The sequence below is a fragment of the Streptomyces sp. NPDC002209 genome (assembly GCF_042890265.1).
GTDB lineage: Bacteria > Actinomycetota > Actinomycetes > Streptomycetales > Streptomycetaceae > Streptomyces.
On the sequence record NZ_JBIARX010000009.1, the window covers coordinates 217,635 to 274,721 of the forward strand.

Sequence of the window (57,087 nt, forward strand, 5' to 3'; positions counted from 1 at the left end):
CTCGTCCATCACCGCGGCCGCAAGAGCGGGCAGGAGCACGTCAGCCCGATGATGTACCTCCCGCACGACACCGCGCCGGACATCGTCTACGTCTTCGCGTCCAAGGGCGGAGCGCCCACCAACCCGGACTGGCACCGCAACCTGACCGCCGCCGGTGAGGGCACCATCGAACGCGGCACTGCGACGTACCCGGTGACCGTCCGCGAGCTGACCGGCGCCGAACGCGACCGCATCTACGCCGAGCAGGCGCGGCGTTACCCCGGTTTTGCCGAGTACGCCCGCAAGACCGCCGGCATCCGCGTCATTCCCGTGCTCGAACTCCGGCGCGCGTAGCCCACCCAGCCCACACCCCTGTCAGCTTCAGCGAGTCGAAGGAGAGGGATCATGCCCAAGGCGGTCAGGTACGACGAGTTCGGCGGGATCGACGTGCTGCGGGTCGACGAGGTGGAACGCCCGGTGCCCGGGGACGGGCAGGTCCTCGTACGCGTGAAGGCGGCGGGCATCAACCCCAGTGAGGCGGTCATCCGTACGGGGGCGCTGGCGGACCTGTTCCCGTCGGGGCAGGGCAGCGACCTCGCCGGGGTCATCGAGGAGGTCGGTGCCGGGGTTGCCGGATTCTCGCCCGGCGACGAGGTCATCGGATTCAGCCAGAAGCGGGCCTCCCAGGCCGAGCTGGCCCTGGTCGAGGCCGGTGACCTCACGCGAAAGCCGGAGAAGGTCCCGTGGGAGGTGGCCGGCAGCCTGTACGTCGTCGGCGTCACCGCATGGGGGGCGGTACACGCCGTCCAGCCCGAGGAAGGCGAGACCGTCGTCATCTCCGGAGCCGCCGGGGGAGTCGGCTCGCTCGCCGTCCAGCTCGCGCGCCGTGCCGGGGCCACGGTCATCGGCCTGGCGGGCGAGAGCAACCACGAGTGGCTGAAGAGCCACGGCGCGATCCCGGTCGCGTACGGCGAAGGCGTCGCGGACCGCATCAGGGCCGCCGCGCCCAGCGGCGTGGACGCCTTCGTCGACACCTTCGGCGACGGGTACGTCGAGCTGGCCCTCGCCCTCGGCGTCGCGGCCGATCGGATCGACACCATCGCCGATTTCGCGGCAGCCGAGAAGTACGGGGTGAAGACTGACGGAGGGGTCGCGGCCGGGCCGGGCGCCAAGGTGCTCGCCGAGCTTGCCGGCCTGATCGCCGACGGACACCTCGAGGTGCCGATCGCGAGCGTCTACCCGCTGGCGCAAGTCCGCGAGGCCTACACCGAGCTCGAACGCCGCCACACCCACGGCAAGATCGTCCTCAGGCCGTAGCAACCGTGCGATGCCTCGGGGTGCGGGCGACCGGCCGTTCGCGGTGGCCCGCTTACGTATCCGCCGTCGGGGCCGCCGGCGCGGGTCGCCGCTGGGCGTAGCGGCTGCGCATGGCGTCGCTGGCCGCAGGGCCCGCCGCGAAGACGTAGGAACGGCTGTCGTCGAGCTTGCGGCCGGTCCTGGCGTCGACGACCACGGGCTGGACCTCCGCGCCGCTTTCCGCGTCGACGAGGATCATGCTGCGTTCGTGCGGCTCCAGCCGGGAATTGCCCCACGCGGCCAGGGCGACGATCACCGGGCGCAGGGAGCGCCCGAGATCGGTCAGTACGTACTCGTGACGGACCGGGTTGGTCTGGTAGGGCCGACGCTCCAGCAATCCGTCCGTCACGAGGGTCTTCAGGCGGGTCGTGAGCATGCTCGACGAGATGCCCAGGTTTTCCTGGAACTGATCGAAGCGGGTGTAGCCGTCGAAGGCGTCGTGGAGGATCAGCAGCGTCCACCACTCACCGACGTGTTCCACCGTCGTGGACAGCGGGCACTCCCGGTCCTCCAGCCTGATGCGGCTCGCCACGGTGACCATCCCCTCGGTTACTGCTAAAGTCGAAGTTAGTAGCTTCCATTTTAGCAGTAACTGAGTGTCGCGCCGTCCGCGCGCACCGGGGATCGGAAGGCGCCATGACCAGCCCCGTCAACGAATCACTCGAAGGTCGGCGTGCCCTGGTCACCGGCGGCACCAAGGGCACCGGAGCCGCCATCGCCTGACGGCTGGCCGAGGCCGGCGCCGACGTACTCGTCACCGGCCGCAGCCGCCCTGAGGAGGTCGAGGAGAAGACCTTCATTGCCGCCGACCTGTCGGCCGTTGATGGCACCGACCGGGCGATCGCCGAAGTGGAGGCGCGTCTGGGAGGCGTCGACGTCCTGGTCCACACCCTCGGCGGCTCGGAGGCGCCGGCCGGTGGATTCGCGGCGCTCGGCGAGGACGACTGGGCCAAGGAGCTCAACGTGAACCTGCTGGCCGCAGTCCGGTTGGACCGTGGCCTTCTGCCCGGCATGATCGCGAGCGGCGGGGGCGTGATCCTGCACGTCACCTCGATCCAGCGCCGCATGCCCCTGTGGAACGGGACCCTGGCCTACGCGGCAGCCAAAGCGGCGCTGACCACCTACAGCAAGGGCCTGGCCAACGAGGTCGCCCCGCACGGCGTCCGCGTCAACACCGTCTCACCGGGCTTCATCCAGACCGCCGCCGCAGACAACCTGGTCGCCAGAATCGCCCAGGAGGGCGGCGTCACCCGGGAAGCCGCCCTGGACCGGCTCATGGACTCGCTCGGCGGCATCCCCCTCGGCCGCCCCAACCGACCGGAGGAAGTCGCCGAACTCGTCGCCTTCCTCGTCTCCGACCGCGCCTCGGCCATCGTCGGCGCCGAACACGTCATCGACGGCGGCACCACCCCCACCGTCTGAGACCCCCCACAGTCAGGAGGACCGTCATGCCGAGCCATCTGCGCCACACCATCGCCCCGGGCGACTTGCCCGACTCGATCGCCCGCTATCTGCGGGCCCACCGAGACCACAACACATCGACCGCAGTCGCCGCATTCACCGGCGACGCCACGGTGACCGATGACGGCAGGACGTACCAGGGCGCCACTGAGATCGAGCGGTGGCTGAACCGCTCCGCCACCGAATTCACTTACACCATCGAGCTCACCGATGCGCAGCAGATCGATCCGGCCCACTACGTCGCCACACATCACCTCGAAGGCGACTTCCCCGGAGGCAGTGTCGACCTGCGCTATCAGTTCAGCCTCCGCGACGACCTGATCGAGCGCCTGGTCATCGAACCCTGATCCGCCGGGGCGTGCTCCTTGCGGCCCTCGGCGGTCGCGGTAGCGGCAGCGTCCCGCCCGAACTCATCAAGACGGTCGGGCACGGTGCCGGCGCAGCCGTCCTCGCGGCCGACTCGCCGCTGCTGGACGGCATCGGCGGCCGCTACGGCGCCGACTGCAACGAGGCACAGGTCCTCGACCGCTGGCAGTGCGAGCGTCGCGACGCGAACGCCGGAGGCGTGGTTCATGTCAGGTGGGTTCGGCGGTGCGTCCGCCGTGGGCCGACGGCGTTTCCTGGTGATGTCGACAGCTGCCGTGGGGCTGCCCGGCACGAAGAAGGGCTGTGACCAGGGAGCCTGCGATCTGGCGCGCGCCGGCCCGTCGGGAGCGCCAGGTGCCGACGGGCCGCCCTGCGGCGTGGTGTCGGTGTCAGGAGCCCCAGCGGGAGGCCCGTGCCGCGAGTTCGAGGGCGGTCACGGCGCCGGGTTCGCCGCGTTCGCGGAGGAATTCGCCGGGGACGGTGTAGCGGGCACCGGCCTGCGGGGAGCGGGCGGCCTGCCGCACGATGTCGTCGACCAGGACGGTAGCCATGTCCAGCCGCGGGTAGCGGCCGTGGAGCGCCTCGCCCTGGGCGTCGGTGACGAACTCGGTGCCGAAGCCGATGTCGGCGCCGATGCCCCGGCGGGTGAGGTAGGTCAGCACGCCACGGCGCTCCGCGATGCCGTCCGAGGTGTGCAGGGCGATCGCCTCCCACACCGGGTCGGTCTTGTCGGCGCCGTAGCCGTGCTCGGTGAGGAACCGGGCGGCCATGTCGGCGCCCTCGACCTCGAAGCGCTCCTTGCCCGGGGCCGACGGCGAGGCCCCCAGGTCGTGCAGGACGCAGGCGTGGAAGAGGAGATCGGCATCGAAGTCGACGCCGGGCCTCAGCCCTTCGTGTTCGGCCAGCAGTGCGGCGAACACGAAGCTGCGGATGCTGTGGTTCGCGACCGGCTCGCTCTCGATCGACCGGACGAGCTCGACGGCGGCGCGGGCGACGGGTGTGTCCGGAAGCGCCGGCAGGAGGCGGGGTTCAGTGTCCATGAGATGACCGTAGGCGCGCATCGGACCCAACCGTCAGTGGCACCCATGCCATGAGGCGATAGAATCGTGCCATGACTGGTCGGGCATCAGGCGGGGCGCACCACTTGGTCGTGGTGGCCCTCGAAAACGTCCTCGCGCTGGACATCGGGATCCCGACGCAGGTCTTCGGGAGCTGGCGGGACGGCCCGTACACGCTCACGGTCTGCGCCGAACGGCCCGGCCCCGTCCCGATGCACGGCGGCCCTGCCCTGTCCGTCGCGCACGGTCTGGACGCCCTGGCATCCGCCGACACCGTGATCGTTCCGGGCTACCTGGAGCCGGACGCGCCCGGCGCCGAGGTGACCGCCGCACTGGCGGGGGCGGCAGCCCGTGGCGCCCGCATGGCGTCCATCTGCACCGGTGCGTTCGCCCTCGCCGCAGCCGGTCTGCTCGACGGCCGCCGGGCCACCACGCACTGGCTGTATGCGCAGGCGCTGGCGAGGCAGTACCCCCGGGTGACGGTCGTGCCCGAGGATCTGTACGTCGACGAGGGCCAAGTGCTCACCTCGGGCGGTGTGTCCTCCGGACTGGACCTGTGCCTCCACCTCATCCGCCGCGACCACGGCCCCCGCCTGGCGAACCAGCAGGCCCGCCTGCTGGTGGCCGCACCGCGCCGTACAGGTGGCCAGAGCCCGTTCATCGACCTGCCGGTGCGACCGGAGCCGTCCGACGGTGCTGCGCTGTACGACTGGGCCCTGCGCAACCTGCACCAGCCGCTCACCGTCGACCAGTTGGCGCGCCAGGCCGGCATGTCCCGCCGCACCCTGATCCGCCGCTTCCACACCGACACCGGCCTGCCACCCATGCGGTGGCTGCTCGACGCCCGGCTGGCCCGCGCACGCGAACTCCTCGAATCCGGCGACCTCACCGTCGAGGCCGTCGCACGCCACTGCGGCCTGGGAACCCCGGCCAACTTCCGCACGCTTTTCAAGACACACGTCGGAATACCGCCCAGCGTCTACCGCGAGACGTTCGCCGACTGACGGACGCCCAGGCGCAGTCTCCTCCTCGCCGGCCACGTTGGCCGCGCCCGCACGGGCGGTCGGCGTCCGAGGCTGGGCCGCCAGGCCACCCCGGTCTCGCGGACCACAGGCACCGGTTCACGCCTGGCTGCCCCCCCCGAGGCCCCGGCCGCGTTGATCGCCTCCAGGCTGAGCGACGGACGTTCCTACAGGAAGCCGACCATTGCTCAGCACTGCAGGCCGAAGCCCGTGACATACGCCGGAATGAGGGGCGCTGACGTTCGCCCTAAGCCGTCGGGGCGAGGAACTGGTGGCCGCCACGCAGCGTGGTGCGCAGTCTGCGCTGTGTCGCGGCGCTGTCGAGGCGGACATCGAGAGCACCAGGTAGAGCGCTTTCGGCCCGGAGACCCGTCGGCAGTCGGGAGTCGTCGAGTCCGTCGCGCCTGGCGATGAGGACGCCGAGTTCGTGACGGCTCAGGGCCTCGTTGCCACCGAGGTGATGGATTCCGGTTCCCCCTCCCCACGCGAGTTCCATGAGAGCCGAGGCCAAGTCGGCTACGTGTACAGGGCAGCGGATGTCGTCTGTGAACAGGACGCCGGCGCGGGTACCGGTGGCAAGGCCGTGAACAGCACGTTCGTGCTCGGACTGCCCGTCGCCGATGATCAGGGAGGTGCGGGCGACCACGGCGTCCGGATGGACGAGAAGAACCCCTGTCTCCGCCGCGGCCTTTGCGGCCCCGTACGGGGTGATGGGGTCGGGCAGACAGGATTCGTCGTAGGGGAGGCGGCTCTTGCCGGAGAACACGGCGTCGCTGGAGACGTGGATGAGACGGCTCCCGGACTTCGCCGCAGCCAGCGCCAGACGGACGGGCCCCTCGGCTGTGACCGACCAGTCCGCCTTGCTGCTCGATGCGTTGATGACGACACGAGGCCTGGCTTCGGTCACGACTGCTTCCACCCTGCCGGGATCACGTAGGTCGAGGGCGTGCCACGCCACCGACCGAGTTGTCCCGGGCCTGGTCGCGTAGGTCGCAGACGTTGTGTGCCCAGCCGCTACCGACTGCCGAACCAGCTCGGCGCCCAGGAACCCGGAACCACCCACGATCAAGACGGTCATGAAGGGACAGGGTAGACCGGTCAGGTTCGGGTGACGGCAAGAATGTCGGCAGTTCCCCGCCCAGGCCGGGCGCCACGGCGCTCAGGGCGACGCCACCTTGACAAGCGCCGACGCCGTACCCGATTTCTGCTGTACCCCGCACCCTTGGCCGCAGAGCGCTAGCATCGGGTCCCGTGATCGTATGGCTGAACGGCACCCATGGTGCGGGCAAGACGACGACCAGTGCGTTCGTGCAGCAGCTGATCCCGGATTCACGGGTGTTCGACGCCGAAAAGGTCGGCGAGACACTCATGGACATCCAGCCAGGACTGCCCAGGACGGACAACTTTCAGCACTGGCCGCCGTGGCGGCCGCTCGTGGTAGAGACCGCCCGCCGCGTCCTCGACTACACCGGCGGCACCCTGGTCATGCCCATGACCGTCCTGGTCGAGGAGTACTGGCGCGAGATCAGCTCGGGCCTTGCCGAGCATGCCATTCCGGTCCGGCACTTCGTCCTCCATGCCGACCAGGACACCCTCCGCGCGCGCATCGCGGGCGACACGGTTCTTGGCCCCAACTCCCCCTTCCGCCTTCAATACCTTGAGCCCTACGCCGAGGCGGCCCGCATGTGGCTGCACGCCGAGGCCGAGGTCGTCGACACCACACACCTCACGCCCGCCCAGGCTGCCCTGCAGATCGCAAAGGCCGTCAAGATGTGAGGGGCATCGCTCGCTCTGGGAGGTCTGGGCGGATGACGATCGGCCCAGGGCCTCACGTGTCGGAGTGAAGAAACCGGTGAGGCTGGGGCGCCGCTCGGCTGCTGCACCGGCTGGGCGTCGTTGTGCGACGCGGAGTTCGGTATCAGCCGCGCGCAGGCGTACCGGCTCCTGGACGTCGCCCGCCCTGTCCGCGATCCACGGCGCGGTCACCGCCGGCACCGAGGTGTCTCGCATGCGAGACACCGGCCCGGCTGCCGCGCTCGACCACGGGCTGTCCCAGCGGGCCCTGGTCGCCGTTTCCGGCGGCAGCGGTGACGTCGCGGTGGTGATCACCCGCCGACTCGCCACGCTTGCCCGCAGCGGCCTGACGGCCCTCGATGGGCCCACGGTGCGCGCCGTGGTCCTCCAGGCCGTCCGCGAAGTCCGTACCGCCCCGTCGATCCGCTGGCGGACCTGATCGTCGCCGCGATGCGCGCCGTCGCCGACAAGCTCGTCGCCAGTACGCACGCGATCGGGGAGCTGATGCTCGAAGTCGCCCCGGCTTACGTGTCCGACGGGCAGGCCGCCTACGTCCTCGCGCTGCTGTGCGACCAGATCGGGGAGGACCTCGAGCACGGCCTGGCTGCCCGCTGCTACGCGATGGCGGGCAACCGCCGCGCCCTGCACGGCAGCGCCCTGTGACCGCTGGCGCCGTGAGGCACGCCGGCCCCGCATCTGCCGGCCTGTGACCGGCGAGGGCACACCCGGTCGCGCCCCTGGACGATGCTGGGCATTTCTGCCGCCGACCTGGGCGTCACCGGCTCGGGTGTGGCCACGTGCTCCTGGAGCAGACGGCGCGGGGATCCGGCTGGCCTGCTGCCTTGCTGGCGAACTCGATATCAAGCAGCTCACCGCGGCACTGGGCATGTCCTGTGCCGGCGCCGCGTACTCCTCGTGGTCGGGGTGGCGGGGACGCAGCACGTCTTGGCCTGGCGGGTGCGTAGGGTGGCGTTGTGACAGAAACCGGGGCCACGGGCTACGACTGCCTATCGTCTCGTCTGGTCTCGGAGAGCGACCTGCGGGCGTTCCTGCTGAGCTCTTTCGAGATCGCCCAGTGTCAGTTGTTCGTGGGCCATGACGACCGAGTCGCCGAGGAGTTGCGGGTCATCCCGCAGGACGTGGTGTTCTGCGCGTTCTGTACATACCGGGAGGTATCCGGTCACTTCGCCATGGCGTTTGGTGTCAGCATTGAGGGATGGTTGGCCGATCGAGTCGGTCGCCGGGAGTTCGCCGAACGGTTCGCGGCCCACTTCGATGCGTATGTGCTGTACGGCGACACCGAGCCACCGGGACTGTGGACGGTGATCTTGGCGGACGGTGAACGCCTTCGTGTGGCGATGGATGAGGGAGGCGACCGGTACGAGCTCTACGCGGCCACCGCGCCAGTGCCAGGTCTACCCGACGTCGCCATGGATCAGGGCCTGTGGCAGCTCAGGTATTTGATGCCCGGCGGCGTTTTTCAGGTTTCAGCCTGTGGGTGGCAGTTGGGTGTCGAGCTCTGTGCTCTGCGACTTCGTGGGTGCGGAGAGTGTGTTGCTGAAGCCCTGGTGACGATCGACCGTGCTGCCCCTGCTGGAGATGACGCTCAGCCAGCTGTGGCGCCGGCGCAGCGACGGCTACGTGCGCCCCGCCGACCGCCGGCGCCGTATCCCGGCCGTCCGTGGGACACGTGGGTGACCGGAGCAGAGGGGGCGTGTGACTACTGGGCGTTGATCGTGTCGCGGCGGTGCCCCAGCTACTCCCGCGCTATTCGCTGCGCGGCGGCAACTGGCGTGTGATCCGGTCGAACAGTTCCTTCAGCGGTTCGCCGATGTCCTGGCCGAAATCGGTCAGCCCGTAGGTGACCTGGGGCGGCGTCGTCGGTTCGACCTCCCGCCAGACCAGGCCGTCCTGAACCAGCGTGCGAAGGGTCTGCGCAAGCATCTTCTCGCTGATGCCCTGGATGCTGTCACGCAGCTCGTAGAACCGGAGGCTATTGCTCCGCAGGGCGATCAGTACCCAGACCCCCCACCTGCTGGTCACGTGGTCGACCACATCGCGCGCGGCGCAGTCGGTGTGAAACACGTCATAGCGCTTCTCCGGGTCGGTCTGGGTGAGCTGCGCGCTATCGGTCATGTGATGAGCTTACCCAGAGGTATGTCCTTACCAAGAGTTAGCCCTTGCTCCTAGCGTCAAGGCCACGGACAACATCCGAGAAGGAGCTGATCATGATCGTGGTGACCGGGGCTACCGGGAATATCGGGCGGCCGCTGACGCAGGCGCTGGCCGAGGCGGGCCAGCAGGTGACCGCTGTTTCACGGCATACGGCGGCGGTGCCGGACGGGGCCCTCCACGTGGTGGCCGACCTGGCCGAGCCGTCCGGCCTCAGGCCTGTATTGGCCGGGGCGAAGGCGCTGTTCCTGCTGCTGTCCGGCGACCTGCACGCCGCTGGGGCCAGCCCTGCCGACATCATCGGCGAGGCCGCGGCCGGCGGGGTCCGCCGGATCGTCCTGCTCTCCACGCTGGGTGTGGTGACCCGGCCCTTCGGCCCGACACGGATCGCGATGCGCGCGCTGGAGGACACGCTGCGGGAGTCCGGCCTGGAGTGGACCGTCCTGCGGCCGGGCGGCTTCGCCTCCAACGCTCTGTGGTGGGCCGAGTCCGTCCGCGCGCAGCAGGTCGTTGCGGCGCCCTTCGGCGACATCGGGGTGCCGATCATCGACCCGGCGGACATCGCCGCGGTGGCGGCGGCCTGCCTGCTGGATGACCGGCACGCCGGCGGCGTCTACGAGTTGACTGGCCCGGAAGTGATCACTCCGCGCCAGCAGGCGGAGGCCATCGCCGCCGCGCTGGGCTCGCCGGTCAGATTTCACGAGCTCACCCGCGACGAGGCGAAGGCCGCCATGGCCCAGAGCATGCCGGCGGAACTCGCCGACGACACCCTGGACATCCTTGGCTCCCCGAGCCCGGCAGAACTGCGTGTCAGCCCGGACGTCCAGCAGGTCCTCGGCCGCGCCCCGCGCCCCTTCGCCGACTGGGCCGCCCGCAATGTCGCCGCGTTCCGCTGAGAGACCAGGTTCCCCACCCCACGGCATCGGGACCCAACCGGATCCGCCCGCGCCGTCCTTCGATCGCACAGCGACCGGGAATCGCGGACGGCTGTCACCTGTGGCGGGTGGGGGAGCTGCAGCTCGACGTCGCCGCTGTTGAGCATGTGACCGGCCTTTTGAACCATCGCAGCGCCCGCGGACGCTGCACGAGCCAAGGAGACGAAGCCGAAGCCCCTACGTGTTCAGAACCTCATGTACGACGGGGAAAAGGAGCAGGACGTCATCGGGCCGCGTGACGTCCTCGGGCACGAGTAGGAAGTCGCCGTTCAACTGCAGTGTGCCGACCTCGGGGTGATGGAGTTATGTGGTGCGGTGGCCGGGAGCAGGGACCGACGCGTCTGCGTAGATCGCCCGGCTCGCCGCCAGCGTGGAGCCCAACGGTGCGCCGCCCCTGAGGGACTGCCGTTGCCTCCGGGGCGGCCCCTTCCGGCCTGCGGCCTTCCGTGGGTCTTCAGGGTGAGGGCGTGTGTGGTGCGGGGCTGGGGGCCGGCCTCTGGGTGAGGCGCCGCGTGTGCGTGGTGGTGGGCATGGGCCGGTCCGGCTCTGGGGCGGTTTCCCGTGCCAGGCCGTTGAAGGTGGCGAAGACCAGGCGTTCGGTCTGGTCTTCGACGCCTTGCCGGTCCTCGATGTGTACGAGGCCGTCGATGAGCAGGACGGCCAGGCCGTGGATGGCGGCCCAGACCACGAATTCGGCCCCCGGGCGGGCTCCCGGGGGCAGGTGGCCCGTGTCGGTCAGGCGGTCGAGTTCGGCGGTGAGCACGTCGTGCGGGTGGGGTGAGATGGCGGACTGCGCCGTCGTGGCGCCGCCGCGGAAGACGAGCCGGGCGACGGCCGGGTCCTCGACGGCCCAGGTGACGTAGGCGCGCCCGCATGCGGCGAGACGTTCGGGACCCTGCTCCGGCGTCGCGTCCATGCTGTCGCGCAGGCGAGTCCCCAGCCGGGCCAGCACGACCTCGGACAGGGCGGATACGAGTGCGTCACGCGAGCCGAAGTGGTGATAGGCGGCGCTGGGGCTGACACCGACCCGCGCCGATGCCTCACGCAGCGACCAGCCGTCGGCACCCCGCTCTCGTACGAGGGTCTCCGCCGCGTCGAGCAGCGCCCCGCGCAGGTCCCCGTGGTGATATCGCGCCTTCGTCATGCCTCCATCTTAGCGGTGTTCAGATCGAGTGTTACGCTCGGATCGGAATCTCAACACTGTTCAGATCTGATCTGGAGTTGTGCCATGTGCCCCACCGACCCCACGCCTCTCGCCTCCGACGGGGCGCCGGATGTCTTGCAGAGCCCCCCGCCCGTCGTAACGGGATCTCCCGTCGAGGTCTCCGAGGGCGTTTTCGTCATCCCGGACCACCGCGTCGAGTTGGTCCCCAACGTCGGCATCGTCCTGGGGGAGAGGGCCGCGCTGGTCATCGACACCGGCATCGGCCCCCGCAACGGCGCGCTGGTGCTGGAGCAGGCCCGGCGCCTGGCCGGCGACCGCCGCCTGTACCTGACCCTCACCCACTTCCATCCCGAGCACGGCTTCGGCGCGCAGGCGTTCAAGGGCGCCGCCACGATCGTCTACAACAGCGGCCAGCGCGCCGAACTGCGGCGCAAGGGAGCCGGTTATCTCGGCATGTTCAAGGGCCTGAGCCCCGCGGTCGCCGCCGAACTCGAAGGAGTCGAACTGGTCGACCCCGATCTGGTCTACGAGGGCGAGGCCGAGATCGACCTCGGCGGCCGTACCGTGCTGCTGCGTGAGGTCGGTCCCGCGCACACCGGCTCCGACCAGATCGTCCTCGTGGACGGCCGGGTGCTGTTCGCCGGCGATCTGCTGGAGACCCGCATCTTTCCGATCGCGCCGTACTTCCCGCCCCACGACACCGATGTGGACGGTGAGGGCTGGATCGGCGTGCTCGACCAACTCGCCGCACTCGCCCCGCAGACCGTCGTTCCCGGCCACGGCGAGGTCACCGACGCCTCGCTCATCCACGACGTCCGCGACTACCTCGCCTACGTCCGCGGCGAGGCCCTTCGGCTGCGGAAGAGCGGCGCCACCGCCGAGGAGACGGCCGCCACCATCGACAAGAACGCCCGTACCCGCTGGCCTTCCTGGGAACGCCCCGAGTGGATCGGCCTCGCCGCCCGCGCCTTCTACGACACCAACGCATCCGCCTGAGCCCCGCCACCCGCGGAGTGGGGCGCGAGCCAGGTCACGTACGAGGCCCGCCCGAGCCCGGGCGCACTGGACTTTTCCGACGCTGTCCCAGGAGCTGGCGAAGGCTTTCGCGCAGGTCGGCCTGTCGGCTGTGCCGGTGCTGTTCAACATGGCTGTGATCGTGGCCGTGGTGACCGTGGTGCGCTGCGCACGGGCCGCCGCCCGCCCGGCTCCAGGGGTGCCTCGTGCTCCGCACGGACGAAAACGACCTCTCACGGGCGCGGGGCCGGGTCAGCTGCAGGAGCGCTGGTGTGGGAGGTGCGGGAAGAGCGCCTGCCACTGGTCCTTCTCGACACTGAGCGGGTACCTGCTGCAGAGGCGCTCGTGGATCGCTTCGGTGTCACGGTCGAGGAGGAAGGTGTACTTCGGCTGTGTGGTCCCGGCGTCCCTCGGCCCAGCCCCTTGTACCAGCATGAACCCAGGCAGTGAGGCGGGCATGGTGACCTCGCTCCGGGCGTCGAGCGTGGCTGCCGCCGGGGTACGCCATTCGCCGTCCGGCCCTATGTCCCATATGCGGTACGGCGGGTCGCCGCCGCTCATGGTCACAACCTGCTTGCCATCGGGGCTGAACTGCACCTTCTCCATTTCCAGGTCGAAGCGCATCGCCTTGGGCTTCTTCGGGTGCTGAGCGTCACTCACGTCCCAGAACTGCAGCGATCCGTCCTGCAGAGCTGTGACCAGCCGATCCCGCCCGGCCGACCAGTACCTGTGGGGCGCGGCGGGCAGCCGCTCCCCCTCCCGGGGGTGGGTGGGGTCGCTGACGTCCCAGAGTTTCGCGGTTTCGGTCGGCTCCTGGACGACGACCAACTCGCTCTCCGGCAGGTATTCGACGTCGAAGGCGCCGTGGCCGAGCGTGATCCGCCCTTCCGACTCGCGGGGGCGGCGCGGGTCACTGAGGTCCCACACCTTCAGGTCGTATCCGTCGGGGTCCTCGGTTCGTTTGTCCGGCGTCACCAGAGTTCTGTCGCCCATGAACCAGGTATCACGGTTGCGCGCGTCCGCGAGAACGGGAATGTCCGACAGTTTCACCGGCCGTCGCACGTCCCGGACGTCCCAGACCTGCGCCGTGGCATGGTCGGGCGAACTGAGCACGAGCAGATTGCCGTCGGACGACACGGCAGTCGTCACGCCCTGTCTGGCGGCGTAGGTGATCTCGCCTGCTGCTGCGGGCGGCCCGTTGTCGTCGTCGAATGTCCAGAAGCGGTAGACGCTTTCGCCTCCATCGCCGAAGTGGTGCGCCAGCACGATCGGCCGGTCCCTGCCGGGCAGGAACCGCCTCGAGGTCCAAGGGTGAGGAAGCGTGAATCGCCGACGCGGTTCGGCGTCCTTCGTGGTACCCGCCGGCATCAGGTCCCATACAACCGAGCTTTCCGGGTTCGTGACCTGCGTGAGCAGGAAGCGGCCGCCGGGGCTGACGGGATCCGTGTCGGATTCGAAGTCCTCCACCACTCCTTCGATTGCTCCGTCCGGTTTCGTGGCCGGCCAGATCCGGACCCGTCCCCCGACGTCGCCCACGGCGAGGTGACGGCCATCCGGGCTGTAGGCCACACTCTGGACGGGTTCGGTCCCCGGCAGGGTTCCGGCGCCGGCTTTCTCGTCGTAGAGGTTTCCCGTTGCCGGCACCGCACGGAGGCGGACGCCTGCCGTCTTGCCGGGGTCGGCGGCAGCCGCCATCCCGCCGTCGGGGTGGAAGCTCATCGACCCGATGTTCTCGGATCCGTACGGCCACGTGGTCGACTCTTCTTCCGGGGGCACGGCTGCGAGACGGCCGCCCGCTTCCACCGTCCACCAAGCCGTCTCCGCCCGTCCGCCCGCCGCCAGCAGAAGGTTGCGGCGGGGATGGAAGGCGATGGCCATGACCGTCTTCGGGTTGGCCGTGTCCAGAACGCGCGGACTGGACGGATCTTTGACGTCCCACAGCCGGACCGCTGCCCTCTCGTTCTCCGCACCGGCATCGCTGCCCGTTGCCAGCAGCCCGTCGCGGTCGAATGACAGGGCGACGAGGGCCTCCCGCCCGGTCGCGGGTTCCGCGCGCAGCCGTGGCTCCGACGGCTCGGACACGTCCCACAGCCGCAGTTTCCCCGCCGCGCTACCGGTGGCGAGCGTGCGGCCGTCCGGGCTGAACGCTGCCGTGAAGGTTGCGCCTTCGGTGATCGCCTGGCGGGCCAGGCGTTTCGGCTTCGCCGGGTCGGCCACGTCCCACAGGAGGAGTTCCGTTGCGGTCTGCGCCGCCAGCAGCCGCTGTCGCGGATGGAAGGCGATGGCCGCGCTGCTCGTGAGTTCCAGGGCTGTCGCCTCGTGGGGGGTGTTCGCCCTGGAGACGTCCCACAGCGCAACCCGTCCACCCCGCTGGCTGGTCGCCAGCAGCTTCCCGTCACTGCTGAAGGCGACGGACAGCACGGGCTCACGCTCGTGTGCAGGCAACTCGAGCGGTGTCAGAGTGAGATAGGACGAGTAGAGGCTCGAACGGGTCGCGGGTGTGTCCGCCAGCCGGTACGCGGCCAGGCTCAGCCGGAGCGCCGTCTGCGGATCGCGCTCACGCATCGTGTCGGCCTGGGAGGCCAGCTGGTCGGCCATGAGTACGGTAGCCCGGTTCTCGGCTTCCTGCTGCGCCCCCCGTGCCAGCACCGCCAGCACGCTCGCCAGCACCGCCAGTACCGTGACCACCGAGACCGCCGTGCGGCGGAGGGCGCGGCGGCGGCGCTGGGCCCGCTCCGACGCCTGGAGGAAGTCCTGCTCCACCGGACGGATCGGCAGTGTGCCGCCGCCCTGTCCGAGCCGGGCCCGTGCCGACGCGAGCTGGTCGCCGCCGTACAGGCCGCTGTCCACGCGGCCTGCTTCGTGCCAGCCCTCGGCCGCCTCGCCCAGCCTTCGGCGCTCCAGCAGCCCGGACCGGTCCTCGAGGATCCAGTCCCGCAGCCGCGGCCAGGCGTACAGCAGCGAGTCGTGGCACAGCTGCGCCTCGCCCTCGTCGACAACGACCAGCCGCTCCGCCGCCAGCCGGTCGACCAGGCCGGAGACCCCGGCGAGGTCCTGCGACGGAACCCGGCGACGTACCGCACGGCCGCCGTCGTCCACCAGCAGCACCATGCGCAGCATCAGTTCACGCAGTGTGCGCTGCCCGGCCGCGTCCAGCGAGTCGAACAGCTCGTCGGCTGTGCGCGCGACGGAGCTGCGTATTCCGCCGGCGGCCTGGTACCCGGCATAGGTCAGTCGGCCGCCGTGGCGGCGCGCCCAGGTCTGCCGCAGGGCGTGCGCCAGGAACGGCAGCGCGACGGCGTCGCCCTCGACACCACGCTCCTGTCGCAGTTCGCGCAATACGTGGTCGGCGAGCCCCTCCTCCAGGCTCAGTCCGGCGTGCTCGGCCGGCCGTTCGACAGCGGCGCGCAGCTCGTCGTCGGACATGGCGGCGACGGTGAACTGCCCCTCCCGCACGATCCGGGCCAGCCGCGCATCGTTCAGACACTGCCCGTAGAAGTCGGCACGTAGCCCGAGCACGATCCTGGGGCCGTTGTCGTCCGGTGGGCCGGAGATCGCCCGGACGAAGAGCTCGCGCTCCTCCACGTCCTGGCACTGCGTGAAGATCTCCTCCAGCTGGTCGACGACCACGACGTCGGGCCCGCCGGTCCCCAGGCGCCCCGCGCCCAGCTCGCGTTCCACCTCGGCGAACGGCCTGCCGACGGCCGCCGCCCACATTTCGACGAGCGTACGGAACGGGCGCGGTCCCGCGCCGGGGACCAGCAGCACCCGCTCAGGGGCCAGGGCCGCCACCAGCCCCGCTCTGATCAGCGAGGACTTGCCGGCCCCGGAAGGCCCGACGAGGACGACGGGCCCCGCGCTCTCCTGGCTCCTCACCCGTTCCACCAGCGACCGGGTCAGCTCCTCCCGCCCGAAGAACAGATGGTGCTGCTCGGGCAGGAACGGCCGCATGCCGGGATACGGGCACGGCCCCTCGCTCTGCGGTTCGACGGCTTCCGTCTCCGCGCTCGCCACCCGCCCCGGATTGCGGGCGACCCGCAGGTCGGCGGCCCGCCCCACGCCGTCCGAATGCGGGCGCGCGGGACCGCCCTGGAACCGCTGGTCGAGGCTCCGGTACAAGTCGAGCAGCGTGAACCAGGCCGGCCCGCCGGCATCGCCCTCGGTCAGCAGCCGCAGCAGCTCACCGCTGAAGAGTGTGTGCGGAGCTCCCTCGGGGGCGAACGACGCCGCGTAGTGCGTGGCGGAGGTGAGCAGGAAGCTGCCTTCGGGGCGGGCAGAGGCGAGCAGTTCGCGGTACGAGTCCTGGGGCGCGGGATCCGCGAGCCCCGAGAAGCAGCAGTCGAGGACGACGACCGGACTGGCCGTCGCGTCCCCGAGCCGTTTGCTGATCTGGTCGTACGGCACGGCGTGGACGGTGTCGCCCGGCGATGCGGTACCGGAGGTGGCGAGGTACAACTGCCTGCCCGGACCGAGCAGTCCGTGCCCGACGAAGCAGAAGAGCACCACGCCGCCTTCGGAGGCGTCGATGGCGGCCTGTACAGCGGCAAGCACCTGCGTCGGCCCCTCGGGGTCGATGACCTCGGTGACGCGGCCCTCCATGCCGCAGTGCCGACGCAGCACGTCCGCGATGTCGCGTGCGGAGCGGGCGGCGCTGGGCAGGTCCGCGAGTCCCGCAGCCTCCTCCGAGCCGTACCTGCCGGTCCCAACCACGACGGCATGGCAGTTCGCCGCCGCCAGGTCCCCCCGCTCGCCCGGCATCGTCAGACGCTCTCCGTGCCCTCGGCCGTGGCAGATTGCGGTCGTTGCTGTTGCTGTTGCTGTTGCTGTTGCTGTTGCTGTTGCTGGGGCGTCGGCTGGTGGAGCGCCTCGGCGACCTGCTGCGCCAGGTCCCCGGCATTCTGCGCGGCGCGCCCGTCGATCCCCTCCGACGTGACCGTGACCTGGGTGCCGTCAGGCCGGGTGATGGTCACGGTCTGGTTGACCTTACGGCTCTGGAGCCAGGCGACGACCGCCGCGGCGGCGGCTGCGGTCAGCCCACCCGGCGCGAGCAGCAACGGCACGATCTCCGTGACCGCACCGCTCATGCTCCCAGGCTCCGGCGCTGCGGGAACCGGCGTCCCCACGCGACTCCGCAACTGCGGATCCCGTCGCAGCCACTCCCGCAGATCGTCTGTCTCGGCCGGTCCGCCGGCGTCCAGGGTGATCCTCACGTGCCCTCCGGAAGGTGGTGATGCCCAGACCTCCTGAAGCTACCCGCGTACCGCTGGCCGCCACCAGGCCATATCCGTACGGGTGTTGGCCTGAATCAGCACAACACCGTTGTGGGCGGGCACTCGCTGCTGACAGAGCGGACGCCGTGCTTGTCAGGCCTTCCTGGTGGCGGGGGAACGCATGGACCCGGTCCCACGGCGGGAAGTCGGCCGGCATCGCCCGCCACTTGATGCCGTTGCCCACGAGATTGTCGGCAGTGTTTCCGAACCGGTGAGCCAGACAGCCACACTCCCGAGTACCCGCGGTGGAGTGCACGGGCATCGGCACGCAAGACTCCGACGCTCGGGCCTCCTGATGCTCGGTGACTCGACACCAGCGAGCTGTTCAGGAGGCCCTCCTCGCACGCGCCGAGCACCCGACGGCCACCCAATCGAAACGGCCGTTCGAGCACCAAGCCCCCAGAGCATTACGACAAAAGCTACTTACGCGTCGGGGTGCTCCGGCAGGGCGAGCCGGTCCGACCAGGAGATCTCGCCGTCCGCGCCGGCCCTCTCCGGTGGGTCGATGTAGACGCAGCCGAGCAGAGCTGTCTCCGCCGCGTCGAACAGCGCGTAGTTGAGAGTAGGGCCAGCCGGGGATCATCTGATCAGTGCTGCGGCCTCGCCCGTAGACGTGGCAGAACAGCAGGTCCGGGCCGGTGGGTGCGTCGGGCCGCAGCCAGTTGCTCACGTCGACTGCGAGGACGATCCGCCCGTGGGCAGCCCTCGGTAACGGCGTGGAGGCCAGCAGCCGGCGGAACCGGGCGGGCTCCAGCCGGCCGAGATTGACCGCGTCGTACATCGCTCCATGTCCGCGCCGGTGCTCGGCCGTCAGCGTGAGCTCGACCAGCGACCTGACCGGCCTGTCCGCGCACAGCACCGCGTCGGTGAGCTCGAGGACGAAGAGCGCATCCGTACGAGCGGACAGGCAGTCGTAGAACTCAACACGACAGCGGGACAGGACCCCCAACGCCTCGACGGCGGGACATCAACAGGGAAACCCGTCCTCAGCGGCCGTTCCTCGACACTTCGTTACTGGTCATCTCGAAGCGCGGAGGGCGGCCGCGTCACGTGCCCCCGGAAACGGTAGATCTCAGCAGGTCGGATGACGGGCGAGGTTAAAGATCAAACTTAGTGGTCGACGAACATCTCGAAGTCGTTGTAGCCATCGGCGAACACGTAAGTGTAGGGCTTGTCGAAAAGCTTATGCCAGTTGTTGTTGGTGTCCTGGCCCCAGATTTCTTCCCGAATGATTTTCACATTCTTCTGACGGCCTGGAGGGGTGTTCGGTGTGCTCACCGTCAGGGTCAGACTGGTGAGGTCCTTCCAGACGATGTGGTTCGCCGGCTTGGGGCCGGCCAGCAGGTTGACCCGGCTGTTGGTGTTCTGAAAGTCGCCGAACTTCTGCAGGTGCTCCTGGTCGGAGTCGCAGCCGTTGGTGTTGGTGCGCACCAGCCTGGTCCAGGTGTCGCTGCCGGATGCGTCCCTGTACCGGGCCGTCACCCAGGACGGGATGCACTTGTTGGTGTTGGAGAGTTCGCCGACATCGAACCAGAGACTGAACGCCTTGAACTCCACCTCCCCCGCAGCAGCAGCAGGGGAGGTGCTGAACAAGCCGGCCAGCAGTCCCGCCCCCGCCATTGCGGTGAACAACCTACGAAATCCTCGAACGCTTCGCACAGCCATGCCGCATCCCAATTTCTGATCGGTCCAAGTTCCCTGCGGCAACAGGCTAGATAACGTTCCGTATGCATGCAATCACTCGGAAGAGTTGCCTGTTCGGCCGGGTTTAGGGAGAGCCGAAACCCCCACCGAACACGTCCGCTTGAAAGGGGCAACGAGGTTAAAGGCCAAGCTCAGCATCGGGCTCCGCGATCTCGCCGCGGTGGCGGGGGTCTGGAGGGAGATCCAGGAGTAGCTGTCGGCCGGGGTCGCGGAGGCCGAGCGCTGGCTGGAGATCCAGACCGAGGCACGACGCAAGTTGTTCCTGCTTCTGGAGAGGCCGTTTTGCGGCGGGGGGCGTCGTGGCGCCAACGGGACCGCCAGTCATGACCGCACCGGCGCCGAGACCGCGGCCGCCGGAGCAGGCCGGCGCTCTGCCGGCCGCGGATGCGCAGGAGCGGCAGGAGGAGGTTCTGGCCGCCCAGCAGGATGCTGAGCGGGCTCGGCCGGCAGCGGAGCGTGTTCGTGCGCTGTTGTCGTCTCTGCGGCGGCGCTCACCGGGCCACCTCAGAAGCCATCCTCGGCATCCCGCCTTCAGCGCGCCCGGGAACAGCGACCCCGGTTACACCCTGTGCGCCCTGCCGCACCGTGCGCGGGCGCGCGGGCCGGGGGCTGGCGGTCGACTCCGGCAGCGCTGCTGGCGCGTGGCGGCCAGTGGGGTGGTTCGGCCGCTCGGCCGCCCTCTCCAGGGGGCCGGTCGAGTGGTCTGCGGGGAACGGGAGGGCTGCACGGGCATACGTAGGGAGCCGTGGTGTCCTCCGTGAGGAGAAGTCGTGTGAAGCCGATCCTCCTGTCCGGAGCGGGTCAGCAGTGCGGCCGCCTGCGGCGTCGAGGAAGAGCGACCGCTTAAGGGGCGCTCGGACGGGCAGGTGCCTGAAGTGTCGATCGCCGTTCGGGCCGGCCCGCCCATTGTCGGCCGAAGTGGTACAGGAGTGTAGTGATGGCGTACGTGACCAGGTGCTCCACGAGAGATGAGGTCCCGAGGGGGTGGCGTCCCCGAGGTGCCGTGCACGTGGTGGGTGCCCCGTGTGCGGTCTGAGCGGGGAAATGCGGTTTGACGGCACCCGGCCGGACCTCGCCGCGATCGAACGCATGACCGATGTTCTGGAGCCGCGGGGACCGGACGGCCGAGGGGCGTGGTCGCAGGGCTCGGTGGCGCTGGGGCATCGGCGCCTTAAGATCATCGATCTTTCCGAGTGCGGCGCCCAGCCCATGACCGATACCCGGCTGGGTCTCACCGTCGTCTTCAACGGTTGCGTCTACAACTACCGTGAGCTGCGTGAGCGCCTGGAGGGGCTCGGGCACAGCTTCTTCTCCCGCTCCGACACCGAGGTGGTCGTCAAGGCGTACGCCGAGTGGGGCCCGGAGTGCGTTGAGTCCCTCATCGGCATGTTCGCCTTCGCCGTGGTCGAGCACCACACCGGCCGTGTCGTACTGGGCCGTGACCGGTTGGGCATCAAGCCCCTGTACGTCACCCAGGACAGTGACCGGCTCCGTTTCGCTTCCTCCCTGCCCGCCCTGCTGGCGGGCGGGGGCGTCGACACGTCCCTCGACACAGTGGCGCTGCACCAGTACCTGAGCTGGCACGGTACGGTTCCGGCGCCCCGTACCGTACTGGCCGGCGTGCGGAAGATCCCGCCGGCCACCGTGCGCGTCGTGGAGCGGGACGGCAGACACCGTGACCACTGCTATTGGCAGCCGTCGTACACCCGGCGATCCGAGTTCGGCGAGGACCCGGCGCTCTGGCAGGAGGCGGTACACGACGCGCTGCGCACGGCGGTCCGGCGGCGCACGGTCGCGGACGTCCCCGTGGGCGTGCTCCTGTCGGGCGGGCTGGACTCCAGTCTGATCGTGGCGCTGCTCGCCGAAGCGGGGCAGGAGGACCTCGCGACCTTCGCGATGGGCTTCGAGGCGGAGAACGGGGAGGGCGGAGACGAGTTCCCGTATTCGGACCTGGTCGCGCGACGGTTCTCGACCGACCACCATCAGTTCATGATCTCGTCCGATCGGCTTCCGTCGGCGCTGGAAGCCGCGATCCGCGCCATGAGCGAGCCGATGATCAGCCACGACGCCGTCGGGTTCCACATGCTGTCGGAACAGGTTTCCAAGGAGGTCAAGGTCGTGCTCTGCGGCCAGGGCGCGGACGAGGTGTTCGCCGGCTACCACTGGTACCCGCGGATCGCCTCGGCCGCCCGGCCGGACGCCGACGAGGTGTACGCGGACACGTACTTCGACCGGACGCACGCCGATCTCACCGCAATGCTGCACCCCGACTTCACCGCCGACCACGACGCCTCAAGGGAGTTCGTCCGGGCGCACATGGCCGCACCGGGGGCTGCGACCGCCCTCGACGCGGCCCTGCGCATGGACGTCCACGCGCTCATGCCCGACGACCCGGTCAAGCGGGTCGACAACATGACGATGGCCTGGGGCTTGGAGGCGAGGGTGCCCTTCCTGGACCACGAGCTCGTCGAGCTGGCCTCAGCCTGCCCTCCGCAGCTCAAGCTCGCGCAGGGTGGCAAGGGCGTGCTCAAGGACATCGGACGCAAGATCCTGCCGCCTGAAGTCGTCGACCGCCCGAAGGGCTACTTCCCGGTGCCTGCGGTCCGGCACATGGCCGAGCCCGTGCTCGCTCGCGTACGCGACGCCCTCACGGCCCCGGAAGCACGCCGACGCGGCATCTTCGACCAGCGCCTGGTCCACGAGCTGCTTGAGGCACCCAACCACCATCGCACCAAACGCGGGGCCAACACCCTGTGGCAGGTCGCGTCGTTGGAAATCTGGCTGCAAACGCACGGTATGTGAGCGGTCGACACCTGAAGCGGAAGCCTGGGAGAGGCGGCCCATGCCCCTGGAGCACACGAAACCCCTGAGGCCCGCGGACGAAACGCCCCGCGGGGCGGCCGAACCCCCCGCTGCCGGAGCGCCTCCAGCGGACCCCGTGGCGGGCCCGGCTCCGGCCCCCGCGCCGATTCGGATGCCCGGGCATCGCGGCGTCGACCCGCCGACCCTCCTGACCGCCCACGGATGCTGGTACCCGTCGGCCGACCCGACGGGCGAGCACGTGGCGTTCATCTGCGACCGGGCCGGGGTTCCCCAGCTGTGGAGCGGGCCCGCACGGGGGGTGGAGGTGCACGTGCTGGATGGCGACCCCGATCCGGTGACCGAGGTTTCCTGGTCGCCGGACGGGCGTTGGATCGCCTACACCTCGGCGCCGGGGGGCGGCGAGCACACTCGCGTTCTGGTGGTGCGCCCGGACGGAACCGGACGTCGGGTACTCGCGGGAGCGGAGCCGGGAAGTTCGGCTCACCTCGGGTGCTGGACGCGTGACGGCACCGCCCTTGCCATCACGGTCGCACAGCCCTCCCCGGCAGGCTCGGAGCACGCCGGACCAGGACACTTGCGCCAGGACGCGGAGGGGGCGTCGTCGGCAGACGGAAGGACACCGGGCTCGGCGTGGTCCGGACGCGGCGGCCCGGCCACCCTGCTCGAAGGAGGGGCCGCGCAACAACCGGTCCGGCGGGACCCCGCGCCGTCCGTGCTCGAAGCGGGCCGCTCTCCGGCGAGCGGCGCGCCGGTCGCGGACCTCGGCCCGGCTCGAAGTGGCAGCCTGGCTGCCTACTTGGTCGATCCGGACGGAGCTGCCGCACCGGTCCTGCTGTTTGCCGAGGAGGGAGCCGCCTCCCTGCGCGTGTGCGACATGAGCGCGGACGGCCGCTTCGCGCTCGTCCGCCGCGGCCCGCGCGGCCGACGGGAGGCCTTGGTGCTCGACACCGCCTCGGGCCGCACCACCTTCGCGCTGCACGTCGCCGACGGGGACCCCTGGATCGGCCGGTTCTCCGCCGACGCGCGGACGCTCTGGCTGCGCAGCGACGCGGAACGGGAGTTCGCGGCCCTCCTGAGGGTACGGCTGGACGAGGAGGGAAGGTCCCAGGGCCTGTCCGTCGGCGCCGAGCGGGAGGAGTCCGCCCTCGATCTGCTGAGTGTGCCCGACCACGGTCGGTGGGCCGTCCTTGCCTGGAATGCCCACGGCGCGACCGAGTTGGAAAGTCTGGGGCTCCACCTCCTCCATACGGATTCCACGGACGGCGCTCTCGGACCGGGGCACCATGCGACCCTGCCCCACGAGGTGGTGACTCGCATCGCGCCCTTGGAGCGCGGCGGGCTGTTCGCCGCCCTGTCGGGATCCCGTCGCAGGCCCGGCATCTGGGAACTGGACGAGGCACTCGTCCCCGCGCGCACTGCCTGGTCGGCGCGGGACGAGGACGCGGTCCCGCCCGGGCGGCCTCCCGTCAGCCCGGTGCCCCTGCGCTGCGAGGCCCGGGACGGGCTCGTGCTCGGCGGCTGGTACTACCGTGCGCCGAAGCAGGACCCGGGCCGGCCGGCTCCGTGCGTGATCCACCTCCACGGCGGACCGGAGGAACAGGAACGGCCCGTGTTCAGCCCTCTGTACCACGAGCTGCTCGGCAGGGGTCTGGACGTGTTCGCCCCAGACGTCCGCGGCTCCTCCGGCTGGGGCCGGTCCTTCGTGGACGCGGACCTCGGCGCCGGCCGGTTCGCGGCGATCGACGACGTCGCCGACTGCGCCGCACATGTGGTTTCGCTCGGGTACGCCGACCCCCTGCGGCTCGGGGTGATGGGCCGCTCGTACGGCGGCTACCTCACCATGGCCTCCCTCGTGTGGCATCCGGACCTCTTCCGCGCCGGGGTCGCGGTCTGCGGGATGTCGGACTTCGCCACCTTCTTCGCCGGTACGGAGCCGTGGATCGCGCAGTCCGCAGCCGCCAAGTACGGGCATCCCCAACGCGACCGGGAACTGCTGCGCGCCCTGTCCCCGATGAGCCGCATCGATCAGTTGCGCGCCCCTGTGCTGGCCGTCCACGGGGAGCACGACACCAACGTGCCGCCGACGGAGTCGGAGCAGTTCGTCCGCGCGGCACGCGACCGCGGCGTCCCGGCGCGGCAGCTGACGTTGCGCAACGAGGGCCACGAATTCCTGCGGGCGGACAACCGGCGGCTCTACCGGCGTGCTGCCGCGGACTGGCTGGAACAGCATCTCAGCCCAGCCCCGTGACCAAGTCCGTCAGGACCGACCGAAGCGCCATGTGCTGCGGCGTGCCTTTTGCCGGATGTCCGTTCGCGTCAGCGGCCGCGGGGGAGCCCAGGACCCCGGTCGGGAACGTGGCCCTCGGTGCTACCTCGTCCCCCTCCATACCCCGAGGGGCCTGGAGCCCCCTCCTCGGCATGCTTCGGCTGGCCGCCGCAGCCACCCACGGCGAGCTGCCGGGCCCTCGCTGCTCCACCTTGTCAACGGCGCCTCGAGGACAGGCCAGGCACACCTCGCCTTCCTTGCAAGAGACGTCGATGCGGTCACATGTGCCTGCCGTGGGGTTACCGCCCTCCGGGGGCGGTCAGCATGTGCAGCCGGGCGCGCAGGGCGGTCAGCCGGATGCGCAGTCGCTGGGGCGGCGCGGCCGGCAGGCCGCGGGTCGTGCCGCGCGCGTAGTACCGCTCAACGTAGTACTGGCCCCCGCTCAGCACGGTCGTGACGGCGATGTACCAGAGAGTGGCGACCATCAGCAGTGGGACCACCTGGTAGTTCTGGTTGTAGACCAGCTGTACCGAGTACAGCAGGTCGTGTACGGCCAGCACGCTGACGATGCTGGTGCCCTTGAGCGTGCCGATCAGCATGTTCCCGGCGGTCGGCACGATCGACCGCATGGCCTGGGGAACGACGATCCGGCGCAAGGTGCGGCGCCTGCTCAGGCCGAGTGCCTGTGCGGCCTCGGTCTGGCCGGGGTCCACGGAGAGGATGCCGCCGCGCACCACCTCGGCGGCGTACGCGGACTCATGCAGGGTCAGGCCGATGACGGCGGTGAGGGTCGGGCCCAGGAGATTCACCGTCTTGATGGTGAAGAGCTCGGGGCCGTACGGGATGCCGAGGCCGAGCGTGGGATACAGGGCGCCGATGTTGAACCAGAACAGTAGCTGTACCAGCAGCGGCGTGGACCGGAAGATCCACACGTAACCCCAACTCAGAGTCCGCAGGACCGGATTGGCGGAGAGGCGCATGACCGCCAGCACGGTACCGAACAGGAATCCGAGCACCATCACCGCGCCGGTCAGCCACAGTGTGAGCAGCAGCCCGTCGAGTACGGCGGCGGTGGTGAAGTACCGTCCCACCACGTCCCATTGGAAGGCCTCGTTGCGGACGACGGAGGCCAGCACCATCGTGAAGACGAGCAGCGCGGCGGCAGCGGACAGCCGGATGCCGATGCGCCGGCGCGGGACGATCGGTGGCAGCTCGGTCCCGGCGGTGCCCTGCGCTCGGGCTTCCTTCGCCAGGGTGGCGGCCGCCCTGGCGCGAGCGGTGATGGTGTCGGATGCGTCGGCAAGATCGGAGCAATCGGGCGGGGTGGCCATGGGGGAGGCTCTCCAGGGGAGGGGTGGGCGTGGACGACCACCCGGCGGCGCGGCGCGGAAGCACGTCACGGGACCGTGCGGATGCGGTGCTGCCGGGAAGGGGTACTCGTGTCGTCACGCTCGCCGCGTCCCTCAACGCGGGCGGAGGGGTTTCCGTGTGGGCGGAGCCGCTCCGTCGTCGATCGTATGTGCCCACGGCCGGGCCGTGTCAACCACGCGAGGCTCGGGCGGCCGGAGCCGTCCAATTCACGGGCCGTTGCTTGACGAAGAGCAGCATGTACTGCTCAAGTAGTGGCATGAATGCCCATCAGCGCTTGGTCTCGCGCGACTACATCGACTTCGGTCGGGTGTGGTCCGCGGCGTGTTGCGCCTGACGCGGCAGCGGGCTGTCTGATCGGCCCTTCCCTCCCTCGGTGACCCCGTCGCGGGCCGAGATCCCCCTTCGCACACCACCCACCGGACGCGGGCAGTGAGCCGTACGAGGCACGCTGCCGCGAATCCGGACGTGCGCTGCCGCCGCCCCGATCCTGCTGACCTCCCGTGTCGTCACGCCCGTATCACCCCGTATGTGTGCGTCTTTGACGTCCCCTTGTTTTCCGTTGCAGCAGCGGCTGCTCGTTCATGCCCGCGCGCTCGGTCCATCGCCCTTCCGAAAGGCCCACCCCATGCCCGTGGAATTCCTCGGCATCGCCGCGACCAACGACGGCTCCGAAACGACCGCGCGATCCGGCGCCGCCTTCGACAAGGAGTACACGCTCCGCCTCGCCCGGGCGCACGAGGACCACGGCTGGGACCGCGTGCTGTTCGCCTACGGCTCCGGATCCCCGGACCCCGCACCGGCGGCCGCGTACATCGCGAGCAGGCTGGACCACCTCCAGATCCTGCTCGCCCACCGGCCCAACGTCTCGTACCCCACCTACGCCGCCAAGACCTTCGCCACCCTGGACCAGATCAGCGAGGGCCGACTGACCGTCCACTTCACCACCGGCGGCAACGACCACGAGCAGGGCCGCGAGGGCGACACCCTGACCAAGGACGAGCGCTACGCCCGCACCCGCGAGTACATCCGGATCGTCAAGAAGATCTGGACCACCCGCGAGCCCTTCGACCACGAGGGCGAGCACTACCGCTTCCACGACTTCGTCAGCGATGTCTTCCCCGTCCAGCAGCCGCGTCCGAACGTCTCGTTCGGCGGCTCCTCACCCGCCGCGTACGCCGCCGGCGGCGCGGAGGCCGACATCTACTGCCTGTGGGGCGAGCCGCTCGCGAAGACCGCCGAGCAGATCGAGGCCGTGAAGGCCGCCGCGAAGGCTGCGGGCCGCACCGACGTGCCGCGCATCCAGGTCGCGTTCCGCCCGATCATCGCCGCGACCGAGGAACTGGCCTGGGAGAAGGCCCACCGCACGGTGGGCGCCATCAAGCAGCGGCGGCAGGCAGGCCTCGTACGACACCACCGCAACGGCGTCCTGGAGGCTGCCGCACCTCAGAACACCGGATCACAGCGGCTGGTCGCCATAGCCGAGGCGGGGGAGCGTTACGACCGGGCGCTGTGGACCCCGACCGCCGCCGCCACCGGCGGCGCCGGCAACTCCAACGCCCTGGTCGGCACCCCGGAGACGGTCGCCCAGGCATTGCTGGACTATTACGACCTCGGCGTGGACGTCCTCTCGGCTCGCGGCTACGACCTGCTGGGCGACGCCGTCGACTTCGGCCGGCACGTGATCCCGCTCGTCCGCGAGGAGGTCGCGAAGCGCGACGCCGAACGTGAAGCCGCGCACGCGGCACACGACCCGCACCAGACCCTTGCGGCGGCGCGCGGGTGACCTCCGCAGCACGCACGCCCCGCCAAATCGCCATGCCCCGCCCCGGGGCCATGTCCCGCAACGGAAAGGCCTTCCCGCCGTGAACCTCCCCGGGAACGGGATCCGCACCCGCCTGCGCGCCGCCGCCTTCGCCCTCCTGCCCCTCCTGGCGCTGACCGCCTGTGGCTCCGGCGGCGGGGCCCCGGCCGTGGCGGGTGCCCAGGTGTCCCCCGCACCGGCCGACGACCCCGTCGCCGGCGTTCAGGCCGTGGACTCGGTCGCCGCCCTCCTGCCCGCCGAGGTCCGTAAGGCGGGGACCCTGCGGGTCGGCGGCTCCGTCGGATCCCCGCCCGCGGCGTACTACCCGAACGGGCAGGACAAGCCGCCCGCAGGCCAGGACATCGACATCGCCGACGCGGTGGCCAAGGTCCTCGGCGTGAAGCTGGAGCGCCAGGACGCGTCCTTCGAGACGATCCTGCCCGCGCTCGGCAGCGGCAAGTACGACTTCGGGACGGGCAACTTCGGCGTCACCACCGAACGCCTGAAGACCATCGACTTCGTCACCTACATCAACGACGGGCAGGGGTTTGCGGTCAAGACGGGCAACACCACCCTGACCACGCAGGTATCCGACCTCACCCAGCTGTGCGGACTGACCATCGGAACCGGCGCGGGCACGACGTTCGAGAAGACCCTCACCGCGCAGAAGGGCGTCTGCGCTGCAGCCGGCAAGAAGCCGTTCGAGGTCAAGGTCTTCTCCGAGACCGGGGCCGTCACCACCGCCCTGCAGCAGGGCCGGATCGACGTCGTCATGTCGACGATCAACGGCCTGCGCCACCAGGCCGCACAGCCCGCCGCGCAGACCACTTTCCTCGGCGAGTACCACCGCCTCGACGTCGGCTTCGCCTTCAAGAAGGGTTCCCCGCTCACCCCGGCTCTCCAGGCCGCCGTCAACGAGCTGATCAGGAACGGCACTTACGCGCGGATCCTGAAGAAGTGGGGCACCACCGCCTCCGCGATCGACACGTCGCAGATCAACCCGGCCGAGCACACGTGAAGGGAGAGGCCGTGAGCGACGTCATGGTCGAGGTGCGCGGCGTCCACAAGAGCTTCGGGCCACTGGTGGTACTGCGCGGCGTCGACCTGAAAGTCCGCGCCGGCGAAGTCACCGTGATCCTCGGTCCCTCCGGCTCGGGGAAGTCCACGCTCCTGCGCACCATCAACCACTTGGAGAAGGTCGACCGCGGCTGGATCAACGTCGACGGTGACCTCATCGGATACCGCAGCTCCCGCGGCAGGCTGTACGAGCTGAAGGAGAAGGAGGTTCTTCGGCAGCGCACCCGCATCGGGTTCGTCTTCCAGAACTTCAACCTCTTCCCGCACCTCACCGTGCTGGACAACCTCCTCGAGGCCCCGGTCTCGGCGCTGCGCCGCCCGAGGCAGGAGGCGGAGGCGACGGCCCGCCGGCTGCTGGACCGCGTCGGCCTTTCCGACAAGTCCGACGCATACCCGCTGCAGTTGTCCGGCGGGCAGCAGCAGCGCGTGGCCATCGCCCGCGCGCTCGCCCTCGAACCCAAGGTACTGCTCTTCGACGAGCCGACCTCGGCGCTCGACCCGGAGCTGGTGGGGGAGGTCCTGGACGTCATCAAGGACCTGGCCCGCGCCGGAACCACCATGATCGTCGTGACGCACGAGATCGGCTTCGCCCGCGAGGTCGCCGACACGGTCGTATTCATGGACGGCGGAGCCGTCGTCGAACAGGGGCCACCCGCGGCCGTCTTGGACGACCCGCAGCACGTCCGTACCCGCGCCTTCCTGTCCAAGGTCCTCTGACCGCGCCCGTTCCACGTCATGCGAAGGCGACGGCGGCCTCCTCCCGGAGGGGAGGTGTGGACGCGGACGTCGCCGTGAACGCCGAACCGGATCACGAGCCCAGGTGGTTCCGCTCCGTCGAACGGGGCCCGCAGGAGCCGCGCCCACCGGGGCGCGTCCTGCCGCCTCCCGCAGCACGTTGTCGCAGAGGTCCAGCATCCCGAGCGAGCGGCACGGGACGATTCGGAAGATCGTGCCGAGCCCGTCGGATCAGGTCGCCTCACCGGAGAGCAGGTCGAAATGGGCCCAGCCCATGGCTGCGATGCACGCCCAGCGCCGTCCGCATCCGGCCGCCTTGGGGGTCGGGGCGTCGGTCACCGGGATGGCCGGAACGGTGGCGCAGATGCACCCCCAGGGGTCGTGCGCCCCGTCGTCGGGAATTCCGTCGTCCCCTGGAACGACAGCACGCTCGGGCTCCTTGCCCACGGATACGCGTGGCTGCCCGACCGGATGCGCCGCACCCCTGATGGCTCGGAGCGGAAGCCTGCAGGTGCTTGCTGGAGCACGGCGTCCTTCACGATCCGACACGACCTCCTGATGTAATAATCCTACTGCGAGTTTGTCTATTACCTACTCGAGGGGGAGTCTTGCCTTTCGCGCACACGGCCGAGGCGGCACGAGCCTGGGTCCACGGTTGGACCGCTTCGCGCGGCGCAGCCCAACCTGTGCCCCGTACTTGGGGTTTCACCATCGACGTCGGCCTTCCCGGACACGTCATGCGCCACGTCCTGCATTCCGCGGATGAAGCGACCGTCCACAAGGTCACGGAGCACGCCACCGCGCCCGGCATCTGGTTGAAGGCATTCGTCCCACCGGAAACACTTGAACCCTGGCTTGCCCCTGGCTGGCACCTCGCCGGCGGAACCGGCTACCTGATGTCCACCTCGCTACCCACCGGCCACACCCGGGCCCAGACCGAAACCCCCGACGGCTACCGGCTGAATACCTGGACCCGGGCCGGCGTCACCCGCGCTCTGGTGCGCACCGCCGACGGCGCCTTCGCCGCGCGCGGCCAGATCGCCGTCACCGGCTTCAGTGCCGTCTTCGACCAGGTGGAGACCGACCCGGCCCACCAGCGCCGCGGCCTGGGACGCCTGGTGATGCGCAGGCTCACTGCCGCCGCCGCAGGGCAGGGCGCCACGGCAGGTGTGCTGGGCGCGACGCCGGAAGGCCGAGCCCTGTACGAGACGATGGGATGGCGCGCACTGGCCCCGCTGACAGGCGCCATGCGGGGTCCGGGCTCGTCCGAGACCTGATCGACGGGAGAAACGCCGTGGCCGAACAGGCCAGGCAGGGCGGGCCGAGCCCTGCTGCTGTCCGCGGTTAGGGTCGCGCGTCACTGAGCCCCGTGGGTCTGGTGGTCCCGGGCGGTGTCGGCGGTGCTGGTCACGCCGTGTGCCGCTCGGCACGGCAGACGTCAGAGCGCCTGCTGGAGTTCGGCGATCACGAGACCACCGTCAGCACGATCTTGCCTTGGATGTGACCTTGCGCGGCTCGGGCGTGTGCGCTGCCTGCCTCGGGCAGCGGGTAGGTGCTGTCCACCCCGACCTGGAGCTTGCCCTCGTCGAACAGGCGCCCGATCTGGGCGAGCTGGGGGCCGTTGGAACGCACCTGAATGTTCGAGACTGTGATGCCCAGACTAGCCGTCTCTTCCGGGTCGTACTGGGCGAAGAACACCGGAAGCATGGTGCCGCCGCGCTTGAGCACAGTCAGGAAGCGTGAGCTGTCTGGGCCACCCACGGTGTCGATCACCAGGTCGACACCGCTGACCGCGTCCGCGGCCTGCGTCCTGGTGTAGTCGATGAACTCATCGGCGCCGAGCTGGCGCAGGAACTGCTCGTGCCGGCCCGAGGCCACCGCGATTACGTGTGCCCCCTTCCATTTCGCCAGCTGTACCGCGAAGTGGCCCACTCCACCGGCGGCCCCGTTGACCAGCACGGTCATCCCCGGCGTGATCGGCACCGGCTGGTGCACCTGGCCGGTGAAAACAGACGGCACGTCGTGGCCGAGATCAACCAGATACTGCCAGGCCGTAAGCACGGCCATCGGCGCTCCAGCTGCCTGAACGTGGTCGATACCGGCCGGCTTGTGAGCTAGGTCCGAAGCCGGCGCGGCCACGTACTCGGCGTACGTCCGGCCGTCGAATCCGGGGAACCGCAGCATGCCGAAGACCTCGTCACCGACGGCGAACCCCAGCACGTCCGGAGCGACTGCCTGGACCACGCCCGACATGTCCGTTCCGGGGATCAGAGGGAACTCCAGCGTCGGCCTCATCTCGGCCGGCATGACCTTCATCCCCTCACGCAGGTACCAGTCCGGCGGGTTGATGCCCGCCGCGTGCACCCGGACGAGCACTTCGCCCGGGCCGATCTCGGGATCCGTCACCTCGTCATACTGCAAAACTTCCGGCCCGCCGGCTTCGTGGAACTGGATTGCCTTCATCGTGTCTGTCGCCTTCTTGGGGAAACGTTGCTCCTGCAGTCAAGGCCCAGGACTGCATGGCCGTCCAAGACCGGTTCTGCAACCTGATCATTCCGAAACGGCATGACGCGTACGCTGCAAGGGTGAACGATCTCGGACAGGACCTGGAACTGCGGCTGGTGCGCTACTTCACCGTGGTGGCGGCACACCAGCACTTCGGCCGGGCCGCCGCCGACTTGCACGTGGCCCAGCCGGCGCTGAGCCGCCAGATCCAACGGCTTGAGAAGCATCTCGGCACACGACTGCTGGACCGCGTACCCCAGGGCACCCGGCTCACTCCGGCCGGCCAGCGGTTCCTCCCCCAGGCCCAAGCCCTGCTGCAGGCCGCCCGTCAGGCGGAACTGGTCGTGCGTGAACAAGCCGAGACCGAACAAATCGCGATCGGCTACGTTGAAGACCTGGTGATCACTGCCGCCGTACGGGAACTACGCCGCCGCTACCCGGACGCCGAGGTCACCACGCGGCACTTGAGCTGCCGCGACGTCGGGGCGCTGTCCGACAAGCGCGTCGACGCTCTGATCGCGCGGGCCCCACTGCCGCTCGCCGCCGACGATGTCTTCACCACCCCTCTGTACGAGGAGCCCCGGATGCTCGTGGTCCCCAGCGGCCATCCCTTGGCCGGCCGCCCGTCGGTGACCGCTGAAGAACTGGCTGGCGAGGAGGTGGCGCCGTGCCCGTTCGAGACCGCGGACTGGACTTCCTACCGGATCCTCGGGGCCGACGTGCCGCCGATCGAGAGCTACGAGGACAAGCTCGAACTGGTCGCGAGTGGCAGGGCGATCGCCGTGCTACCGGTCGGCGATCGGCGTAGCTCTCTGCGCCCCAACCTCGTCACCGTCCCGATCGAGGGCTCTCCTCCCAGCCAGGTCGTCCTGGTCAGCCGCAAGGGCGACCCGAATCCGATGATCAGGAATCTCCGGCTGGTGGCCAAGGCCGTCCTGACCGCCCCGGCAGCCTGACCGGGCTCGCCTTCATTTACAGCAAGGCGATCCGCGAGGGACCGGAGGTGCGCATCCTGCGCAAGGACCGGGTCCACCTGGCGCCGTGGATGCCGTCGCTGGAGCAGGCCGTCGCCGACATCGCCCAGGACGCCCCGCACTGGGACATGACGGTGTTCCAGCGCCCAGGGCCGATGGCATGGTCATCGCCAAGGTGGCGCTGTCGGCGGAGTGGCCCGCCCGGTCGAGGAAGCAGGCCCGCGCCGCCCGGCTGGTCTGCGCGGTGTGCGACTACGACCGGCGCTGGTTCAAGGACGAGCCCCGGCTGCAGGTCGACGTCCGGCTGCCCGAGCGGCCCAAGGCCCGGCGGCTGGTATGCGGTGCTGCAACGACGGCGTGGACGAGATGGAGCGCCTGGCCTCGCTCGCCGGTACGTCGTCGTGACGCCCGTCGATCCGAGATCTCCTTCAATCCGCCCTGGGCTACGCGAACATCCTGGTGCTCCAGGAGTCCTCGGCGAACCGGACTGGGTGAACCTGCTCGCGCCCGCCGACGAAAGAGGGCTGACCCCGCTGTTTCGGTACCGCGTGCGCCCTTACGGCGAGGTGACCTCGACATGGGCACCCGTCTGAGCCTCGCCGCGGCTTCGACCACGCCACCTGGTGTCGGGGTGTGGAGTTCCCCGATGAACCGCCAGGTGACGCTGCCGGATCGTCAGGGCCGGACCGGGGGTTGGCCTCCCAGCCGTCGAGGAGCCGCTCGAGTCCCAGTTCGAACCCGCGCTCGGCGCTGTCGGCCGAGTGGGGAAGCTCGGCATCACGAATGACCCGGGCGAGGAGTGGATGGCGCCCGCTCTTGACGACTTTGTCGAGGTAGGGCGCATGGGCGTCCATCCATTCGATATCGAAGCCTAGGGGATCGAGGGCGGCGAGTGCGTGCTCGATGGCATCGAGGGAGTTCGGTCCAAGTGATGGGCGCCCTGCTGCGAGGGAGGTCATCCAGGGATGCCGGTGGAAGGTGGCCCGGGAGCGATGGGCCAGGCCTCGCAGGTCGGTGCGCCAGTCGCCGGTGGGAGCAGGCGGGCCGCCGTCTTCGGCCGCTACGGCGTCGAGTATGAGGTCGAGCAGGTCGTCTTTGGATGCCAGGTAGCGATAGAGCGAGGCTGTGCCCGTTCTCGGTTCCTTGGCGACGCGCCGCATGGACGGTGTCCCGATGCCCTCGGCGTCGGCGATCCCGATGGCGGCGCTGGTGACCTCCGCCCGAGTGCGTGACGGCGCGGGGCCTTTCGCGGCCCGCTCCGGTCGTCCTCGACGGGACTCTCCGGCGACCGGACCGCGTCCACGGCCAGGTTGTTGGCTACCTTCGTCATGTACGGATTGGTTCCCCGGGAGCTGATGCGCTTGTCAGCCGGCCGCCCCAGGCTGACGTAGCCGTGGAGGATGTTGCCCAGCATGCGGATCGAGTGAGTCTGGTCCGGCTCCGTGAGGGCGTAGCCGAGCAGGATCGGCCGCGTCATCTGTGCGTGTCGCACCACGGCGCTTGCGGCAGTGGGATGCCCGGCCTCCGGCGGCCGGCGCCCGCTTGACCAAACCCATACGGGCACCCCCTGGAGCGGGCCGGAGGGCGCGCCCGAGCAGGAGCCCTGCACGTGCCCGCCCCGGTTCGGGGCGGGCACGTGCAGGGCTCCGGCACGGGCTCCTGCGTGCCCGGTCAGGGGCGGTTGGCGCTCGACGGGCCGAAGAACTCGATCTCCGCGATGGCGACCTGCTTGTCGGCAGAGATCGTGTGCGACGTCTCGACGGTGAAGCGGACCTTCGTGACCTCGCCGACGGGGAACGGACGCCGCTGGCCGCCAGCCCCCTGGTCCAGGGTCAGCCGGCGCGTGGTGACCCTGCCGTCCTTCCCGGTGATCGTCGCCGTGACGCGGTGCGGAAGGGCGGACTCGCCGGTCTTGTCGGCCCGCGCGGAGACGCCCGGGGTGATGATCAGGTCCAGCAGCCGGGTCGGCTCGCTGAAGGTGGCCTCGATCCACTCGCCTTGGCCGGACTGTGAGACGCCGGGCCCCCACCAGGTGTTGCTGCGCTTGTCGAGGACGAGCTCCGGCTGGTGGCCGGGATACGAGCGGGAGGCCGCGATCCGGTCCGGGGCGACCGGAGCCCGCTTGGCGAAGTGGTCCCGGGCGGCCTGGATGCCGGCGGGCAGGTACACGAAGCCGAGGATCGCCAGGGTGACGACGACGGCGAGGGTGATCCAGGTGCCGATGCGGTCGAAGACCCGGCGCAGCCGGGGGCGGTCGCCCGCCCACGGCGTCTCACGGTGCCGCCCGTCGAAGAGGCTGCGCCACCAGGGCGCCCGTCCGGGAACGGCGGCCTCGCCGGTTTCGGCCAGCGGCATGGCGCAGCGCACGCAGTAGTGGCGGTCGGCACGGTTGGGCGTCGAGCACCACCGGCACGGCGGGCTGCCCTCGACGCCGGGCTGCTGTCCGGGGGCTCGTACCGTGGGCCGGTCGGTGTCCGGTCGGCCGGGCAGGACCGGTGCGGCGGCGGCCGGAGCGGGGCGCGGCGAGTCCGCGTCCGCCACGGGCACCAGGAGGGATCGGGCCCGGTCGGACATGGTGTCGCTCAGCGCGGCGCCCTCCGGCGACGCGCTGTCGTCCGGCGACGGGACGTCCCGGCGCGCCGGCCCCCCCGACCCCGCGCCCCCCGACCCCTCGTGCCCCGGCCCCTCGTGCCCCGGCGCGCCGACCGTTCCCGGGCCTTGCGAACCCGTCGCAGTCCCCGGGCCCACCGTCCTCTGCGGAACCGATGCCGGTCCCTGCGAACCGCCGGAGCCGCCCGTCGTCCGGGCGTCGGGCGCGGTTCCGGCAGGCCGTGCGGCCTCGTGCGGCGGCCTCGCGGCGTCGGCGGCGGGCCGCGCGGCGCGGGCGGCGCCCTGGTCCCAGCCGAGCACGGCGCCGCACGCGTTGCAGAAGGACTGGCCCGGTTCTGCGCGCGTTCCGCACTCGGGGCAGTTCTGCGTGGTCATGTCTCGAGAATCCTTTCGGTGGCGGTCACTTCGACCGTGTACGGCATGTGGGCGGGGCGGGCGGCGGCGACGAGGGAGTCCAGGCGGTGGGTGTCGGCCGGAGTCGGCTCGGGCAACCGGAGGGTGACGTGCAGCCGGGGCCGCCGGGCGCCGGGGAAGGGGCCGAGCGGGCGGGCGTTCCAGTCGGCGCCGCCGCTCTCGGTGATCTCGGGTGCGACGCCGAAGGCGAGTCGTACCGCCTCCGCGAGGCCACGACGGGTGCCGCGGACCCGGTGCAGCGCGACGGCGGCCGCGACGGCGGCTCGCAGCCTGGGCTCGGGCTCGCTGCCGTCGGTCTCGGCACCCACCCAGGTGCCGAGCCACCGCGCGAAGTCGGCCGGGGCCAGCGCCGGGTCGAAATAGCTGTCCAGGCAGTCCAGTACGTTGAGGATGGGTGCGAGGACCTCGTCCAGGCCGCCGACGAAGCACTGTGCCAGGTCGTCGTCGGCGAAGACGGCGGGGAGCATCGCGCTCAGCGGGAGTGAGGAGCCCAGGCCGTCGACGGAGCCCCGGTAGGGAGTGGCCGTCACCCGTCGTCCCCGATCACCCGGACACGATGGTCGAAGGAGAAGACGAGCGAGGCCCGCTCCAGGTCGATGCGGTCGGTCGGGTCGCCGCGTTTGCCGGTGAGGGGATCGGCGGGGTGCAGGACGACCTGGTCGACGAGTTCCACCCCTGGGACCCGCTGCAGTACCGCGAACAGCTCGCCCGTCTGGACGGGTCGGCCGAAGGGCCAGCCCTGCCCGTCCGCGCCGCCGGTCAGCGGGTCGAGGTGGCGGTAGAGCGCGTCGTGCGCCCGGCGGCGCACCCGGTCGGTGTCGACGCCGCGGAAGGCGTGCACCGTGGCGACGACGGTGACGCCCTGGTAGTAGGGCGGGCCGACGGCCAGCCGGGTGCCGATGAGACGGCGCTCGTCGAGGTGGCGGGTGATCCGGCGCAGCAGGTCGTCGCCGGGCACGAGCTGCTCGAAGCGCAGCCGCCCGCCCGGATCGGGGACGGCCTGGGGGACGACGAGGACGCGGACCGCGTAGGCGCCGTGTTCGCCTTCCCCGCCCTCCAGACAGGTGATGCGCGCGGTCTCCGGCGCGGCGCGCCGGGCGAGCTCCTCGTAGTCGCGCAGGGTGACGGCGCGGTCCTGGGCGCGGAGCGTGATCGGTGCCCGCAGCTTGGCCTCCTCCACCGTCTCGCCGTCGACGCCGCCGCGCGCCGCCTCGCGGTTGACGACCTCGGCCACGTACGGGATGGAGGTGCGCAGCACCTGGACGGCGCCGCGCGCGACGTTGCCGCCGCGTCCGCCGCCGGTGCGGTAGCGGTGGGCGCGGACCACGGAGCCCTTGGGGGCGACCGCGCCGTACTGGCGCAGCGTCCCGTCCGGTTCGCGGACGGCCGGCCCGAAGGCGATCTCGCCGGTGGCGGCGTCCAGGGTGACGTGGTGGTCGCCGGGCCGGGACGCGGCGAAGTGCGGGACCACCTGCCAGTCCTGCCAGCCGTCGTCGTCGGCGGTCTGCAGGAGCAGCGGCGGGTCGTCGGCGACGACCGGGGCGTGGGTGAGCCGCAGCCGCTGGCCGGGCAGTCCGGTTGCTTCGCCGAGTGCCTCGTCGTGGACGGTCTCGGCGTGCACGGCGCGGGTGGTGGCCCCGATGGTGTACGCCTCGACGGAGCGGATGCTCGGCGAGGTGGTGTAGAAGGGCTGGCCCGGCAGCGGATCGGTGACGCGGCAGCGGACCCAGCCGGCCTCCCGCCCGCCGTTACGTGAGAGCACATGGCCGCCGGGCAGGTGCAGGACGACGTCGCCGGGGCGGTTGAGACCGCCGGTGCCGTCACGGTCCACCTCGCAGGGCTGCCAGCCGTCCTCGGTCCACGCCTCCCACAGCAGGGGCGGCTGGCGCGGATCGACGCCGACGCCGTCGACGCGGCTGTCGAGTTCCAGGGCGAGCACGCAGTACGGGGCAGCCGCGGTGAGACCGATGAGCATGCAGTCGCCGGGGTTCGGGGCCTCGGCGAAGCACAGCACGTCCTTGCCCTCGGCGAGGTCCGTGGTGCGGTCCGCCACGGGCTGCCCGCGGTGCTGCACCACCACGTGGGACGTCGCGCACGGGACGACGGCCAGGTCGCGCTCGGTTGCGAAGACGACGGCCTCCTCCCGCTCGGTGCGCAGGGTGGCGACTTCGGCACCGGCCGGGACCAGGACCACGTCCTCTTGGGGCGCGGACAGCCAGAAGGTGACGTCCGTGCGCGCCGCGGAGGGCGGGAAGAGGGTGATGCCCACCAGGTCGAGGAAGGCGAGGTGGTTCTTCTCCGGGACGCGGTTGAGCCGGTAGACGATCTGGTCCGCCATGTGCGCGACCGTCTCGACGAGCGTGACGCCGGGGTCGGAGACGTTGTGGTCGGTCCATTCCGGGGCGCGCTGCTGGATGTAGCGCTTGGCGTCGTCGACGAACTGCTGGAAGCGCCGGTCGTCGAGATTGGGGGAGGGCAGGGACATCAGTGGTCGCTTTCCAAGGAGCCCGGCGCGCCCGGCTCGTCGTGGGAGGGGATGACGTAGAAGGGGAAGACGAGGCTGCGCGGGTTGTTCGTCCCGCGGATCGAGTACCGGACGTCGATGAACAGGACGCTCTGGTCGCCACCGGTGGAGACCTCCACGTCGTGGACCTCTATCCGGGGTTCCCAGCGGTCCAGGCTCACGTACACCTCGTGCTGGATGCGTCCCGCCGTCTGCTCGTTGACCGGGGCGAAGACGAGGTCGTGGATGGCGCAGCCGAACTCGGGGCGCATCGGCCGCTCACCCGGGGCAGTGGCCAGGACGAGCCGGATGGCCTCCTCGACCTCGCGCTCACCACTGACCAGGGCAATGCCCCCGGTGGGTCCGATGCGCATCGGGAACGCCCAGCCGGAACCGACGAACTGTTCGGCCATCAGGGGCCACCTGCCTTTTCCATCTGCCGACGCCGCGGGCGTGCCGGTGCGGTCGTGCGGTCATGCGGGGAGGGGGTACTTCACGGTGTTGACGTAGACGAGCCCCATGAGGTCGACCTTGATGGCGCGGATGCCGACGTTGGCGATGGAGTTGACCTGGACCGTGCCGCCGGAGGTGATCATGGTGGCGCCCACGGCCTTCAGGCTGAGCGCGCCCATCGCGTCGACGCTGACGGCGCCCGCGAGCGACTTGATGTTGACGATGCCGCGGCCCTGGATGTCGAGGAGTCCGCCGCTCTTGATGGTGAGCCGGCGCCGGGCGCTGAGCGTCAGGTCGGTGCCGGCCTCGACGGACACCGAGCGGCCGCCCTTGATGGTCACCGACCCCTTGCTGTCGACGGTGATCTCCGTCTTGGTGCGGTCGAGGTTGATCGTCAGCCGGTCGTCACCGCTGGCGATGCGCACGCCCTGCTTGCGCCCGCCGGTCCGCTGGCTGAGCAGGTCGACGCGGTTGGCCTGCCGGTCGGACAGGGTGTGCCGGGCGGCCTTGCGCTTGAGTCCGTCGTGCAGGGGCACGTCGTCGACCCGGGTCGGCAGGTCACGGCCGTTGTACAGACCGCCGATCACGAACGGGTGGTCCAGCGCGCCCCGGTCGAAGGCGACCAGCACCTCGTCGCCGACGTCCATGGGGAACACGCCGCCGCCGCCCACGCCCCCGGACTGCACGCTGCGCGCCCAGTCGCTGACGTACGTGTCGTCCAGCCACGGGAACTGGAGCTTGACCCGGCCCTGCTTCAACGGGTCCTGTACGTCGGTGACGATGGCGTTCGCGACGCCGGGCAGCCGGGTGGCGCTCGCGGTGTCCGCGCCGCCCCCGCCCGACGCCAGCCCGTACAGGGAGCGCCACTGGCGTCCGCTCACCGTGATCCACGACTCGTAGTGCCTGCCGTCGCCGAAGACGTGCCGCACGGAGGTGACGGTGTACTTGCCCTCGAAGGGCCTGCCCACGTCGGCGAGGGCGACGGGCAGGCCAGGCCTCAGCTCGGGACTGCCGTACACCGCCACCTCCAGCTCCGCGAACGACGAGGTGACGTCGGCGGCGAGGGCCTTCGCGGCCTGCTGGACCTCGTCCTGCCGGTCGTACGGCGTGCCGGTCTCGACGAGCTGCGCCGACGCGAACGCTCTGGCCGCCTGGCCGGGAGCGAGGCCGATCGAGATGCCCGGGTCGGTGGTGGCCGGGGCCGTCTCGACGATCTTCTTCTTGGTGGTCACGTTCCAGCCGCGCGACTCGACCGTGCCGACCTGGTCCGCGGCGGTGACCGCCGCCCGCAGACGGAGGATGTCGTGGCCGGCCTGGAGCACGAACGGGCTCCTGTCGCCGTCGGTCCGCGGGGACGGCGCGCCGGCCGACGGGGTCGGCGTGACGAACCGGAACTTCCCCTTGGCGTCCAGGGACATCACCATGCCGTTCTCGTCGGCGAGCCGGGACAGGAAGTCCCAGTCGGTGACGTTGGGCTGGCTGATGAACCCGTAGGCGCCCTTCGTCGACTGGATCCGGCCGATCGGCACGCCGTCCAGGGCGGCGAGCTTGCGGGCGATGTCGGAGGCCTTCTGGTTGCGGTAGGCGGCGACGCGGCGCCGGCGCATCATCCGGTGCCCGAAGTCGTAGCCACGGATCACGGTGAAGCTTCCCGTGCCGTCGTAGTCGGCCTCCAGCGCGGTGACCTCGCCGGTCAGCAGGGGCTTGCCGCCGCCCTGGCCGTCGGCGATCGGCGTCAGGACCACCCTCGTGCCGAAGGTGACGCCGAGCTTGCCGAGGACCAGCCGGTACGGGTCGCGGAAGGTCAGCCGGAACGCGGCGGGCACGCCGACGCCCTGGTCGACCCAGCCCTCGACGAGGAGCGGGGCGATGTCGTCGGGGAGCTTCGCGGCGCCGATCCGCACCTGCATGATGCTGGAGAACGCGGGCTGCACCATCAGCGCGACACCTCCTCGGGTGCGGGAAGCACCAGTTCGGTGCCCGTCGGCAGCCGGGACGGGTCGTCGATGCCGTTGATCTCGGCGATCGCCCGCCAGACGGTGGCCGTGCCGTACTCCCGCCACGCCAGCGACTGCAGCGAGTCGCCCGCCACGACCCGGTGCACGCGCTGAGCGGTGAGCGCGCCGGAGGTCGGGTTCTGGCCCTTGGTCTTCCCCGGGATCTCCACCAGGTGCACCTGACAGGTGGCACGGATGGGCACGCCCGTGGTGCCGAAGAGGCTGTACGACGCCTCGACGGAGCTCACGTACGCGACGAAGCGGGCCGTGGAGAACGACCCCCACTCGAAGACCACCCACGGCGGCGACGGCTGGTCGGCGGCGATGCTCTTCGCCGTCACCTCGCAGCAGTCCAGCAGCGATTCGACCTTCTTCAGCACCGTGTTGGCGGTCGGCGCGGTCGACGAGTCCAGGAAGATCTCCAGGGTCATCTCGCGCGGCTCGGCGCCCATGAACTCCGGCTTGGAGCCGTCGCGCACGGCCATCGTCGGCGTTGCCTTCCACTGAGCGCGCTGGCTGAGGGACAACTGCGACGGATTGAACTCGAAGCCGAACGTCCGCATCAGTGCCCCGGGTGTCGTGCTCGTCCCGATCGGTGGCTCGTGGATCGCCAGCGTTGCGCGCACCAGGCTCTTGCCGGCGCCCCTGCCGCTCGTGGCCATGGGTGTGCCTCCTCTCCGTTCTGCTCCGCCGCGCCGTCAGTCCGTGAACCCGTGGTGGGCGATCTCCAGGACCTCCGTGGCCACGGCGGGGCTCGCGGGATCGAGGGTGGGGCCCTGCCAGCTCACGGGCAGGACGTCGATGAGCCCCCAGCGGGCCACCAGCGACCCGTCGGCCCGCAGCGCCGCGATCTGGGCGGTGGGCCGCTTGATCCCCGTCTGGACCGACGAGATCCACTTGGCGACCTTCGAGGTGTCCGGGGTGAGCGGCCGGGTGAGCCGGATGGTGGGGAAGGTGACCCGGGTGGGCAGGTGCCACACGAAGCCGTTGTTGCCGCCTTCCTGGCGGTGCTCGACCTCCACCCGGGACGACAGGCCTTCGCATCCGTTGAAGAAGCCGAGGCTCTCGCCGTCGATGGTGAGCGTGAACCAGATGGTGGACCCGGGGTCCTGGCGAGGCATCCGAGGTGGGCCTTTCTGTCGTTCTGTGGTGGGCGCGCGAGGTGCCCGCGGTTCGGGGAACCACGGGTCGTCCGTCAGGCGCGCGGATCGCGGAGTCTGCCGATCCGTTCACGGTCCATGCGCAGTTCGGTACGGACGAGGCGGGTGACCCGGCCGATGATCCGGTGCACCAGCTCGTCCAGCTGGAAGTCGGTCAGTTCGCGCGGATCGAAGCCGCCGGCGGGGACCGCGGTGTACTCGGGCAGCGGGTCCTCCTGCGCGGGCGCCGCTCCGGGAGCCGGACCGCCGCCCGGCGGGGGCGCACCGTGCGCCGCGAACGGCCGGTACGAAGGCGGAGGTTCGGGCGGCGGGGACGGTGCGGGCGGCGGGCCCGGCGCCGGCCGCACATGCACCGGAGCCGAGGCCACGGTGGGCTCGACCGCACCGACGGTCCGGCCGGAGCGGGACCCGGAGCCGAAGGACGGAAGGCGCTGGACCGCGGGCCCGGACGGTGCCCCGGCCGCCGAGACCGCCGACACCGCGGGCAGCGTCGGGGGAGCGGCCGCGGGCGGCGGACCCAGTGGTGCCACGGCGAGCGGACGGCGCGCCGTCGGGTGCGCGCCGGGCAAGGAGGGCCGGTGCAGGGGAACGCCGCGGACGGGGACCGCCTGCCGGACGGATGGAGCGTCGGCCACGCCCGTACGGGAAAGGGCCGGTGCGGGCCGCGCGGCATCGGGCGCGGGCGCTGCCGAAGCCCGTTGGACCGGCGGGGCAGCGGAAGCGCCGGCACGGGAACTGCCCTGCGCAGGCGTGGCCGCGGGCGCTGTCCGGCCCGGCACGGCAGCGATCGGGGCGCCGAGCGAGGAGCGTCGCTGCGCAGTGAACGGCGTGGAAGCGGAGGGGTGGTGCGGGGAGTTGGGGATACGCGCGCTCGCGTGACCCGGGGCCGTCCCGTGGGCGGCAGCCGGCGTCGGGGCCGGCGCCGCCACGGGCGCCGGATGCTCGGGATGCGCCGGGGACGACAGGGGCGCACCCAGCCCCGCACGGGGAGGTACGACACCAGGCTGTACCTGGCCCACGGGCGCCGAGCCGGTGGAGGTACGGGCCGGGCGCTCCGGGCCGGGGCGCGGTGCAACGGTGCCGTGCCCGGACTCGGTGCGGCCGGGGGCCGGCGGGGGTACGGCCCCGGAGCTGCGGCGGACGACGGACTCCGCTGCGTCGGCAGGCGCGGGCGGCGGGCGGGGCGTGGAGCGCTGCACCGCAGGCGTTTCCGTGCCCGGTCGGGCGGCGGGGGCAGCAGAGGATGCCTGCACGGCCGGTGTCCCTTCCGGGCCTGCCGCCCCGCGGGGTAGGGAAGGGCCGGTGGGCGAATCGGCGCGCGCGGCCGTGGGGACGGGCCCGGCCGCGGACACGGCGCGCTGGACGGGCGTCCGCCCGGGGCTGCGCGCCGGCGCGGAAGCTTCGGCCGGGGGAGCGGCGTGGGCGTGCGGGGCGGGCCGCGGTGTCGCCGGGGCGCCGGTCCGCGGGACGTTGTCCGTGGGGGTCGTCGGGGTCGCCGGGGCCGTCGGCCGCTCGGCGCGGGCGGTGGGGCGCGCCGGTGCGGCGGCGTCCCGCAGAGCCGGGGCGTCGGGGCCGCCTGCCGGAGCACCCGTCACAGCGGGCGGGGGCGTGCGGGGCCGGACGGCCTGCTCGAGGGAGGGACCGGCCGTCGCGTCCGCGGGCACGGTCGAGGAGCGGCGCACATCGGCCGGAGCCGGCGGTGTCGCTCCCGGCGCGGGTACCGGTACCGCTCGCTGCACGGGCACACCGGTTCGGGACGCCGGTGCCACCCCCGCCGGGCCGAAGACGCCGGCCGCGGACGGCTTCGCCCCGGCGCCGGAAGCCTTCGTGTCCGGGTCGAACGGACGCGCGCCCGCGCCCGACGGATCCGTGCCCCTCGCCCGGGAGTCGGTCCCCCCGTCGCGCCCTGCCCACCGTGGTTCGGACGCGTCCGTACGTGGCGCCCCTGCCGCGGGCGGCGCGCCGTCCCTGGCCACCGCCCGTCGGACGGGCGCGGCGGTCCCGGACATCGGTGCCGTCGTGTTCCCGGTCGGGGCGGACGCCGGTGCCGGGGACGCGGGTGCGGTCTTCCGCGCGGGGCCGTAGGCATCGGTCACTCCGTCGCGCCCGGGTGTCCGTGGTGCGGACGTCACGGGAGAGGGCGCCCGAGCGGGGGCGACGGCGGGCGTGTCCGTACGCGGCGCCTCCGCGGCCGGCGCCGCCTCGGATACGGGCATGCCGGACCTGCCGGGCACGCCGGTGCGCGGCGCGGAACCCCCGGGACGGCGCACCGCCTCTCGCCGCACCGGTGCGCCGAGTCCCGTACGCCCGGCGGCCGGACCCGGGCGCTCCGCGGACGATGACCGGGGCGGGGTGTCCGGTACCGGACCGCCCTGCGCGGGACGGGTGAGCGGCGGCATGCCCGAGGACGAAGGCGGAACGGCGAGGCCGTCCAGGGGTGAGGAGGGGGCCGTGGACGCCTCGGGGGACGGAGCGTACCCGGCGGCGGGCGGCCTGCCGGGGCGGGGAGCCGCAGCCCGCTGCACCGGGGCCGCGGAGCTCGGGGCGGCGGCGGACGCGCCGAGGCGACCGCGGTCCGCAGGGGCCGGCGCGGACTCCGGGCCCGGTGCCGTCCCGGCCGGTGTCACCTCGGGCACCGCACGAGCGGTCCGGCGCGTCGCGGTCAGGGCCCGTTGGACCGCCGCGGGGGCGGCCGGCGCCTTGGTCAGGGGTTGGCGCATCCGCGGCGGGGCCGACGGTACGGGTGTCACCCGGACACCACGGTTCGCCGTCCGCGGCGGGGCAGGCCGGTCGGCGAGCGGGCGCGGCGGCACCGGCGGCAGCGGAGTCGCCGCGGCTACGGGCACCGTCGGCCCGGAACCTGCGGGCCGGGTCCCCGCGTGTACCGAGGGGGTCCCGTGCGTCGCAGCGAATTCGGTGTCCGCCGGCACCGCCCGGAGCGGCGCCACCGGCATGCGCTGGACGACGGGTACGCCGGCCCGGGGGCCCGACGGCAGGCCCGGGGCGGGCCGTTCGAGTCCCGCGACCGGGCGGGCGGCCGCGGCCGGCGCACCCGACAGCAGACCGCCGCCCGCTGAAGGGTCCAGGACCGCGGGGGAGGGCGCCCGCGTGAACGACGGGTTCTGCCAGGTCGGCAGTCGCCCGCCGAAACCGGCGTCTGCGACGCCCGTCGCGCCGGAGCCCGTCGTACGCCGCAGCGGCGGCAGGAGGGCCCAGGCGGCGACGGCCGCCTGGGGCGCGGACGGCGCGGAAGTCGTGCTCCCGGTGGCCTCGGCGGGCGCCGTGGCCGCGGATCCGGTGCCCGGGGCCGGTGAACCGCCGGACGCCGCAGCGCCGGACGCCGAACCGCCGGACGCCCCAGCGCCGGCGTCGCCGCGCCGCCCCCGCAGCCGGTCCAGGAATGCCACCTGCTCAGCCCTCCGTCGCGCCGCGCGTCACGAGGGACGCGATCTGCTCGGTGTACCGGCGCCGGTCCTGGTGCTCCAGGTCCAAGATCGCGTCCAGGCCCCAGTGGAAGTGGTAGGCGACGTACGCGATCTCCTCGTGCAGCCGGTCGGTCGCGTACGTCACGATTCCCCCAGGCGGCTCCCGCCGAGTTCCACCTCGAAGGGCTCCGAGCAGTGCGGGCACTGCACGGCAGCGCGGGTGTGGCCCTCCGCGTTGATCTGGCGGTAGAAGTCCTGGAGGAACGCAAGGTCGGACGCGAACATGTTCTCCACGATCCCGTCGTGCACCATCGGGAGCGTGCCCAGCCGGGTGACGACCCGGCCGAGCAGCACCACCGAGAGGTACGCCGGGTTCTCCTGCACGCGCACGTCCCGCAGCGGGACCAACTCGTCGCGCGCCGTGGACAGCCGCATGACACCGTCACGGTGCACGGTGCCCGCGTCGTCGACGTAGCCGCGCGGCAGCTCGAAGGGGAACTCGGTGCGCAGCGACTGCCGCGGTGCCGGGTCGGCCGGAGGGCCGGCGGGTGCGTGGTGGGATGCGGCGGCGGGGGCCGGGTGGGGGAGATCCGCCCCCACCGCCGCAGTCTGGGGCACCGCGGAAGCCGGAGCCTTGGCAGCCGAACGCCGCATTATTCGATGACCAGTTCTTCGAACACGATGGTGACGGACTCGGTCAGCGCCGCTGCCTCACCGGCTTTCACCGTGCTCGTCTCGATCTTGCTGCACCAGGCGTTGCGCAGGTTGTAGCGCTTCACCGGGTTGTCCTGGTAGTCCATCATGATGATGGAGGCGTTCTTGCGGGCCGTGCTCATCTGGCCGCGGATCGAGTCGTTGATCCACTGCGTGAACGACGTCGACTGGGTCATGCCGCGCACGACCGTGCACTGGCCGTTCTTCTTCACGCCCGGCAGCAGTGACACCTCCGCCCGGCCCTGCGCGCTGTTCTGCTGGTAGGTGATGACGTCCTGTTCGAGGGTGAGACCGCTGACCTCGGCGAGGTACTCGACCATCACTCCGTCGATCTGGAGGCCGAAGTTGTGTGACGTGAGGGCGTCACCCGGCTGGAGACTCATGTGTTCGCTGTCCTTCTGAAGGGAGGAGGGGCAGGGGGAGGCGACGGGGGCGCAGGCGGGCCCCGCGCCCGGTTACTCCTCCAGCTCCCCGTTGCCGCTGGAGAACTGAGCCAGCCGGAAGATCACGAACTCGGCGGGCTTGACCGGCGCGATGCCGATCTCGCAGATGACCCGGCCGAGGTCGACCGACTCCGGCGGGTTCGTCTCCTCGTCGCACTTGACGTAGTACGCCTGCTCGGGGCTCTGCCCGAACAGGGCACCGCCCCGCCACTCGTTGACCAGGAACGCGGAGACGTTGCGGCGGATGCGCGCCCAGAGGTTGTGGTCGTTCGGCTCGAACACCACCCACTGGGTGCCGATCAGGATCGACTCCTCCAGGTAGTTGAAGTACCGGCGGATGTTCAGGTAGCGCCACGCGGGGTCGGAGGAGAGGGTACGGGCGCCCCAGATGCGGATGCCGCGGCCGGGGAAGGCCCGGATGCAGTTCACGCCGATCGGGTTGAGCAGGTCCTGCTCGCCGCGGGTGATCTGGAGCTCGAGGTCGACGGCGCCGCGGACGACCTCGTTGGCAGGGGCCTTGTGCACACCGCGCTCGGAGTCGTTGCGAGCCCAGACGCCGGCGACGTGACCGCTCGGCGGCACCAGGCGCGACTGCCCGGTCGCCGGGTCGAAGGACTTGATCCAGGGGTAGTACAGCGCCGCGTACTTGGAGTCGTAGTTGGCCGTCTCCTGGCGCCAGACCCGGATGTCGCGGGCGTTCAGGCCGGGCGGCGGGTCGATGATCGCGACCCGGTCGCCCATCAGCTCGCAGTGCGCGATCAGCCCGAGCTGGACCGCCTTGACGGCCTCCAGGGCGATCGCGCCACGCTGGTACGCGGCCATCAGGTCGGGCACGGCGACCATGGAGATCTCGTCGACGGCCTCCAGGCCGCCGAAGCCCGTGCGGTCGGCGGAATCGCCCAGGTACTGCGCCGGGCCGGGGTGAGAGCCCTCGGTACGGCCGGACGGGGCGCTCGGCGTCGAGGGCGCGGGCGCTGGCGCCGGCAGTACCACGGTCTGGTTCTCCGGGCGGGCCGCCGGCTGAGCGGCCGGCGAGGCCTCGGTCACGGCGATGAGCTTGGAACGCTCCTTGACCTGCGTGACGACGTAGGCACGGCTGCCCTTCTTCGCGGTCACGTCGAAGGTCTCGACCGGCTCGTCGCCGTCCTTGACGATCAGCTTGAAGCGTTCGGCGGGCCCCTCGCCCTCGGCGTCGGCGACCTCGACGGACAGCGCGCCGCCGCGGCCCTCCGCGGTGGCGGCCACGGCGAAGTTACCGAGCCGGCGGGGCTCGGCGGCGGGCAGCGCGGCCGGGGAGGCGGCACCGGTGACCGCGGCGGGCGCGGATGCCTGCCCCTGCCCGGCGGCGTCCTCGGCGGAGCCGCCGACGCGCACGACGTACGCCGCCGAACCGCCGTTGTTGAAGAACCCGTAGACGGAGTGCGCGAGGTAGTAGCCGTCGGTGAAGTCGCCGAAGGCCGCGACGTACTGGGTCCAGTTGGTCACCAGCGTCGGCTCGTTCAGCGGGCCGGTCGACGCCAGACCGACGAAGGCGGCCACCGACGTGCCGACTCCCTCGATGGGGCGCGAACCGCTGGCCACCTCCTCGACGTAGACGCCGGGCGACAGATAGGACGGCATGCTCTGCTCTCCTCCGGTACGAGACAGGACACCCACACTGTGGCGCGCGCGTCGCGCCCGCCGGAACGTCCCCCGGTACCCGAACGGGGGCACCGCCGCTGCCCGGAGGGGCAGGCGCCGGGGCACCCCGGCGACGGGACCGGCCGCACGGGCCGGCCCGACTGCCCCGAGGTCTGCCCCCGAGGCTCCTGACCGCCGGCGTCGGCGCGGTTAGCGTGCCGGGGGTGAGCCTCTGGACTTCCCTGGAACCCGCCTCCGTCACCGTCGACCCCGGCAGCAGTGCGCGCGTGCGCCTGCGCCTGCGCAACACCGGTGACGTGGTGGACGAATACCATTTCGAGCCCGTCGGCGACGTGGCGCCCTGGACGACGGTGGAACCGGCGACCTTGCGGTTGTACCCGGGCACCACGGGGACGGTCGAGCTGACGTTCGCGCCGCCCCGGACCCCCGATGCCACGGCCGGGCCCAACCCGTACGCGGTCCGGATCACGCCGACCGAGCATCCCGATGCCGTGACGGTGCCGGAGGGGAACCTGACGATCACCCCGTTCACCGAGGTGCGCGCGGAACTCGTACCACCGACCGTCAAGGGCCGCTTCCGCGGGCGTCCGAAACTGGCGGTCGACAACCTCGGCAACACCAAGGTGACGGCATCGGTCACGGGCAGCGACAACGGGGACCACCTCACGTACGAGATCCGCCCCGGGAGCGTCCAGATCGAGCCGGGGCGCGCGGCGTTCGTCGACGCGACCCTGCGGTCCCGGCGGGTCATCTGGTTCGGCTCGAAGGAGGAGCGGCCCTACACCCTCGCAGTGCGCCGTTCCGGCATCGAGCCGCTGGCGGTCGAGGGGACGTACGTCCAGCGCGGTTTCCTGCCCCGCTGGCTGGCCACGTTCTTCGGGCTGTTCCTGGCCATGGCCATCGCCTCCGTGATGATCTGGATCGCATACAAGCCGCAGGTCCGCAGCCAGGCCACCGAGGCGACCGAGCAGGCGGGCGCCGTCCTGCCGGCCGCTCCGTCTCTCTCCCCACCGCCCCCGCCGTCGCCGTCGGCCAGCGCCGAACCCGCACCGGCGAAGTCCGAGAAGCAGAAGGAGGAGGGCGGCGGGGGAGGGCAGTCCCAGAAGCCCGCGGGACCGCCGCCCGTGGTGCCCGCCGAACGGGTCCTGCTGCGCAACGCCGCCACCCGCATGTGCGCCGAACTGCCGGGCCGCGACAAGGGCCAGATCAACATGGCGGTCCAGCAGAGCGACTGCGACGGCACCGACGGGGACAACCAGCTCTGGAACCTGGAGGTGAAGTACCCCAAGCTCGGCCCCGGCGGCAAGCCGCTCTTCCAGATCCGCAACGTCAAGGACCAGTTCTGCATGGACCTCGGCGAGTACGGCGCCCGGCCCGTGGGCACGGGCATCGGCGAGTTCCACTGCGACGGCACCACCGCGGACAACCAGCTGTGGTGGATCGACAAGCAGGACAGCGGCGACTACTGGATCCGCAACTACGCCAGCAACAGCAGGTGCCTCAACGTGAACGGCGGGGCCAGCGCCGGGGACCGGCTGAACATCTCCGACTGCACCAACACCGGCAACCAGGAGTGGAAGGTCGTCCACCCCAAGACCGGCTGAGGCCCGCGGCGGCCGGCTCGGTCACCGGGCCCGGTCACCGGGCCAGGGCGACCGGGCCCGGGTGACCGGGTCACCAGCCGTGCTCGCCCGGTACCAGCCGCCCCGCCTTGCGGTACTCCCGCCGGGCGCCCTCCAAGAGGTCGTCCGCCGTCACCTCGCCGCCGCGCCCGGCGGCGTGATAGGCGGCGGTGACCACCGCGCTGCGGATGGAACCGCCCGCCAGCTCGAAGTCCCGGGCCAGCGGGGCCGCGTCGATGCCGTCGGCGCACGGCACGTGCGCCAGCCCGTGCCGCCACAGTGCGAGGCGCTGCCCGGCGTCCGGGAACGGGAAGTCGACCACCAGGTCCAGCCGCCGCGTGAACGCCTCGTCGATGTTGGCGCGCAGGTTGGTGGTCAGCAGCGCGATGCCGTCGAACGACTCCAGCCGCTGGAGCAGATAGGCGCTCTCCATGTTGGCGTAGCGGTCGTGCGCGCCCTTGACCTCGGAGCGCTTGCCGAAGACGGCGTCGGCCTCGTCGAAGAGCAGCACCGCGTCGGTGCGGTCCGCCTCCGTGAAGATCCCCTCCAGGTTCTTCTCGGTCTCGCCGACGTACTTGTCCACGACCGAGGACAGCTGGACCACGTACAGATCGAGCCCGAGGTCGGCCGCGACGACCTCCGCCGACAGCGTCTTGCCGGTGCCCGACTCCCCGGCGAACAGGCCGAGGACGCCCCGCCCGCGCCCGCCGCCCGCGCTGAGCCGCCAGTCGCCGAGCACACGGTCGCGGTGGCGGGCACGCAGGGCCAGTTCGCGCAGCTGTCCGAGGGGACCTTCGGGCAGGACCAGGTCCCCCCAGTCCACGGCCGGCCGGATGCGGCGGGTACGGCTCTCCAGCCCCGAGGCGGACTGGCGGCGCGCGGCGCGCCGCACATGGGCGGCGGTGACCGGACCGCCTTCGAAGGCGGCCAGTGCGCGTGCGGCCTGCGCGGCCCGCCGCACGCGGTCCCCGCCGAGGCGGTACGGGGCCACCGTCGCGGCCAGGTCGAAGTCGGCGCCGTCCGCGCCCAGCGCGGCCCGCCAGGCGGCCGTTCCACCGTCCCGGCGGCCCGGCGCGTCCAGGACCAGGGGGTCCTCGGGGCACCAGCGCGGGTCGTAGGGGCGGGGGTCGGCCAGCAGCACGGTCACGTCCGGCGCCGCGGCGAGCGCCCGCACCATCGGGCCGGGCCGCTCGGGCAGTGCCGGGACGACGACGGCCCGGCCGGTCAGGCGCGCCTCGCGCAGCAACTCGGCCACGTGCTCACCGGGTACGGCACAGCACAGCGCGTCCAGGCCCGCGGCGCCCAGGGCGGTGGCGTACGCCGCCAGGCCGTCGCCCTCACGCTGTTCCCGCAGGTAGACGGTCGCGGGGCCGGACTCCAGGAGGGTCGCGAGCCGGTGGGTGAACTGCTCGGCTGCCGTGTCGGGGAGCAGCGGTTCCGGCATCGGGCGCAGCAGGCCCAGCAGTGCGGTGTCCGGTGTGTCGTCGCCGAGGAGATGTCCGACGAGTCGGTCGGGCACGCGCAGTGAACGCGTCAGAAAGGGGCGTTCGGGCTCTTCGACCGCCAGCAGACCGAGAGCTGCAAGGGGTGCGGAGGCGTGCAGCCGGGCCCGGGCCGCGGCGGACTGCGCGGGCACCCCGCACAGGTCGAGGGCGAGGCCGATGGTGGCCCGGCGTCTGCTCACGTCGTCGTTGAGGTAGCCGTAGAGCGGCTCGAAGGTCCGGTCGACGTCCGGGGCGAGGGCGGCGAGCACGACGGCGACGTCGAGTTCGGTGAGGCCCGCCCGTGCGGCCAGCCGGGCCAGCCGGTCGGGGCCGGTCGGACCGTCGGTGCCGGAGCCGGCCCCGGTGGTGCTGTTGGTGGCGGCGGTGCCGGATCCCGTTCCGTCGTCCGTCACCGCCGGCCAGGTACGCAGGAGGTGGCGCACCGCCTCGTCGGACAGGTACAGGCCGCGCAGGGGGTCGTCGGCGGTGGGATCTGCGGCGGCCCGCCGTTCGACGAGCTCGGACACCCGCGCGCGCAGCCCGCCGAGACGGGCGAGCAGCGCGCGGGCGGGGCCGTCGACGGCATCCGGCAGTGCCCCGGTGCCCGGCGTCTGCGGACCCGGAACCGAGACGGCGTACGGGGCGCTCACGGTGCGTCCGGGCGGCGGGGAGCCTCCTGGCGCGAGGCCGCGTGCCCGGGGGAGGCCGCGTCCTTGCGGGCGGCCCGAGCCGCCCGGGCGGCCGCCACCTGGTGGGGACGGTGCGAACGGCCTTCGGACGCCGCCGGATCGCCGTCCACACCGCTCACCCGGACCATTGCGCCCTCGGTGACGGGCGGCCCCGCGTCGTACTCCGGGAAGGCCGGGAAGGGCGCGGTCACCACCAGGTCGAGGGACGGCTTCAGCTCGCCGCCGAGCGCGGACCAGATCTCGGCGAGCGACCGCGACTCCGTCTGGATGCCGGCCACAGTCAGCGGTACGGACAGATTCAGGGCCCGCAGGGAACCCGGCAGTTCGTCCGGTGGCAGCACCTCACGGGGCAGCAGCGTCGCGAGTACGGCGGACAGCAGCCGGTGCTCGTCCTGCGGGGTCTTCGTCCACGCCGTCACCAGGTACGACAGCCGGAACCAGCGCGGCGGCTGACTGCGCCGCACGACCACGTCGCGCTCGTCCCGTACCGCCGCGTGGCCGCGCTGACGCCGGGCCACGTCCTCCCGGATGTCGTACAGGTAGGTGTTGACCACGGGGGCGTTGCGCCGGGCCGCCCAGTCGCGGGTCGGTGCCTCGAAGGACACCTCGATGCCCGAACCCGTCAACGCCCCGCCGCCGAGCAGGCCCTTGAGTACCTCGTCCACCTCGTGGATCACGCCTGCGCTCCCGCTCTGCCCGCACGGCCGTTCCAGCCCGGCCCGTTGTCCACCGTCGATCGTCCCCGGGTGGCCGTGCGGGCCGCAGGGCCACGGGGGTCGGCCGCCGGGCAGTCCTCCCTGCCCCCGCGGACACGCCCCGCCGCTTTCGTCTGCCCGAACGGTCAGATGTAGCCTTCCCGAAGGGCAAAAGCCACGGCGTGCGCCCGATTGCGCAGGTGAAGCCGTGTGGTGAGGCCATGCATGACGTTCTTGACGGTCCGTTCGGAGTAGGCAAGCTTGCCCGCGATCTCACCGGTGTCGAAGCCCTCGGAGACCAGACGCAGGACGTCCACCTCACGGGACGTCAGCCCGAAGGCCGGCGTGTCGGTCCGCCCCGCCGCGCCCCGGTGCAGCGTGGCCACCTGCTGGATGAGCCGGCCGAGCAGGTCGGCGGGCAGGTCACCGTCACCACGGGACGCGGCCAGCACCGCTTGCACCAGCCGCTCGGCAGTGGCCTCGTGCCGCCAGACGATCGCGCCGACACCGCACTCCACCACGTCCAGCAGCTCGCTCTCCCGCAGTGCGCCCACCACGAGCACGGCACGCGCCCCCTCGCTGCGCACGATCCGGCGCAGCCGGACCAGAGCCTCCTCGTCGAGCGCGTCCTCGACGAGGAGGGCCACCGTGCCCGGGCCGGACTCTGCGCGCAGCTCGACCTCCGGGTGTCTGCGCAACTGGGCGGCGGCGCCCTCACGGCTGATGGGGTCGGTGGCGGACACCGTCACGGGGACGCGCCGGTCCCCGGGGCGAGAGGTCCCGGCCGTGATGGTGCGACCCGTGGTCGCAGAGGACGTGCCGGGAGAGGACGTGGTCGTGGTGCGGGGTGAGCTGAGCAACCGATTCCCCTGTTCAGCGGCCCGGCGCGGAGCGCGGGCCGGTCGCGGATGAGCACCCTCAACCCTTCTGCGGCCGCCGCGGGGGCCGCAATCGTGGAGGACCACGAGCCGTACCACGAGACCGTGCCGGCGACCACCACGAGATCGGCCGACCCCGCGCACGTCACCACAGGTCACAGCGATCCCGACAGCGTCGGGACGCTCCCGGGGGGACCGCAGTGAGGTACGCCACTTCACACCACCCCGACACGGATTCCGCCATCTCACCCGGCGGAAAGCACACCGTCCACCACAGGAGGCACTGATGACCGGACCGCTCCTCGAACGCGACGTGACCCGGGCGCTGCTCGCGGCCGAGGCGGAGCGGGCCCGCTCCGGCACCGGCCGCCTGGTGCTGCTCCAGGGAGCCGCCGGCACCGGCCGCACCTCCGTGCTGGAGACCGCCGTCCGCGACGCCGAGGATGTGGGCCTGCGAGTGCTGTGGGCCCGCTGCTCGCCGGAGGACACGGGGGTGCCCTTCGCCTCGGTGCTGCAACTCCTCGGTCCGGTGCCGGACTTCACCGACCTTGCACCCGACGGCGACGACCGGGGGAGCGCAGCCCGGCTGTGGCGGCTGCTGCGTGCCCATGCGGCCGAGGGTCCGCTCCTGGTGGCGGTCGACGACGTCCATCTTGCCGACGCCGCGTCACGCCGCTGGCTGCGGGAGGCGGTCCGCCGCATCGACCGATTACCGGTGCTGCTCGTGGCGAGCGAACGAAGTCAGTACGACATCGACGCGCGCCCCCAAGGCCTCGCCCAGTCCCTGCCTCCGTCCCTCGTCCGCACGCATACGATCGATCCGCTCGGCGACGCGGCCGCCACGGAGCTCGTCCGGGCCGCCTTCCCGGCAGCCGGACCCCACTGGACGGCCGAGTGCGTACGGGCAGGCGCCGGCAGCCCGATGCTGCTCCACGCCCTGCTCGACGACCTCGGCGGCCCGCGGGCGCCGGGGCCCGCAGCGGAGGCGGTCCCACCGCTGCCGGACACCTGCGCCGCGCTGTATCCCGGGAGCTACGCGGCGGCCGTCTCGTGGTGGCTGCACAGCGCGGGTACGGCGACGGCCGAGGTGGCCCGCTGCCTGGCGGCGCTGGAGGAGGCCTGGCCCCGGCAGACACACGAGGCAGACGAGACGCGGGAAGCGGAGGGAAGCCGCCCCGGACGCGGCGCGGGCCGTCCGGCGGTCACGGATGTGGCCGGAGTACTGGCCGATGCGGCCGAAGCGGATCCCGCACGGGTCGCCGGCTGGCTCACCGCGATGACCCGCATCGGACTCCTGCGCCCGGATCCGGCCGGCCTGCCCCGCTTCTCCCACCGGCTGCTGCGGGACGCCGTGCTGACCGGCTGGCCGACGTCACGACGCGAGGCGGCGCACCGGGTGGCGGCAGAGACGATGCTGCGACGCGGCGAACGCGCCGAAGCGGTCGCCGCCCATCTGCTGCGCACGCGGGGCGTCGGACTCCCCTGGGCACTGCGCGTGCTGCGCGACGCGGCGACGGCCGCGGTGCACGACGCCCGCCCCGGCGACGCCGCTGGCTACCTGCGCCGCGCCCTGGACGAACCGCTCTCCGACGACCGGCGCCAGCAACTGCTGACCGAGCTGGGTTCGCTGGAGTACGTCTCGGCGTACGACACGGTGGCCATCGCACGTCTGGCGGAGGCACAGCACCTGCCGGCCGCACCCCGCGACCGGGTGCGCGCGGCCGTCGCCCTCGGCACGGCCCTGGTCGGCCGCGGCGAGGTCACCACGGCGCTGGAGGTGCTGCGGCGCACCGAGGGCAGCCTCGGTGGACATCCCGGACTCACCCGCACCGTGCAGACCGCCACCGCGCTGCTGTCCGACTCCGACCTGGCGACCCGCCAGGAGACCTACCGCAGGCTCTCTGAGAGCGGCGAGCAGGCTCCGGAACTCGTCGGCACCGCCAGCCTGGCCCTGCTGGTGCGGTACGAGGCGACGGCCGGGCTGATCTCCGCCGGCGAGGCCATGACCCGCGTAAGGGCCCTGCTCGCCCAGCCCTCCGACCCACTGGCGGAGCCGTTCCTGCTGGGCACCGCGGCGGCGGTCGCCGAGTGGGCGGGCGAACTCGACGAGGCCGAACGGCTCGTGGACCGCGGCCTGGTCGGCCAGCACCCCGCCCTGCTCCACCCCATGGAGGACGCGCTGCTCAACACCCGCGCCGACATCGCCGCGGCGCGCGGTGACGTCGCCCGGCTGATCGCCGTCCGGGACGACGGCGCGGCCGTCGCCGCACGCGCCCACGGCGGACCCTCCAACCGGGACGCCCACGTGCTGATGGCACTCGTCCACACGGGGCGCTTCGAGGAGGCCGCACGGCTCGCCGACGCCTTCGACCTGAGCCGGGCCCCGGAATCATGGGAGCTGAACCGGTTCCTCTACGCGCGGGGAGTGCAGCGCCTGGCCGCCGGCGATCCGGCGGGCGCGCTCCACGACTTCCTGGAGTGCGGCCGCCGCCAGACCGCCCGCGAGGTGCTCAGCCCGGTCGTCACCCCGTGGCGGACGGCGGTCGCCCAGTGCCGCCTTGCGCTCGGCGGTGGCCAGGAGGCCCTGGCCCTGGCCACCGAAGAGCTGCGGCTGGCCCAGGTGTGGAACACTCCGCGCACCGTGGGGCGCGCGTTGCGCGTCCTCGGCACCGCGACCGGCGGCCGCCGCGGACTGCACCTCGCCGAGGAGGCGGTCGAGATCCTCAGGGGCGCTCCCGCCGACGCCGGCATGGAACTGGTGGAGGCCCTGATCGCCCAGGGCCGCCAGCTCCTCGCCGCCGGCGAACGGGGACGCGCCCGCGACCGGCTGCGCGAGGCGGCGGACCTGGCCGAACGCAAGGGGGGCCTGCGGCTGCTCACCCTGGCCGAGCAGGCCCTCCGGGAGGGTGGCGTCCGGGTCCCGGCCGCGGCGCGGACCGGCTCGGGGGCGCTGACCGGCAGCGAGCGCCGCATCGCCGAACTGGCCGCGGCGGGGCGGACGAACACCGAGATCGCGGACCTCCTGCACGTGGCCCGCCGCACCGTGGAGACCCATTTGACCAGCACCTACCGGAAACTGGGCATACGCCGAAGGTCGGAACTGCCTGCCACCTTGTCCCGTCCCCGCCCCCCGACCGCCGGCGCCCGGGAACCGTCCTGAGGCCGACCGGGCCTTGGACCCTAGCGGCCGCGTCCCCTCTGGATCTCGAAGTGGTCGATCCGCTGGCCCGTTTCGGCCAGTGCGCTGACCTTCAGCTTCGGGGCGCGGCCCGTCTCGACCTCGACCGCGAGGAAGGAATAGTTGGTGTACCGCACCCGCGACCACTCGACCGTCTCGGTCGCCTTCGATCCGCCCTTGACCCACCGGTAGGACTCGACGCTGTCGCGGTCCGCGACGTGGCCCTCGTACGAGTCCGGAACCGGGAAGCTGTACAGCGAGCGCCCCGCCGCGCCTGCCGTGACGTAGACGATGCCGTCCTGCGTGGGGTCGGTGCGCTCGCCGATGGGGACC

46 protein-coding genes and 5 pseudogenes (2 of these 51 running past the window's edge) are annotated in these 57,087 nt (G+C 71.7%); 21 read left to right on the top strand and 30 right to left on the bottom strand.

Annotation, left to right across the window (positions count from 1 at the left end):
* Together ACFYXK_RS20090 and ACFYXK_RS20095 are read left to right on the top strand one after the other, a co-directional pair.
* Positions 1–333 (top strand): annotated as a pseudogene (locus ACFYXK_RS20090) (nitroreductase family deazaflavin-dependent oxidoreductase) (its annotated part extends 48 nt beyond the left edge of the window); the annotation flags it as partial.
* Between the two features lie 51 nt (positions 334–384).
* Positions 385–1,296, top strand: a complete 912-nt coding sequence (locus ACFYXK_RS20095; protein ID WP_389412333.1) for an NADP-dependent oxidoreductase — start codon at positions 385–387, stop codon at positions 1,294–1,296.
* A 52-nt stretch (positions 1,297–1,348) separates the two neighbouring features.
* Here the strand turns inward: ACFYXK_RS20095 and ACFYXK_RS20100 are convergent, their stop codons facing one another.
* Positions 1,349–1,876, bottom strand: coding sequence for a winged helix-turn-helix transcriptional regulator (locus tag ACFYXK_RS20100; RefSeq protein WP_389412334.1), 528 nt, complete (start codon positions 1,874–1,876; stop codon positions 1,349–1,351).
* A 95-nt stretch (positions 1,877–1,971) separates the two neighbouring features.
* Here ACFYXK_RS20100 and ACFYXK_RS20105 point away from each other — a divergent pair.
* Positions 1,972–2,757 (top strand): annotated as a pseudogene (locus ACFYXK_RS20105) (SDR family oxidoreductase).
* Between the two features lie 26 nt (positions 2,758–2,783).
* On the top strand, positions 2,784–3,143 hold the full coding sequence (locus tag ACFYXK_RS20110) for a nuclear transport factor 2 family protein (RefSeq protein WP_389412335.1): 360 nt from the start codon (positions 2,784–2,786) through the stop codon (positions 3,141–3,143).
* Between the two features lie 408 nt (positions 3,144–3,551).
* Here the strand turns inward: ACFYXK_RS20110 and ACFYXK_RS20115 are convergent, their stop codons facing one another.
* A complete protein-coding gene (locus ACFYXK_RS20115; RefSeq protein ID WP_389412336.1) occupies positions 3,552–4,202 on the bottom strand; it encodes an HD domain-containing protein in 651 nt (216 codons plus the stop codon).
* Positions 4,203–4,273: 71 nt separating this feature from the next.
* Between ACFYXK_RS20115 and ACFYXK_RS20120 the strand changes: the two genes are divergently transcribed.
* A complete protein-coding gene (locus ACFYXK_RS20120; RefSeq protein WP_389412337.1) occupies positions 4,274–5,224 on the top strand; it encodes a GlxA family transcriptional regulator in 951 nt (316 codons plus the stop codon).
* Positions 5,225–5,489: 265 nt separating this feature from the next.
* Here ACFYXK_RS20120 and ACFYXK_RS20125 read toward each other — a convergent pair whose 3' ends face one another.
* Positions 5,490–6,320, bottom strand: coding sequence for an SDR family oxidoreductase (locus ACFYXK_RS20125; protein ID WP_389412338.1), 831 nt, complete (start codon positions 6,318–6,320; stop codon positions 5,490–5,492).
* A gap of 173 nt (positions 6,321–6,493) precedes the next feature.
* Between ACFYXK_RS20125 and ACFYXK_RS20130 the strand changes: the two genes are divergently transcribed.
* The 4 genes from ACFYXK_RS20130 (at position 6,494) to ACFYXK_RS20145 (ending at position 8,835) form a co-directional block, all read left to right on the top strand.
* A complete protein-coding gene (locus ACFYXK_RS20130) occupies positions 6,494–7,018 on the top strand; it encodes an AAA family ATPase (RefSeq protein WP_389412339.1) in 525 nt (174 codons plus the stop codon).
* A 232-nt stretch (positions 7,019–7,250) separates the two neighbouring features.
* Positions 7,251–7,475 (top strand): hypothetical protein, encoded by a 225-nt coding sequence (locus tag ACFYXK_RS20135; protein WP_389412340.1) that lies wholly within the window; start codon positions 7,251–7,253, stop codon positions 7,473–7,475.
* Positions 7,476–7,486: 11 nt separating this feature from the next.
* Positions 7,487–7,699 (top strand): hypothetical protein, encoded by a 213-nt coding sequence (locus ACFYXK_RS20140; protein WP_389412341.1) that lies wholly within the window; start codon positions 7,487–7,489, stop codon positions 7,697–7,699.
* A gap of 311 nt (positions 7,700–8,010) precedes the next feature.
* Positions 8,011–8,835, top strand: coding sequence for a hypothetical protein (locus ACFYXK_RS20145; RefSeq protein WP_389412342.1), 825 nt, complete (start codon positions 8,011–8,013; stop codon positions 8,833–8,835).
* Here ACFYXK_RS20145 and ACFYXK_RS20150 read toward each other — a convergent pair.
* Positions 8,804–9,172 (bottom strand): winged helix-turn-helix transcriptional regulator, encoded by a 369-nt coding sequence (locus ACFYXK_RS20150; RefSeq protein ID WP_389412343.1) that lies wholly within the window; start codon positions 9,170–9,172, stop codon positions 8,804–8,806. The genes ACFYXK_RS20145 and ACFYXK_RS20150 overlap by 32 nt on opposite strands.
* A gap of 92 nt (positions 9,173–9,264) precedes the next feature.
* On the opposite strand from ACFYXK_RS20150, the gene ACFYXK_RS20155 reads away from it, so the two are divergent.
* Positions 9,265–10,104, top strand: a complete 840-nt coding sequence (locus tag ACFYXK_RS20155; protein ID WP_389412344.1) for an SDR family oxidoreductase — start codon at positions 9,265–9,267, stop codon at positions 10,102–10,104.
* Positions 10,105–10,597: 493 nt separating this feature from the next.
* Here the strand turns inward: ACFYXK_RS20155 and ACFYXK_RS20160 are convergent, their stop codons facing one another.
* Entirely contained in the window at positions 10,598–11,287 is a 690-nt protein-coding gene (locus tag ACFYXK_RS20160) for a TetR/AcrR family transcriptional regulator (protein WP_389412345.1), read from the bottom strand.
* 84 nt (positions 11,288–11,371) lie between these two features.
* On the opposite strand from ACFYXK_RS20160, the gene ACFYXK_RS20165 reads away from it, so the two are divergent.
* Positions 11,372–12,304, top strand: coding sequence for an MBL fold metallo-hydrolase (locus ACFYXK_RS20165; RefSeq protein ID WP_389412346.1), 933 nt, complete (start codon positions 11,372–11,374; stop codon positions 12,302–12,304).
* A gap of 270 nt (positions 12,305–12,574) precedes the next feature.
* Here ACFYXK_RS20165 and ACFYXK_RS20170 read toward each other — a convergent pair whose 3' ends face one another.
* The 5 genes and pseudogenes from ACFYXK_RS20170 to ACFYXK_RS20190 all read right to left on the bottom strand — a co-directional run bounded on the left by ACFYXK_RS20170 (position 12,575) and on the right by ACFYXK_RS20190 (position 19,224).
* Positions 12,575–17,080, bottom strand: coding sequence for a hypothetical protein (locus ACFYXK_RS20170; RefSeq protein ID WP_389412347.1), 4,506 nt, complete (start codon positions 17,078–17,080; stop codon positions 12,575–12,577).
* A 2-nt stretch (positions 17,081–17,082) separates the two neighbouring features.
* The gene (locus ACFYXK_RS20175) at positions 17,083–17,532 is read right to left on the bottom strand and encodes a hypothetical protein (RefSeq protein ID WP_389412348.1); all 450 of its coding nucleotides are present in this window, start codon (positions 17,530–17,532) and stop codon (positions 17,083–17,085) included.
* A 522-nt stretch (positions 17,533–18,054) separates the two neighbouring features.
* A pseudogene (locus ACFYXK_RS20180) lies at positions 18,055–18,165 on the bottom strand (N-acetyltransferase); the annotation flags it as partial.
* Positions 18,119–18,541: pseudogene (locus ACFYXK_RS20185) on the bottom strand (transposase); the annotation flags it as partial. The pseudogenes ACFYXK_RS20185 and ACFYXK_RS20180, both read right to left, overlap by 47 nt.
* A 161-nt stretch (positions 18,542–18,702) precedes the next feature.
* Positions 18,703–19,224 (bottom strand): hypothetical protein, encoded by a 522-nt coding sequence (locus ACFYXK_RS20190; protein ID WP_389412349.1) that lies wholly within the window; start codon positions 19,222–19,224, stop codon positions 18,703–18,705.
* Positions 19,225–20,319: 1,095 nt separating this feature from the next.
* Between ACFYXK_RS20190 and ACFYXK_RS20195 the strand changes: the two genes are divergently transcribed.
* Positions 20,320–22,098: an N-acetylglutaminylglutamine amidotransferase gene (locus tag ACFYXK_RS20195; protein ID WP_389412350.1), complete on the top strand. Its 1,779-nt coding sequence runs from the start codon at positions 20,320–20,322 to the stop codon at positions 22,096–22,098.
* Positions 22,099–22,138: 40 nt separating this feature from the next.
* Positions 22,139–24,367, top strand: a complete 2,229-nt coding sequence (locus tag ACFYXK_RS20200; protein WP_389412351.1) for a S9 family peptidase — start codon at positions 22,139–22,141, stop codon at positions 24,365–24,367.
* Between the two features lie 317 nt (positions 24,368–24,684).
* On the opposite strand, the gene ACFYXK_RS20205 is transcribed toward ACFYXK_RS20200, so the two are convergent.
* Positions 24,685–25,716, bottom strand: a complete 1,032-nt coding sequence (locus tag ACFYXK_RS20205; protein ID WP_389412352.1) for an amino acid ABC transporter permease — start codon at positions 25,714–25,716, stop codon at positions 24,685–24,687.
* 665 nt (positions 25,717–26,381) lie between these two features.
* On the opposite strand from ACFYXK_RS20205, the gene ACFYXK_RS20210 reads away from it, so the two are divergent.
* From ACFYXK_RS20210 to ACFYXK_RS20225, 4 genes are all read left to right on the top strand, one after another.
* Entirely contained in the window at positions 26,382–27,539 is a 1,158-nt protein-coding gene (locus tag ACFYXK_RS20210) for an LLM class flavin-dependent oxidoreductase (protein ID WP_389412353.1), read from the top strand.
* Positions 27,540–27,618: 79 nt separating this feature from the next.
* A complete protein-coding gene (locus ACFYXK_RS20215) occupies positions 27,619–28,575 on the top strand; it encodes an ABC transporter substrate-binding protein (protein ID WP_389412354.1) in 957 nt (318 codons plus the stop codon).
* Between the two features lie 23 nt (positions 28,576–28,598).
* A complete protein-coding gene (locus tag ACFYXK_RS20220) occupies positions 28,599–29,351 on the top strand; it encodes an amino acid ABC transporter ATP-binding protein (protein WP_389412429.1) in 753 nt (250 codons plus the stop codon).
* A 755-nt stretch (positions 29,352–30,106) separates the two neighbouring features.
* Entirely contained in the window at positions 30,107–30,646 is a 540-nt protein-coding gene (locus ACFYXK_RS20225; RefSeq protein ID WP_389412355.1) for a GNAT family N-acetyltransferase, read from the top strand.
* A gap of 187 nt (positions 30,647–30,833) precedes the next feature.
* Here the strand turns inward: ACFYXK_RS20225 and ACFYXK_RS20230 are convergent, their stop codons facing one another.
* On the bottom strand, positions 30,834–31,832 hold the full coding sequence (locus ACFYXK_RS20230; protein ID WP_389412356.1) for an NADP-dependent oxidoreductase: 999 nt from the start codon (positions 31,830–31,832) through the stop codon (positions 30,834–30,836).
* Between the two features lie 56 nt (positions 31,833–31,888).
* Here ACFYXK_RS20230 and ACFYXK_RS20235 point away from each other — a divergent pair, with 56 nt between their 5' ends.
* Positions 31,889–32,830 (top strand): LysR family transcriptional regulator, encoded by a 942-nt coding sequence (locus ACFYXK_RS20235; RefSeq protein WP_389412357.1) that lies wholly within the window; start codon positions 31,889–31,891, stop codon positions 32,828–32,830.
* Positions 32,831–33,291: 461 nt separating this feature from the next.
* Here the strand turns inward: ACFYXK_RS20235 and ACFYXK_RS20240 are convergent, their stop codons facing one another.
* The 10 genes and pseudogenes from ACFYXK_RS20240 to ACFYXK_RS20285 form a co-directional block, all read right to left on the bottom strand.
* A complete protein-coding gene (locus ACFYXK_RS20240; protein WP_389412358.1) occupies positions 33,292–34,008 on the bottom strand; it encodes a TetR/AcrR family transcriptional regulator C-terminal domain-containing protein in 717 nt (238 codons plus the stop codon).
* 218 nt (positions 34,009–34,226) lie between these two features.
* Positions 34,227–34,355: pseudogene (locus ACFYXK_RS20245) on the bottom strand (TetR family transcriptional regulator); the annotation flags it as partial.
* A gap of 164 nt (positions 34,356–34,519) precedes the next feature.
* The gene (locus tag ACFYXK_RS20250) at positions 34,520–35,833 is read right to left on the bottom strand and encodes a zinc ribbon domain-containing protein (RefSeq protein WP_389412359.1); all 1,314 of its coding nucleotides are present in this window, start codon (positions 35,831–35,833) and stop codon (positions 34,520–34,522) included.
* Positions 35,830–36,339: a phage tail protein gene (locus ACFYXK_RS20255; RefSeq protein ID WP_389412430.1), complete on the bottom strand. Its 510-nt coding sequence runs from the start codon at positions 36,337–36,339 to the stop codon at positions 35,830–35,832. The genes ACFYXK_RS20250 and ACFYXK_RS20255 overlap by 4 nt, the downstream gene beginning before the upstream one ends.
* Positions 36,340–36,398: 59 nt before the next feature.
* Positions 36,399–38,357: a putative baseplate assembly protein gene (locus tag ACFYXK_RS20260; RefSeq protein ID WP_389412360.1), complete on the bottom strand. Its 1,959-nt coding sequence runs from the start codon at positions 38,355–38,357 to the stop codon at positions 36,399–36,401.
* Positions 38,357–38,788 (bottom strand): GPW/gp25 family protein, encoded by a 432-nt coding sequence (locus ACFYXK_RS20265; protein ID WP_389412361.1) that lies wholly within the window; start codon positions 38,786–38,788, stop codon positions 38,357–38,359. The genes ACFYXK_RS20260 and ACFYXK_RS20265 overlap by 1 nt, the downstream gene beginning before the upstream one ends.
* A 60-nt stretch (positions 38,789–38,848) precedes the next feature.
* On the bottom strand, positions 38,849–40,765 hold the full coding sequence (locus tag ACFYXK_RS20270; RefSeq protein ID WP_389412362.1) for a VgrG-related protein: 1,917 nt from the start codon (positions 40,763–40,765) through the stop codon (positions 38,849–38,851).
* Positions 40,765–41,487, bottom strand: coding sequence for a LysM peptidoglycan-binding domain-containing protein (locus ACFYXK_RS20275; protein ID WP_389412363.1), 723 nt, complete (start codon positions 41,485–41,487; stop codon positions 40,765–40,767). Before ACFYXK_RS20275 ends, ACFYXK_RS20270 begins: the two co-directional genes overlap by 1 nt.
* 36 nt (positions 41,488–41,523) lie before the next feature.
* On the bottom strand, positions 41,524–41,946 hold the full coding sequence (locus ACFYXK_RS20280) for a phage tail protein (RefSeq protein ID WP_389412364.1): 423 nt from the start codon (positions 41,944–41,946) through the stop codon (positions 41,524–41,526).
* 74 nt (positions 41,947–42,020) lie between these two features.
* Complete coding sequence (locus ACFYXK_RS20285) at positions 42,021–42,620, bottom strand: extensin (protein ID WP_389412365.1); 600 nt, start codon at positions 42,618–42,620, stop codon at positions 42,021–42,023.
* 2,262 nt (positions 42,621–44,882) lie between these two features.
* Between ACFYXK_RS20285 and ACFYXK_RS20290 the strand changes: the two genes are divergently transcribed.
* Positions 44,883–45,062, top strand: a complete 180-nt coding sequence (locus ACFYXK_RS20290; protein WP_389412366.1) for a hypothetical protein — start codon at positions 44,883–44,885, stop codon at positions 45,060–45,062.
* 334 nt (positions 45,063–45,396) lie between these two features.
* Here the strand turns inward: ACFYXK_RS20290 and ACFYXK_RS20295 are convergent, their stop codons facing one another.
* The 4 genes from ACFYXK_RS20295 to ACFYXK_RS20310 form a co-directional block, all read right to left on the bottom strand.
* Positions 45,397–45,555 (bottom strand): DUF6760 family protein, encoded by a 159-nt coding sequence (locus tag ACFYXK_RS20295; protein WP_187743631.1) that lies wholly within the window; start codon positions 45,553–45,555, stop codon positions 45,397–45,399.
* Complete coding sequence (locus ACFYXK_RS20300; protein WP_389412367.1) at positions 45,552–46,064, bottom strand: hypothetical protein; 513 nt, start codon at positions 46,062–46,064, stop codon at positions 45,552–45,554. The genes ACFYXK_RS20295 and ACFYXK_RS20300 overlap by 4 nt, the downstream gene beginning before the upstream one ends.
* Complete coding sequence (locus tag ACFYXK_RS20305; protein ID WP_389412368.1) at positions 46,064–46,507, bottom strand: phage tail protein; 444 nt, start codon at positions 46,505–46,507, stop codon at positions 46,064–46,066. Before ACFYXK_RS20305 ends, ACFYXK_RS20300 begins: the two co-directional genes overlap by 1 nt.
* Before the next feature lie 72 nt (positions 46,508–46,579).
* Positions 46,580–48,187, bottom strand: a complete 1,608-nt coding sequence (locus tag ACFYXK_RS20310; protein ID WP_389412369.1) for a phage tail sheath family protein — start codon at positions 48,185–48,187, stop codon at positions 46,580–46,582.
* 224 nt (positions 48,188–48,411) lie between these two features.
* Here ACFYXK_RS20310 and ACFYXK_RS20315 point away from each other — a divergent pair, with 224 nt between their 5' ends.
* Positions 48,412–49,812 (top strand): RICIN domain-containing protein, encoded by a 1,401-nt coding sequence (locus ACFYXK_RS20315; RefSeq protein ID WP_389412370.1) that lies wholly within the window; start codon positions 48,412–48,414, stop codon positions 49,810–49,812.
* A gap of 70 nt (positions 49,813–49,882) precedes the next feature.
* Here the strand turns inward: ACFYXK_RS20315 and ACFYXK_RS20320 are convergent, their stop codons facing one another.
* The 3 genes from ACFYXK_RS20320 to ACFYXK_RS20330 form a co-directional block, all read right to left on the bottom strand.
* Positions 49,883–51,964 carry an ATP-binding protein gene (locus tag ACFYXK_RS20320; protein WP_389412371.1) on the bottom strand — a complete coding sequence of 694 codons (2,082 nt, stop codon included), beginning with the start codon at positions 51,962–51,964 and terminating at the stop codon, positions 49,883–49,885.
* Positions 51,961–52,680 carry a DUF4255 domain-containing protein gene (locus ACFYXK_RS20325; RefSeq protein ID WP_389412372.1) on the bottom strand — a complete coding sequence of 240 codons (720 nt, stop codon included), beginning with the start codon at positions 52,678–52,680 and terminating at the stop codon, positions 51,961–51,963. The genes ACFYXK_RS20320 and ACFYXK_RS20325 overlap by 4 nt, the downstream gene beginning before the upstream one ends.
* Before the next feature lie 164 nt (positions 52,681–52,844).
* A complete protein-coding gene (locus tag ACFYXK_RS20330; RefSeq protein WP_389412373.1) occupies positions 52,845–53,558 on the bottom strand; it encodes a response regulator transcription factor in 714 nt (237 codons plus the stop codon).
* Positions 53,559–53,862: 304 nt separating this feature from the next.
* On the opposite strand from ACFYXK_RS20330, the gene ACFYXK_RS20335 reads away from it, so the two are divergent.
* Complete coding sequence (locus ACFYXK_RS20335; RefSeq protein ID WP_389412374.1) at positions 53,863–56,736, top strand: AAA family ATPase; 2,874 nt, start codon at positions 53,863–53,865, stop codon at positions 56,734–56,736.
* A gap of 20 nt (positions 56,737–56,756) precedes the next feature.
* On the opposite strand, the gene ACFYXK_RS20340 is transcribed toward ACFYXK_RS20335, so the two are convergent.
* Positions 56,757–57,087, bottom strand: the end of a protein-coding gene (locus ACFYXK_RS20340; RefSeq protein WP_389412375.1) for a purple acid phosphatase family protein. It continues 1,247 nt past the right edge of the window; 331 of the gene's 1,578 nt are visible here — the last part of the coding sequence; its start codon lies off the right edge, out of view; the stop codon is at positions 56,757–56,759.

Bases quoted from the DNA above. Each gene is read 5' to 3' on its own strand.
- ACFYXK_RS20095 (WP_389412333.1), top strand. From the start codon at position 385: ATGCCCAAGGCGGTCAGGTACGACGAGTTCGGCGGGATCGACGTGCTG.
- ACFYXK_RS20100 (WP_389412334.1), bottom strand. From the start codon at position 1,876: ATGGTCACCGTGGCGAGCCGCATCAGGCTGGAGGACCGGGAGTGCCCG.
- ACFYXK_RS20110 (WP_389412335.1), top strand. From the start codon at position 2,784: ATGCCGAGCCATCTGCGCCACACCATCGCCCCGGGCGACTTGCCCGAC.
- ACFYXK_RS20115 (WP_389412336.1), bottom strand. From the start codon at position 4,202: ATGGACACTGAACCCCGCCTCCTGCCGGCGCTTCCGGACACACCCGTC.
- ACFYXK_RS20120 (WP_389412337.1), top strand. From the start codon at position 4,274: ATGACTGGTCGGGCATCAGGCGGGGCGCACCACTTGGTCGTGGTGGCC.
- ACFYXK_RS20125 (WP_389412338.1), bottom strand. From the start codon at position 6,320: ATGACCGTCTTGATCGTGGGTGGTTCCGGGTTCCTGGGCGCCGAGCTG.
- ACFYXK_RS20135 (WP_389412340.1), top strand. From the start codon at position 7,251: ATGCGAGACACCGGCCCGGCTGCCGCGCTCGACCACGGGCTGTCCCAG.
- ACFYXK_RS20140 (WP_389412341.1), top strand. From the start codon at position 7,487: ATGCGCGCCGTCGCCGACAAGCTCGTCGCCAGTACGCACGCGATCGGG.
- ACFYXK_RS20150 (WP_389412343.1), bottom strand. From the start codon at position 9,172: ATGACCGATAGCGCGCAGCTCACCCAGACCGACCCGGAGAAGCGCTAT.
- ACFYXK_RS20155 (WP_389412344.1), top strand. From the start codon at position 9,265: ATGATCGTGGTGACCGGGGCTACCGGGAATATCGGGCGGCCGCTGACG.
- ACFYXK_RS20160 (WP_389412345.1), bottom strand. From the start codon at position 11,287: ATGACGAAGGCGCGATATCACCACGGGGACCTGCGCGGGGCGCTGCTC.
- ACFYXK_RS20165 (WP_389412346.1), top strand. From the start codon at position 11,372: ATGTGCCCCACCGACCCCACGCCTCTCGCCTCCGACGGGGCGCCGGAT.
- ACFYXK_RS20170 (WP_389412347.1), bottom strand. From the start codon at position 17,080: ATGCCGGGCGAGCGGGGGGACCTGGCGGCGGCGAACTGCCATGCCGTC.
- ACFYXK_RS20200 (WP_389412351.1), top strand. From the start codon at position 22,139: ATGCCCCTGGAGCACACGAAACCCCTGAGGCCCGCGGACGAAACGCCC.
- ACFYXK_RS20205 (WP_389412352.1), bottom strand. From the start codon at position 25,716: ATGGCCACCCCGCCCGATTGCTCCGATCTTGCCGACGCATCCGACACC.
- ACFYXK_RS20210 (WP_389412353.1), top strand. From the start codon at position 26,382: ATGCCCGTGGAATTCCTCGGCATCGCCGCGACCAACGACGGCTCCGAA.
- ACFYXK_RS20220 (WP_389412429.1), top strand. From the start codon at position 28,599: ATGGTCGAGGTGCGCGGCGTCCACAAGAGCTTCGGGCCACTGGTGGTA.
- ACFYXK_RS20225 (WP_389412355.1), top strand. From the start codon at position 30,107: ATGCGCCACGTCCTGCATTCCGCGGATGAAGCGACCGTCCACAAGGTC.
- ACFYXK_RS20230 (WP_389412356.1), bottom strand. From the start codon at position 31,832: ATGAAGGCAATCCAGTTCCACGAAGCCGGCGGGCCGGAAGTTTTGCAG.
- ACFYXK_RS20235 (WP_389412357.1), top strand. From the start codon at position 31,889: ATGGCCGTCCAAGACCGGTTCTGCAACCTGATCATTCCGAAACGGCAT.
- ACFYXK_RS20240 (WP_389412358.1), bottom strand. From the start codon at position 34,008: ATGCGGCGCGTCGCCAAGGAACCGAGAACGGGCACAGCCTCGCTCTAT.
- ACFYXK_RS20250 (WP_389412359.1), bottom strand. From the start codon at position 35,833: ATGACCACGCAGAACTGCCCCGAGTGCGGAACGCGCGCAGAACCGGGC.
- ACFYXK_RS20255 (WP_389412430.1), bottom strand. From the start codon at position 36,339: ATGCTCCCCGCCGTCTTCGCCGACGACGACCTGGCACAGTGCTTCGTC.
- ACFYXK_RS20260 (WP_389412360.1), bottom strand. From the start codon at position 38,357: ATGTCCCTGCCCTCCCCCAATCTCGACGACCGGCGCTTCCAGCAGTTC.
- ACFYXK_RS20265 (WP_389412361.1), bottom strand. From the start codon at position 38,788: ATGGCCGAACAGTTCGTCGGTTCCGGCTGGGCGTTCCCGATGCGCATC.
- ACFYXK_RS20270 (WP_389412362.1), bottom strand. From the start codon at position 40,765: ATGGTGCAGCCCGCGTTCTCCAGCATCATGCAGGTGCGGATCGGCGCC.
- ACFYXK_RS20275 (WP_389412363.1), bottom strand. From the start codon at position 41,487: ATGGCCACGAGCGGCAGGGGCGCCGGCAAGAGCCTGGTGCGCGCAACG.
- ACFYXK_RS20280 (WP_389412364.1), bottom strand. From the start codon at position 41,946: ATGCCTCGCCAGGACCCCGGGTCCACCATCTGGTTCACGCTCACCATC.
- ACFYXK_RS20300 (WP_389412367.1), bottom strand. From the start codon at position 46,064: ATGCGGCGTTCGGCTGCCAAGGCTCCGGCTTCCGCGGTGCCCCAGACT.
- ACFYXK_RS20305 (WP_389412368.1), bottom strand. From the start codon at position 46,507: ATGAGTCTCCAGCCGGGTGACGCCCTCACGTCACACAACTTCGGCCTC.
- ACFYXK_RS20310 (WP_389412369.1), bottom strand. From the start codon at position 48,187: ATGCCGTCCTATCTGTCGCCCGGCGTCTACGTCGAGGAGGTGGCCAGC.
- ACFYXK_RS20335 (WP_389412374.1), top strand. From the start codon at position 53,863: ATGACCGGACCGCTCCTCGAACGCGACGTGACCCGGGCGCTGCTCGCG.